Origin of the sequence: Enterococcus sp. DIV1726a, from assembly GCF_051710985.1 — a bacterium.
Classification (GTDB): domain Bacteria; phylum Bacillota; class Bacilli; order Lactobacillales; family Enterococcaceae; genus Enterococcus_B; species Enterococcus_B hirae.
Genome location: NZ_JBIOLS010000001.1, coordinates 2,080,142 through 2,137,812, shown reverse-complemented (window position 1 = coordinate 2,137,812; position 57,671 = coordinate 2,080,142). Strand labels below are relative to the sequence as shown.

Below are 57,671 nucleotides of genomic sequence, written 5' to 3'. Positions count from 1 at the left end.
CTAGCTGTTGGATCAGAGATTTATAGATGGGGCGTGTTAATTTTGTTTTATCAGGTCGCCAAGTGATCGGATAATCTTCATAAGAATTTATGGGCATTTTATTCACCTCTAAAATTGTATTCCATACAATTATACTATTGAATGTATATAATTCAATGATAATATATGGACGTGAGGGGGAGATTTTTATGAGAAAAATCGATTTTGAAGAAGCAGTATCACGATTAGATTTTCAAGAGGCAATTGAAGTAATGCGTCAGTGTTTTAGCGATTATGGCGAAGGAAAAATTAGTCAAAATACACGTATGGTAGAGATTTTGCCAGATGGTAAAAACAAAAATGTTTTTGCGATGATGCCTGCTTATCTTGGTAAAGATCGTTATTTTGGTGCAAAAATCATTACTGCATTTCCTGATAATCATTTACAAGGACTATCTTCACATTTGGGGGAAATTCTATTATTTGATTCTAAAAACGGTGTACCTGTAGCGCTAATCAACGCGAATGCAGTCACTTGGATTCGTACCGCTGCAGTTTCCGCTTTAGCCACTGATATATTGGCGAAAAAAGAAGCGGCATCATTAGCTTTAATCGGGGCTGGACAACAAGCAAGCTCGCATTTGAATGCGATCTGTGCTGTACGTTCAATCAATAAAGTATCTGTCTATGACTTGAGTAAAGAAAGAAGTCAACAATTTATTGAGGAAATGCAAACAGCATACCCGGAAATTGAATTTTCAAGTGGAGAAACACTCGCAGAAACAGTGGAACAAGCTGAGATCATTTGTACGCTAACACCTAGTAAAGAGGCGTTTTTGAAAAAAGAATGGCTTACTCCTGGTACGCATATCAATGCTATTGGTACGTTTACACCAGATAAACGTGAAATCACTAGTGAGTTGATGAAAAGCAGTGCCATCTATGTCGATGATTATGAAGCTGCAATGAAAGAAAGTGGGGATCTACTGATTCCGATTGCTGAAGGAGAATTATCAGAATCAGCGATCTCAGGCTCGTTAAGTGAATTGGTTTCAGGAGAAAGATTATTAAAAGACCAACAAGAAACAATCACGATTTTTGATGCCGTTGGCTTAGCGATTGAAGATCTATGTTGTGCAGAATATATTTATCAAAAAGTTAAGGAGTCTGAATAAAATGAAGTTAAGTTATTATGTTGTTGATGCATTCACACAAGAAGTGTTTAAAGGAAATCCAGCAGCAGTCTACGTTTTAGAGAAGTGGTTACCAGAAACGGTGATGCAAAAAATTGCTATAGAGAATAACTTATCTGAAACAGCATTTACTGTCAAAAAGGAGGAACACTATGAGTTACGTTGGTTTACTCCGGATCGTGAAATCGACTTATGTGGACATGCTACTTTAGCAACAGCGTTTGTTTTGTTCAATTATTATGGGGTAGAGGAAGAAATAATCAAATTTACTAGTCAAAGTGGCGAACTTCTTGTGACAAAACAACAAGAAACTTACTATATGGATTTTCCAAGTATCATGCCTAAAAAAGTAGCAATTTTACCTGAATACGAAAAAGCGATCGGTGCAAAAATCAAAGCTGCTTATTTAGCGCGAGATTTATTTTTTGAACTGACAGATGAAGAAACCGTAAAACAGTTGCAACCAAACTTTTCAGCTATTAAAAATTTTGATTTGGGCGTTGGCGTGATCGTGACCGCACGTGGTCAGAAGGAAGATTTTGTTTCTCGTACATTTTTCCCGAAATTAACGATCAATGAAGATCCCGTTTGCGGTTCTGCTCATGCCAATCTTATTCCTTATTGGGCAAATAAATTAAGTAAGAAAAAAATGATTGCCCATCAGCTTTCACCAAGAGGTGGATACCTTGATTGTGAGTTACGAGGGGAGCGGATCATGATTGGTGGAGAAGCAGTGCTATTCGCTCAAGGAGAAGCTTATATTCCAGAAAAATAAGCATCGCAAATGAAGCAGGAGTTCCCTCTGACAATCTACACCTTTTTCTTCCAGGGCGTTTTCCAGAGGATAGAAGTAAGCCTGTTTTTAGAGATACTAGAAGAGGCTGAGGCAGGTTTTGGCTTAGTCTCTTCTTTTCAACCATAATATTGAAGCTTTCCTAGAAACTCTCTCTATTATTTTACTACTACTTTACTGCTAGAGTTCAAACAGATTATTTGCCTGTATCATTTTTGAGAGGTACGATAATAATGCAAACGCTATCATAAAATTCATGGTTCTTAATTCGAGAGAAAGAAGGCTTTATTATGGAAAAAGTTTATCAAGCTGGTACACATGAAGGGATGATTGATTTCATCAATATGGAAGATCTGGAATTAGCAGCTACTCAAGTAATCCCTAGTGGTGGATATGGCTATATCAGTAGTGGTGCAGGGGATTTGTTTACTTATCGAGAAAATCAAAAGGCCTTTAATCATCAACTGGTTATCCCTCATGTTTTGAAAGATGTGGAATTACCTGATACAACGACCTATTTTTCTGATGAAACATTAGCCGCACCAATCATTATGGCACCAGTAGCAGCGCATGGATTAGCCCATGAACAAGCTGAAAAAGCTTCGGCTAAAGGAGTATCAGAATTTGGAACGATCTATACAGCTAGTTCTTACGCTTCTTGTACCTTGGAAGAAATTAGAGCAGCTGGTGGTCCTGAAGCTCCTCAATGGTTTCAGTTTTATATGAGTAAGGACGATGGGATCAACTTGGATATCTTGGAAATGGCAAAAAGAAACAGAGCAAAGGCGGTTGTTTTAACAGCTGATGCAACAGTTGGCGGAAATCGTGAAACAGATCGGCGAAATGGTTTTACTTTTCCGTTGCCTATGCCAATCGTTCAAGCTTACCAATCGGGAGTCGGTCAAACGATGGATGCAGTCTATAAATCGTCTAAACAAAAATTAAGTCCAAAAGATATCGAATTTATTACGACCCATTCAGAGTTGCCAGTTTATGTCAAAGGGGTACAATCAGAAGATGATGTGTATCGTTCTCTTGATGCTGGTGCACAAGGGATTTGGGTCTCCAATCATGGTGGTAGACAGTTAGATGGTGGTCCAGCTTCTTTTGATTCATTACGCTATGTAGCTGAAGCTGTGGATAAACGTGTACCGATCGTATTTGATAGCGGTGTTAGACGAGGGCAACATGTCTTTAAAGCGATTGCTTCAGGAGCTGATTTAGTTGCCATTGGTAGACCAGCCATTTATGGACTTTCTTTAGGTGGAAGTACAGGAATCAAACAAGTATTTGATTTTTTCAAAACAGAACTTGAAATGGTCATGCAATTAGCTGGAACTCAAACTGTTGAAGACATCAAAAACGCAAAATTGAGAGAAAATCGTTTCATGTGTTAAGACAAAAAATCGGTTTATCAATAGGGATTAAGTAGCAAAATAGCTTGAACAGATAGTGACTTTGGATAGCATTTTTGAATGATCGTGCTTATTTTAGGAAAGAATATTTCAACAAGATATTAACCAGTTTTATAGCGATAATCAAACGGTAAGGCAAACTTATTTAGCCTTACCGTTTTTTTGTGAGCAGATTATTCCTCTAAAAATTTATCAAGTGATAAACTTGTATTATTGTTTGATAAACTTTTAAAGGAGGAGTTAGATGTTTTTAGCATTAAATGAAATCATACATTCAAAATTACGCTATGCGTTGGTTGCTGGGGTGATGTTTTTAATTGCATATTTGGTCTTTTTTTTAACCGGTTTAGCGTATGGACTGGCACAAGATAACCGAACGGCTGTCGATAAGTGGGAGGCAGACTATATTGTACTGTCAAAAGATGCCAATACGAACCTAGGGATGTCAATGATCACGAAAAAGACAGCGCAAGAAGTAAAAGGGGATAAGGTGGCTTACTTAGCACAAACACCAGGGGTCGTAACCAGTAAAGACAACGATGAGGCAGGAAAAATCAATGTGAGTTTTTTTGGTATTGATCCAGATCAATTTATCATGCCTAATATTGTTGAAGGTAAGGCCTTTGTTGGGAACGATGAAGCAGTGGGTGATATTAGCTTAAAAGAAGAGTATGGTCTAGGAATTGGCGATACAGTTAAACTTTCTGGTAGTGACAAAACCTTTCGATTAACTGGATTTACCGAAAATGCGAAGTTCAATGTATCGCCAGTTTTATATACAACACTTGATGCTTACCAAGAAATTCGTTTTGAAAAAACAGATACAAGTGAGAATGCTCGAATCAACGCGGTGGTTGTTAGAGGACAGATAGATGATTTACCAAATGATCTTGAAAAAATCAGCATTTCTAAATTTATCAATGAATTACCTGGCTATAGTGCGCAAGTACTCACTTTTGGTTTTATGATCGGCTTTTTGATCGTGATTGCAGCGATTGTAATCGGAATTTTCATTTATGTGTTGACCATGCAAAAAATCAATATTTTTGGTGTTTTGAAGGCGCAAGGAATGACAGGAGGGTTTATCGCTCGCTCAGTAGTGGCCCAAACTTTCTTACTCTCATTCTTTGGGATCGGTCTTGGTTTGTTGGGAACAGTGGGGACCTCGTTCCTTTTACCAGATACCGTACCTTTTCAAAGTAATTGGTTATTTTTCGGAGTTATCAGTGTTTTGATGTTAGTGGTCGCCATTTTAGGTGCGCTGTTTTCGGTACGAGCAATTGTAAAAATCGATCCGTTGAAGGCAATTGGTTAGGAGATGAAAAAAATGAAAGCAATCGAATTTAAAGATGTCGAAAAGAATTTCAAAGATGGTGATCAAATCGTCCACGCACTGAAAAAAACCAATGTTAGTGTAGATAAAGGCGAATTTGTTGCGATCATCGGTCCTTCTGGTTCAGGAAAAAGTACTTTCTTGACCATTGCAGGTGGCTTACAAACGCCTAGTAAAGGGTCTGTTTTGATTAATGGGCAAGAATTTAGTGCTCAACCTGAGAATCAGCGGGTAAAATTACGTTTTAAGGAAATCGGATTTATTTTACAAGCGTCTAATTTGGTTCCATTTTTATCGGTCAAAAAGCAATTGATATTAGTGGATAAAGTCAAACATGAGAATCGTCAGAAAGAAGCGAATGAACTATTTGAACAGTTAGGTGTTGCCGAATTGGTCAACAAATATCCAGAAGAATTATCAGGAGGAGAACGGCAAAGAGTCGCCATTGCTAGAGCGCTTTACAACGATCCGTCCATTATTTTAGCAGATGAACCAACAGCCAGTTTAGATTCAGAAAAAGCAAGAGAAGTCGTAGATATTTTAGCGAAAGAATCGAAAGAAAAAAATAAAGCCATCATTATGGTCACCCATGATACACGCCTGATTGACAAATGTGATAAAGTGTTTATGATGGAAGACGGTGTTTTTCAAGAAAAAACAGAATAAGCATAAAAAGAAGGTGTGTATGTGGTTCATCGCTATAACAAAGACACGCAAAAAAAGATTTTACATGAAGCCAATCATTTGTTTATGTCAAAAGGCTATCTCGGCACGTCTACTCGTGAAATTGCTAAGAACGCCGGGATTACCCAACCCAATCTTTATCATTACTTTAGTGACAAAGAAAAACTTTACCAGGCAGTTCTGGAACAACATTTGAAAACAGTAGGGGACGATTTGAGGAAGATCGCCGCAACGGGTGCCGATGATTTTCAACAAACGTTGACTAAGATGGCTGAATATCTTATCGAAACCCATCTCATTGATTTGTTTATGATGCTGCATGATTTGAAGCTCAATCTTTCAGCTGAAACAAGAAATCATTTGTTTTGTTTATGGAAAAAGAATTATCGGGAACCTTTTGAAAAGATTTTTGCCAATCATCAACAACTATTACGAAAAAACGTCACACAGGAACTGGCAGCGAAACATTTTTTCCTTTTGCTAGCCCCTTATATTACTGAATCTGGTCATTCAGAGGAACAGCCTTTTGATGTGGCGACTTTGATCGATCTATACTTAAATGGGGTTATTGTTTAGCTTGAGACGAATAACGGTTGTGTAAGCTCCGTTCGATTGGATGGATCTGATGCTTTGGAGACACTATTTGTCTCCAAAACATCAGATCCATTTCAAAGAACGAACACTTGCACACCGTTTTTTTGTGTTGATGTTGCCGATGGGATTCATTCGTTAGTTGAAGCGGCTTTTCTATTAGGGGATTTCAATAAATTTTTTTTTTTGAAAAAAAAGGAACGTTTCTCCCTATTTTCCACTTTATACTTAAGCTCAATGAATAAACGAGAAGGGAAAGAGAAATGAAAAGAACTTTGTTCTATTTAGATAGGGATAGTTATGTTTGCTATTTATTAGAGAAAATCAAAGAGATAGATGAAAAACGAAGTATCGAACACCATTTATTAGTGGAAGGGGCAAATCGAAAGTCTATAGATACAGTCAGTCAAATCAAGAAGATGGATTTCTTACCAATATTTAAGGATAAAACCCAGCAAGAGATAGTTAACGAAGCCACTCAATACTGTCAATCGCTGCTAAATGTTTTTAATAGTGCGATAGGAAAAAAAGCTATTACAAATTATCTTGTGTTACATGACCTGAGTCCAGAATTGACTAAAGAAATTGTTGAAGGACTAGTTTTTAAGGGAACTGTGAACAAACATGGATTTTTTAAAAAGATAGAAAAGAAAAAACAATTACATAAAAAGTTCAATGAAACATTGATCAAATATGGCACAAATGAAGGGATAAAAGCAATTGAAAATCAACTCATTTTAAATGAACTTCCTCGATCTGAATACAACAAAATAAGTGCAACAATTGGAGAATTTTTGTTTCCTACATGGAAGAATTCCGGATATTCTAAACAAATTACTTTGACAGCCAAAAGATGTAATGCTTTTTTAGAGGATTTCGGTGAGATAGAAGGATTATTAGCTGTTCAAAATTATTTATTGTTGCAAAATACATCAGCAGACAGAGCGAAGGATATACTTAATGAAGTTCAATTACCCAAGACAATCAATCAAAAAGAGTATAAAAATCTTCTCGTTACAACGCTCTATTATAATAATATGGGGGCAACAGAAGTAGAAAATCGGCTAGTTCTACAAGGAGTAGATCGTAAATTTTTCAATCGGATAGGAGAAATTTTAAACATCAATTTATTGCCTTCCTTGAAAGATGAACCTTTATCAAAGGAGGAGAAAATAACTAAAGCAGTCAAATATTGCCAAAGTTTTTTAAATTACTGGTATCCAAACAAAGTAAATGGAGTTAAATCAGTCAATAATTACCTTATGTTAGAAGATTTCCCTCCTGCAATCAATATCGAAGTCATAGAGCGAATAAAAGATTCTATGAATGATGAGGATCGAAAAAATTTCCATTTTTGTTTAACTAGATATATAAAATATAGCCAATTTGTTCGAGAATTAGGATCAGAAATGGGCAGAAAAAAATTCGAGAATTATTTTATTTTAACTTATCCTAGTTTACAACAGCTTCATCAAATGAATGAATACATCGATCAATCAATATTCCCAATGATAGATATGACTAAAAGAGGGGCAATTAGCACATTAGTTGATCGGTGCAATTCTTTTTTAGAAGACTTAGGGCCAAAAAAAGGCTTTGTAGCGATTCAAAAATACTTATTGTTACAAAATACAGCGCCCAAGTATGTTGATAAAATTTTTAGAGATCTAAGGTTTCCTAAAACTATCAATAAATTTTATTTACAGAAACAATTCGAGGAAGTGTACAAGTGCCAATCGATGTTGATAGGATCTGAGGGAACTGTTGGAAAGAAAAAATGTGAGGAATATCTTGTTTTACGAGGAATGAATCGAACGCAGATCGATCAATTGAGTAAGATACTAAATGTCACCTTGCTTCCTTCTTTGAAGATGAAGTCGTCTCAAAAACTCATTGACGAAGTAGTCCAACGTTGTGAACATTTTGAGCCATTGGCAACACGGAATTATCTCGTGCTTCAAGAGCTGCCTCCAGATGTTCTTGAGGAAATTTTTACAAAAATCCCTTCAAAAGTAAATGTTGTTCTTGATAATAGTTATTTGACTATCAAAGAAGAAGTAAGACTTGTTAAGGAGTGCCAAGCATCTTTTAATAAATTAGGGCTCATTGAGTGGAAAAAATCAAGTGAAAATGCCCTTGCCTTAAGGGGAGCGAATCAAGAATTAGTCACGTTGATCAATAACCATGTAAATGAAGAGTTATTCCCCAAAGCTGGACGTTTATCTGGACAGTTGAATCGTTGTCAATCTTTTTTAAAGGATTTAGGTAATGGAAAAGGAATGAAGGCTATTGTTCATTTTCTATTATTTACAGAGAGACCACTAAAGGAAACACTCCATGTGATTGATGCGTTTGATTTTCCTTTGCCCGTTTCTTCAGATGCATTAAAGGTGAGCATCATTGAGAAGTATTGTGATCATATCGTACAAAAAAAGGATGATTGGCTCTGGCAAAGGAAAGAAATAGAAAATACATTGATTTCCATAGGTGCAAGTAGAAGAATCAGTAATCGATTAAGTGATCGTTATGAGATTCCATTATTTCCACCGATTTTTGATGGTAAACTCTCAGCAGATGAGATCAACAAAGGGAAAAGGGACATAAGGAAACGTTGTGATGAGTTAATCAAAGAGAACCGATCCAAGGGGGGACATATACATGCGCTGGTCAATTACTTTTTCTTACAAAAAATGCCAGTCAAAATTGCAAAAGAAACCATCAAAAAGCTAAAGTTAGAGACCATTACTAAAGACGAGGTAAAAAGAGTCGTGTTAGCTAATTATTATACTTATCTTGGAGAAAAAAAACCACTAGCTGAACATTTAAAATCGGCTAAACGATACTTACGTACATTAAATTGTTTTAGAGAGCAGGAATCGCAGATTAAATATGATCGTCAATTTCGTTGAAAAAGTTTTCAGTTAAATGTTAATGATGAAACGAAAAGAATCAGGAAGATCCAACTCTAAGAGGATACATTCAAAAATGAACAAATCATACATAAAAAGATTCGCAGCATTTTGTCCAATTTATTTTGGTGGAATGCTTTTTTTGTTCTTTTATAAATATAAAAATAAAAAATAAAAGTTATTTTAAATAAAGCAGTAAAAAAAGATGGAAAAGAGATAAGAGAATAGGGATATTTATTAGTTATTTTAGATAACTATAAATATATAAATGTTAATATGCAATACAAAAATATCAAATCATTTGATGCTTTGATAAGATAATGTTAACCTTGTTTTGTAAGGGTTATCATTTTTTGTTTTTTAGGAGGTTGGTTTATTAAAAATAACTGATTTATTTTATGGATAATAAGTTTTATTAGGGGAGTTCGTATAGGAAAAGAGGGGAAGGGTTAAAAATGAAAAAGTTTAAAAAAATTAGTTTGGCAGCAATGTTATTTTCTTCTGTTATTTCTCTGACAACGCCATTATTCAGCCACAAAGAACATGTGCATGCTGAAGAAGCACAGGAAATTACAAAAAAAGCGTCTTATCGTAATGTGATGTATTATGGTGATTGGTCGATTTGGGGAGGAGAACAAGAATTTTATCCTAAAGATATTGCCGCAGACCAATTGACGCATTTAAATTATGCCTTTTTAGATTTTGATAGTAATGGTGAGTTGAAATTTACAGATAAAGAAGCCGCTGTAGGTGTACCAGCAGGTGAAGCAGAAGTCGGATGGGGAAATGCTGCTTCTGGTTTGTTGAATGCGCTTCAAAATTTGCGTGGACAAAATAAAAACTTAAAAATTGGCGTGTCATTAGGTGGTTGGTCAAAATCGGGTGATTTTTCTGAAGTTGCAGCTAGTCCTGCGAAACGAAAAAAATTAGTGGAAAACATTACTAAATTCTTAAAATATACCAACATGGATTTCGTTGATATTGATTGGGAATATCCAGCAGATGTTCGTGAGCCTGATCGTGTCGACAACAAAAATGATGAAGGAACACCTAACGCAAAACCAGAGGATAAAGAAAATTATATTTTACTATTAAAAGATATTCGAGCGGCGATCGATAAACAAGGAGTGGAATTAGGTAAGACTTATGAACTTTCTGTAGCATTACCTGCGTCCCAAGGAATGTTGGACAAGGGAATTGACATCAAACAACTATTTGAAGTAGTTGACTTTGCGAATATGATGACTTATGACATGAATGGTGCTTGGAGTGCAACAAGTGGTCATCATACTGCACTTTATGGTAATCCTAACGACCCGAACTATGCAAATGGGTTGTCCGTTGATCAGACCGTTCGCTTTTTGAAAGAACATGGGGCTCCTTCAGAAAAAATCGTTATCGGCGCAGCTTTCTATACTCGTGGGTGGAATGAAGTAGCTAAAGGGACAGACCCAAATACTCCTGGATTATTCCAACCTGCTGAAAAAAGCAATAAAGATGCAGACCAAACGCCGACATATGGTGCGGACAATGAACATTCTCTGGCACTTGGGGATGGTGGCCGAGCAGGTGGAGTTTGGTCCTACCGAAACATTGATGAATTAAAAACTAAAATCCCGACTCTAAAAGAATATTGGGATGATACAGCCAAAGCACCATTTTTATACAGCGAAGTTTCAAAAGAGTTCTTTACCTATGACAATGTAAAATCAATTAATTACAAAACGCAATATGTGAAAGAGCATGAATTAGGTGGTGTAATCTCTTGGATGCAATCGCAAGATAAGCCAACAACGAGTACGAAAAGAGATGAACTGACCAAAGCAATCAAAAATGGGTTGTTTGGTACAGAAAAACTTCCAGAGCATAAAATTGTATCAAGTGATCTAAATGTCGAGGTAGGGATTTCTACTTATTCTGAAAATAGTTCAAAAGGGTATGAATTAGTCATCAAAAATAAAGAAACGCTAAATGAAAATTCGGACGTTTTATCAGCTATTGAATCTTCTCACAAGACAATTAAATTACCACGATACACTTTAGCGTTGAATTCAAATGAGATTCTTAGTAGTGGTGATTACAAAGCAGGCGAGGTTTCAACCTCAAATGGAACGGTGACGATCGATTTGAGTGGGGTTTATGAAGGAAAAGAGCTTAAACCAGGGGAGATATATACGTTTAGATTAAAATCAAATGCAACTGATGTATCCGTTGATCACATTGCTTCTATAAATCTAGCACAAAGAATTACAAAAGCCGGTATAGATATCTCGCAACAAACGATTTATGGAGAGGATTCAACTAATCCAACACCAACGCCAACACCAGATCCAGAAGATAAAGAATCACCATCTATTCCGACTGATCTGACAGCTTCAAATGTAACAGAGACAAGCGTGACGTTGAACTGGACCGCTTCGACGGATAATAAAGGAGTAGCAGGTTATTATGTTTATCGTGACGGACAACAAGTTGGTCAAACAGCTACTACCAATTATATTGACAAAAATTTAATTGCTGGGTCAACGTACACTTATACTGTAAAAGCGTTTGATCATTCTGGTAATGTTTCAGAACACAGTCAACCTTTGAGTGTAACAACACTAGATAGCACATCTTCATCAAAATATGAAGCATGGAGTGCTACAAATATTTACAAAGCTGGTGATAAGGTGTCTCATAAAGGGCAAAACTATCAAGCGAAATGGTGGACAAGCGGGGAAGAACCAGGTACTGAACAATGGGGACCTTGGGAGTTGATTGATTAAATTGCTGGTTATTAATGGGTAAAACATACTAAGTTTTAACGTTTGGGACTATTGGCTCCCATCGCAGTGGAAAAAAGTTCTATTCTACTGTGATGGGAGTTTTTATGCTATCTAAAAGATCAGGCTATGCTCTTAAGGGTAAACGAGTGGTAACGCCTGTTTTAAGAGGGATTTTATTCACTGCTTCAACACTTCATTCCTATAGAATGACTTCTGAAACAACATTTATTATCTTTAGAATAAAGCGTTAAAGGGATATCATAAACTCATTTTTTTTGCTTTTTCAGTATTCGCAAAATGTAATTTTGCATAATTTGCTAACAAATCAACGCCACCTTGTTCAATGATTTTTGCAGCTATTCGATCCGACTTTGTTCCAGCGCCAGAAGGTAACTCTAGACCGATCTCTGCTGATTCTTTAGCTAATTCTTCTAGAAAACTTGCTCGGCTGATGATCGATGCCGCAGCTACCGCTAAGTGGTATTGTTCTCCTTTGGTCACAAAATAGAGTTTTTCTTGCACTTGATTTTTTTCCAAACGGACATACTTTTTATAATTGCTTTCTGGTGTAAACTGATCGATCAAGATTGCCTCTGGTTTGACAGGAGCAATTTTTTTCAGCAGTAAATGGATCGCTTGATTATGCAAAGCAACTTTCATACGCACAGCATTGTATTTCGGTTGGATCTCGTTATATTTTTTAGGATCGAGTACTAAAAGTTGATAAGGGATCGTCTTCTTCAAGATACTAGCCAATTGAATGATTTGAGGATCTTTTAATTCTTTTGAATCACGAACGCCTAGTTTTTTTAGTTGTGTTAGTTGCTCCTTGGCCACGTAAGCAGCACAAACTGTCAATGGACCGAAGTAACTCCCATTTCCCACTTCATCACTTCCTAATACAGATAAAGATTCGATGTTCTTAGGCAAAGATGCAGCTGTTTTTCCAGCTTTGGGTTTTGCTGAAGCTGCCTTTCCCCATTGACTTGCTTCTTTTTCGGCATTTGCACCTTGGAACATGACTTTTCCTGAGGTGTATGCAGTGATGGTCGTGCCATTTTTTTTAGCAGCAAATACGGTATAAGGAATTTTTTTAGGTAAAAGATAAGAAAGATAAGCTTGTTTCATTTTTTCCATTTGGGCAGTCGTTACTTTGATGATAATATTACTCATTATGTACCTCCATTTTAGTTAAATTAATAAATTTAGATGCTTGTTAGATGAAAGATCCCTCAATAGTTCCTTGTCGTTCAGTTGGGGACGAGACATAGCATTTTTTCAAAGTTTATCATATAATGATAAGGTAAATATAAGAAAATTTGTGTACAACTGTTAAATCATTAATTTCATGGTACACTAGATAATAATTTTATCAATAGGGGGAAATGATTCGGATGGCGCACGAAAAAACACGCTATAAAGCAGTGATTGCCGACCAAACTTACACGATTATTGGACGTGAAACAAAGCACCATATGGATATCGTGACAAATTTGATCAATGAACAACTAAAAGAATTGAAGGATTTGTCTCCGCAAATCGATAATGAACAAGCAGCGATCTTAATGGCTGTCAATGCGCTCTCGGATCAATTGAAGAAGCAAGAAAGAAATCTCGAACTTGAAAAAGAAGTAGCAGATTTAAAGAAAAAAATGATCAAATTTGTGGAAATGGAAAATCGAATCAAAAGAATTGAAGCGATTGAAAACGAAGCACGAGAAGTGTTGAAAGAAAACGGACAAGCAGATCGAGAAATCAAGAATCATGTGGAAGCCCAACAAATTTTAAATGAAAAAAGAAAAGGTCAAATCAAACAAAAATCTTCAAATTGATGAAAGAGAAAGGAACAAGACATGTTAAGTCTTTTGATTTTATTTATCTTGCTGCTTGCATTTTTTTCAGGTGCGCGACGAGGATTCTCTATGCAGGTCGTTTATACGATCGGTTATATCTTGTCTTTTATGGCAGCACAGCACTTTTATAAGGATCTAGCAAGTCGTCTGGAATTATATATTCCTTATCCTGCGGTAACATCTAATTCCCAAATGGTCTTTTTTGATCAGACATTTTCTTTCAGATTAGATGAAGCTTTTTATGCAGGAGTCGCCTTTTTGCTGATTTTATTTATCGGAGGATTGCTTACTCGTTTTATCGGGATTTTTGTTCATAGCTTGACCTATATTCCGATCCTAAAACAAGTCGATTGGCTTGCGGGAGGCATCTTATCTTTAATCGTTGCCTATGTCACGATATTTTTGCTCTTGAGTTTATTGACTTTTGTGCCAGTAGATATCGTTCAAAAACAATTTAGTGGAAATAGTCTTGCCCGCTTTATCGTAGAGCAGACACCATTTCTAACCAATAAAATCCATGATTTATGGATAACGAATGTGATAAACTAATCAAAAATTTTTTGTAAAAGTGTAACAGTAAGTAGTGAAAGAAAAAAACGAAGTTGTGACAGGACAGCAAAGACCAATGAGTCAATGCGAAATGTGACAACTTCTTTTAGTGAAAGTTAGGGTGATAACGTGAATAATCGAATCCTAGAAACATTAGAATTTGAAAAAGTGAAACAGCTTGTTCGTCAGTTTGTGGTAACTGCGCAAGGAACAGAAGAACTCGCAAAGTTAGTGCCGATCAACCAACAAGAGAAATTAACAGATTGGTTAGCAGAAACAGAAGATGGCTTAAAAGTTCAAAGGTTACGTGGGGGAATCCCTATTCCTAAGTTAGAAAACATTCGACCTCATATGAAACGAATTGAGATCGGTGCTGATTTAAATGGACTCGAATTAGCGCAAGTTGCGCGTGTTTTATCGACTACAAGTGAATTAAAACGATTCTTTGCTGATTTAGCAGATAGCGAAATTGAATTTTTACGTCTTTATTTCTGGGCAGAACAATTGGTGACGATCCCCGAATTGAATCGACGTTTAAAAGAGTCGATCGATGAAGATGGGCGAGTAACAGATGATGCTTCCCCTGAATTAAAAATCATTCGTCAAAATATTCGTCGAAGTGAACAAACGGTAAGAGAACAACTAGATGGCATTGTTCGGGGGAAAAACGCCAAATACTTAAGTGATACGATCATTACCATGCGAAATGATCGCTATGTGATTCCTGTCAAGCAAGAATACCGGGGTGTCTTTGGTGGGGTAGTCCATGATCAAAGTGCTTCTGGGCAAACATTATTCGTTGAACCAAAACAGATCGTTGAATTAAATAATCGCTTGAGACAGTATCAAATTGCAGAGCGTAATGAGATCCAACGTATTTTAAGTGAACTTTCTGCTGAACTGGTTCCTCATCGACATGAAATCATTCATAACGCATACGTGATCGGTAAACTAGATTTGATGAACGCCAAAGCACGTTTTGGGAAAGAACTGAAAGCCATCGTTCCTGCAATCAGTGTAGAAAATCATGTCATTTTAAAACAAGCAAGACATCCGTTGATTGATCAAGAAAAAGTGGTGGCTAATGATATCAGTATTGGGAAAGAGTACCAAGCGATCGTGATTACTGGTCCAAATACTGGAGGAAAGACGATCACTTTAAAAACTTTAGGATTGTTACAATTGATGGGGCAATCGGGTTTACCGATCCCTGTAGATGAAGAAAGTCAAATCGGTATTTTTGAGGAAGTATTTGCTGACATTGGTGATGAACAATCCATCGAGCAAAGTCTCTCAACATTTTCTTCCCATATGACAAACACCGTTGATATCTTAGCACATGTGAATGAAAAAAGTTTAGTCTTGTTTGATGAATTAGGTGCAGGAACAGATCCCCAAGAAGGGGCAGCTTTAGCGATTGCTATTTTAGACGATCTTGGGAAAAAATCGGCTTATGTGATGGCTACGACGCACTACCCAGAACTAAAAGTTTATGGATACAATCGGGCGAATACAATCAATGCAAGTATGGAATTTGACGTTGATACACTTAGTCCAACGTATCGTCTGTTGATTGGTGTACCAGGGCGAAGTAACGCATTTGAAATCTCTAGCCGCTTAGGATTAGATCAATCAGTCATCAATGAAGCCAAACAATTAATGAATGACGAAAGCCAAGATTTAAATGAAATGATCGCTGATTTAGAAAATCGACGAAAAATGGCTGAAACGGAGTATTTAGAAATGCGCCACTACGTTGATGAAGCACAAGAGTTATATGAAAACTTAAAAGAGGCGTATCGCTATTTCTTTGAAGAACGAGAAAAAGAAATCGAAAAAGCCAAGAAAAAAGCCAATGAATTAGTTTCTGAAGCACAAGAAAATGCGGAAAAAATCATTGCAGATATTCGTAAAATGCAACAACAAGTAGGACAAGGAAATGTAAAAGAGCACCAATTGATTGATGCGAAAACCAAATTGGCAAACTTACATCAAGAAGAACAACTGAAAAAAAATAAAGTGTTGAAAAAAGCCAAAGAACAAAAAACATTGAAACCAGGCGACGAAGTTTTAGTGACAACTTATGGTCAAAGAGGAACCTTGTTACGTAAAAACGGGGAGCAATGGCAAGTGGAAATCGGGATTTTAAAAATGAATGTTTCTGAAAGTGAATTAACGCCCGTTGCACCACAAAAGGAACCAAAACAGCGGGTCATTCATGCTGTACGTTCTGAATCAGCTAGTCACGTGTCGAACCAACTAGATCTTCGTGGCAAACGCTATGAAGAAGCGTTGAGTGAGGTTGACCAATACCTTGATTCAGCGATCCTTGCTGGCTATCCCCAAGTAACGATCGTACATGGAAAAGGGACCGGAGCTTTGCGTCAAGGAATCACCGACTACTTGAAAAATCATCGAAGTGTCAAAAGTTTTGAATTTGCTACTGCTAACCAAGGCGGTAATGGGGCGACGATCGTTAAATTTAAATAAAACTTACTAAATGTAAGCAGAAGGCTCGTCTCGAATCAAGAAAGGTGCTATAATGACTCTAGACTAAAAAATGGAGGTCTTTGATATGTCACAAGTAGTTACAGATACGACATTTAACGAAGAAACAGATAAAGGCTTAGTATTAATCGACTTTTGGGCAACTTGGTGTGGACCTTGTCGCATGCAAGCACCAATTTTAGATCAGCTGTCAGAAGAATACGATGAAGATGAATTCCGAATCGTAAAAATGGATGTAGATGAAAACCCACAAACGCCTCAACAATTTGGGATTATGAGTATTCCAACATTATTGTTGAAAAAAGATGGGCAAGTCGTTGAAAAAGCGGTTGGTGTACATTCGAAAGAGCAATTACGTCAAATGATCGATCAATATTTATAAACATCTGGAATGTTACTGAGATATCAATCAATGGATTGATATCTCGGTTTTTTTGTCCTTAGCACAAATTTCAGTAAAACCTTTCTCTAGTTTATCTAAACCCTCAAACAATTCTAGGAAACAAATGAGCCGATTACGATTCTTTTTGACAGACATGTTATAATTAATTCAATGAAATTTGAAAGGAAGTATTTCATGAACGAACGTATCAAAAATAAATTAGCCTTACTTCCTGATCAACCTGGCTGCTACTTGATGAAAGATAAAAATGGCACCATCATCTATGTTGGGAAAGCAAAGATTCTCAAAAATAGAGTCCGTTCCTACTTTACAGGTAGTCATAATACCAAAACCGAACGATTAGTTAGTGAGATCGAAGACTTTGAATATATCGTTACAGAATCCAATATCGAAGCTTTACTTTTAGAAATCAATTTGATCAAGAAAAATGATCCTAAATACAATATCATGTTGAAAGATGATAAAACGTATCCTTTTTTGAAAATCACAAACGAAAAGTACCCACGCTTAGTCATTACACGTAAAGTGTTAAAAGACAAAGCAGTTTATTTTGGACCATATCCAGATGTTGGCGCAGCCAACGAGACCAAAAAAATCCTTGATCGGTTGTTTCCGTTACGCAAGTGTAAACCTAGCCAAACGAAAGAACCGTGTTTGTATTATCACTTAGGACAATGCCTTTGTCCTTATTATTTTGATGTTGATCCACAAGTTTACACGAAAATCGTTGATGAAGTTAAAAGCTTTTTAAATGGTGGCTATGAAAAAGTTGAATCAGAAATCCACAAAAAAATGGTCCAAGCTGCTGAAAAGATGGAATTTGAAAAAGCGGCAGAATACCGCGATCAGATACGAGCCATTGAAACGATTATGACTCGTCAAAAAATGACCAATACAGATCTGGTGGATCGAGATGTTTTTGGTTATGCCATTGACAAAGGCTGGATGTGTGTCCAAGTATTCTTTGTCAGACAGGGGAAATTGATTGAACGGGATGTTTCGATGTTTCCTTTTTATAATGAAGCAGAAGAGGATTTTCTGACTTATATCGGGCAGTTTTATCAAGAAAATGAACATTTTATTCCTAAAGAAGTCTTGATTCCTAACACGATCGATCAACCGAGTGTGGAGGCATTGTTGTCCACAAAAGTTTTACAACCCAAACGTGGTGAAAAGAAAAAATTAGTAGAACTTGCGAATAAAAATGCTACGGTTGCATTGAATGAACGATTTGATTTGATTGCTAGAAAGCAAGAACGAACGATTGGGGCAGTGGAACGTTTAGGGAATGCCATGAATATTCCTACACCTGTTCGGATTGAATCCTTCGATAATTCGAATATCATGGGAACCAATCCAGTAGCGGCAATGGTGGTATTCATCGATGGAAAGCCAGCAAAAAAAGAATACCGCAAATATAAAATCAAAACGGTCACAGGACCAGATGATTATGCTTCGATGCGAGAAGTGATCTATCGAAGATATTCTCGTGTCATTCGAGAAGGTCTCCCTTTGCCTGATTTGATTTTGATCGATGGTGGGAAAGGGCAAGTGGATGTCGCCAAAGATGTTTTAGAAAATCAACTTGGGATCGACATACCAGTGGCTGGTATGGCTAAAAATGATAAGCATAAAACGAATGAACTCCTTTTTGGAAATGAACTTTCGGTGGTTCCATTGGAAAGAAATTCGCCTGAGTTCTTTTTACTTCAACGGGTCCAAGATGAGGTCCATCGGTTTGCGATCACATTCCATAGACAACTACGAAGTAAAAATAGTTTTGCTTCTAAGCTGGATGAAATTGAAGGATTAGGACCGAAAAGAAAAAAATTACTTCTAAAAGAATTTAAATCGTTGAAAAATGTTACGGCAGCGACGATGGAAGAACTCCAACAAATTGGGCTACCAAAAAATGTTGCTCAAAATGTTTTTGATAAATTGCATGAGAACTAGCATAGGACACTTTACAAACCACGTAAAGTGTCCTATGATTTTTTGTATAACAAATGATGTAGAATTCGTTTTAGTTCGACGAGGCGGGAAGCGCTATGATGACTATTGGAAATGATTATAGCCAACCTAGACTGAATAAATGTCAAAATGGTCGTTGTTTCAATGAAAAAGTGGGAAAGAATGGTTTTCTTTTTAAACTATTCATTTTTCAATAGACTTTGGACCTTTAATTGATAAAGAATCTCTGGACTATTTCATTTTTTGCATTTGTATGCGATTTAAGTTGTCTGAACTATCTGAATATGGTAGAAGAAATGGAGACGAAGGAGTGATACGATGTTAGAAGTGAAAGATTTGGTTAAGACGTTTGGAGACTATACCGCTGTTGATCATGTGTCTTTTCAAATACCTGATGGAAAGATTATGGGGCTGATCGGACAAAACGGGGCAGGAAAAACCACAACTTTTCGATTGATCTTAGATTTTTTGACACAGGATCAAGGGGAAGTTTTATGGAATGGACAACCTTTGGGAGAAAAAGACTATGACATTATTGGCTATCTTCCTGAAGAACGTGGGTTGTATCCGAAAGTAACGATTCAAGAGCAATTGTTGTATTTTGCTGAATTGAGAGGCAAAAAAAGAAAAGAGATCGAACCAAAAATCGATTTTTGGATGGAAAAGTTCCAAGTAAAAGGAAAGAAAACCGATAAAGTAAAATCATTGTCTAAAGGAAATCAACAAAAAGTTCAATTGATTGCTACGTTGATCCATGAACCTAAATTGATCATATTGGATGAGCCGTTTAGTGGGCTTGACCCAGTCAATGCAGAATTGCTGAAAGACGGGATCATTGAGTTAAAAGAACATGGCTCATGTGTTATTTTCTCCAGTCACAATATGGATAATGTTGAAAAAATCTGTGATCATTTAATTATGTTACGTAATGGAAAAATGGTGTTAAGCGGGAAAGTCCATGAAATCAGAAATTCTTTTGGACGTACAAAGTTATTCTTAGAATCTGGCTTGTCCCAGCAGGAAGTTGCAATGATCGAAGGGGTCGAAAAAGTCGTCACTCATGAAGATCAAACGCTTGAAATCACTTTAAACGATCCTGATGTAGGAAAAGAAATCTTTACCCGAGCAACACAATTTGGCTATATTCCAATGTTCAATCAACAACCGCCTACCTTAGAAGAGATATTCAAAATGAAAGCAGGTGAGATTGATGCGTAAATTTTGGATCATTACAAAAGATGTCTATTTAAAAAATGTCAAATCCATCTCTTTCTTGATTATGATCTTAGTGCCATTCATTATGATAGGAATCGTTTATTTAGCAGGCAATTTTGCTCAGCAAAACAGTGAGATCAATAAAATTGGTGTATTGTCCGAAAATCAACAAGTAACGCAACAGCTTGAACAAGTAAAAACCGATGAGTTCAGCTTTCAAGCGGTTGATTCGCAAACACAAGCTCAAAAAGAATTAGCCGATGAAAAAATTGATGCCTATTTAGTCGTCACGGTCGAAAACGATCAGCTAAAAGGTCAACTTTACAGTGAAAATTCGTTAGGACAAAGTACACAATTGTTGATCCAACAGCAATTAACTGGGTTGCAATCACTATTGCGAGCTAGCCAACTGGGACTTTCTCCTGAAGAAGTAGCTAGTCTTAGTCAACCAGCAAGTTTGACTAGACAAAAAGTAAGTTTTGATAGTAATAACAAAATGAAAGTTGGAGAAGATAATTCTGGCGTACAATATGCGATTAGTTATGCAGCAACCATTATCTTATTTATCATTATCCTGACTTATTCACAAATCATCGCGCAAGAAATTGCTTCTGAAAAGGGAACTCGAATCATGGAAGTCATTTTATCAAGTACGACAGCTCAAAAACATTTTTATGGTAAATTGACTGGTGTCTTGTTAGTTGCTTTAACGCAGATGGCTCTATACGGTGTGATCTTGACTGTGGGATTCCAACAATTTAAACATATGGATTTTGTAAAAAGTATCATAGAGAATATTTCACTAGATAAGATCATCGGACCATTTTTATGGTACGCATTGTTGTTTATGTTCTTTGGTATCTTGATCTTCTCCGTTTTAGCGGCTTTATGTGGATCATTAGTCAACAAAGCAGAAGATACAGCAAAAGCGATTTTACCAGTTACTTATCTTTCTTTAGGTGGCTATATGCTTGGGTTGATCTTAGGCGCATCTGATCCAAACAATATCGTGATTCGGATCACGTCCTATATTCCGTTCCTTTCTTCTTATATTATGCCGATTCGATTGGCGAATGAGACAGTTGGAATGACTAGTGTATTGATTTCACTTGTAGTGTTAATCATTGTCACATTCCTGCTAATGTTCTTCTCAGCGAATATGTATAAATCAAATGTTCTTGTTTATAGTGAAGGTGGCTTATGGAGTTCATTGAAACAGTCACTTTCAATTATGAGAAATGAACGTAAGAAATCCTAACCGACTGACTATTAAAAGCAGTATCGGCACAACAAAATGGTAAATGAAAAACTAAATGCTGGCGTTATTTCGGTTGATCTACGAAATAACGCCAGCATTTTTTAGGATATTCTAAAGGAAAAAAATCGTTGCCCAATCACTTAAGGACTAAAATTCTTGAACAAAAAAATCAAATAATCCTTGGTCAGTGGGATTGCTTGAATGTGTCAGCTCTGGATGCCATTGTACACCAAACAATCGAACATCCTTATCGAGACTTTCAATCCCTTCCACTAGACCATCAGGTGAAAAGGCTGTGGCTTTTAATGAAGGTGCCAGCTCTTTCAACGCCTGATGATGATAAGAGTTTACCAAATAAGTATCAGGTAGTAGCTGATGTAATAGAGTGTCGGGTAAAATCTCTACTTCATGAGTAGCAAATTGTGGGGCGGTTGGATGCTGTTCATGTTTGACTGACCACTTAGGATAAGTGGTTAAATCTTGATACAAACTGCCCCCAAGCACGACATTTAAGAGTTGCATTCCACGACAAACAGCAAAAATTGGTTTGTTTTGTTTGAGTGCCTCGCTGATAAGTGCTGCTTCAAAGAGATCTCTTTGAAGGTTGGTTTCTAAAAGTTTTGGATGGGGAGGTTCATGATACAGTTGTGGGGAAATATCCTGTCCACCGGCTAAGATCAGTTTATCGATTTGGTCAATATAAGCAGAAGCAGTCTTAGGGGATGAGATCGGTAAAACGATCGGTAAACCATTCGCCTGCTGCACAGCATTGACAAAGCCTTGGGGAGTATAGGTTACTTGATTTCCTTGAAAAGTATCTGTCGCTCGGATCAACTGATTTCCAGCAATTCCAATAATGGGTAACATAAACATTCCTCCAAATCGTCTATTCGTTCTATTCTATCAAGAATAAAAAAAATTTAAAACTATTTGAAATAGATCTAGTTTGGGAATACATATGAAGAAAAAATTTTTTTCATGAGAATTTCTTATAAAAAAACAGAGTTACCGAGGAAAAATATGGTGTTCTTATTGAATTTTTTCGTCATTTTGGTACAATAGAATTAAATCACGAATAAAATGGTTGGGCATAATGCTTCAAGGATCGCGTTCTTCAAGGGGTGAGAAGAACATATTGAAGGGCTCAGCATCATTAGTCAACTAAAGGGCACATACTTTCAATGTAACGAGAGCATGTGTCCTTTTTTAATCGAAAGGGGGAAGTGATTGTGACAGAAATGGCACGAATTTTGACAAGAATCAAAGAAGCAGAAGAGAATAATCAGAAAAAAGAAGAGCAGGTCAAAGCTGAACTTGCTCAATATGAACAATTAAAAAATAACGAATTAATCGATTTGAATAAAGAATTCCAAGAACGATTAACCAAGCTAATGAAAGAAAAAAGAAAAAATGAAGAGGAAGTAACTGAAGACGAACAGCACAAACTGGAATTGATTTTAGAACAATTTCGTCAAAAAGTTCTTGAAATAGAAAAAACATATTTAGAAAAAGAAGAAGAGGAAATAGCGAAGAAAAAGAACTTAACGAATGAGATCATTGAAAGGATGAAACAAAAAAATGGCTGTCACTAAAATGGAAAAAGTGACTCTCATTTCAGATAAGAAAAATCGTGAAATCTTGTTGCAAGCAGTTCAAGGACTCCATGCAGTAGAAATCCGTGATCTGTTCCAAGAATCTGAAAACAATCAATGGGTAGAGACGTTTTTTCCTGAACCAGAGATGATCGATAAGGACAAGGAACTTGCGAAATTATCCTATAAATTAACGGATATTCGTACAGCTATCCAATTTATCGAACATCATGGCGAAAAAAGTCAGAAAAAACAACACTTAAAAAGGCGTGAACTTTCGTTAGACACCTTGGAAAAAAATTATTCAGAAGAAGCTTTTTCGAAAAAGCTGGAAGAAGTCTTACTTTTGAAAGAAGAATGGGAGCAACTGGTAGACGAACGCCAACAATTGGAAGACCAAGAGAATTGGTTGCTCAATTGGCAAAATCTGGATTTGGCGCCTAAAGCATTTGATAGTCAAATGACCAAGCTAGTCATTGGGACGGTCAATGCTAAAAATGCTGAATCTTTTAAAGCTGAAGTTGCTGAGATAAACGAAGCCTATTTAGAAGAAATCAACTCTTCACCAACAACGACTTACTTTGCCTACATTGTTTTACGAGCTGACGAGTCACGCATGGAAGAAATCGCCAGTCGTTATGGATTTGTTAAAGAAGACTATCTGTATGAGGGGACACCACAGCAACAGTTAGTTGCTGCAAAACAAAGTTTACAGGAAATCAAGGACCAACAAAAGAAACTCTCTTCAGCCATTGGAGCTTGTAGTGGGTATATCAAAGATTTCGAATGGACGGAAGAAATCTTCTTGGCTCGCTCTGAACGAGAAGCAATCAAGGACCGGATCATTCATACTCCTTATCTGATTCTGATTCAAGGCTGGGTGGATCATGAAGAAAAACAAGAATTGATCCACATGCTACAAAATGTCTTAGCAAGTGAAGAAGTCTATTTGACCTTTGACGAGCCAACGGACAATGAAATTGCTGAAGAAGTACCGACCAAACTAAAAAATCACCCGATCGTCGCTCCTTTTGAGATGTTAACGGAGATGTATAGTTTACCAAAGTATGAAGAAGTTGATCCAACGCCGTGGATGATGCCGTTTTACCTCGTCTTTTTTGGCATGATGGTGGCGGATATCGGGTATGGGTTACTGATGTTTTTAGGGGCATTTTTACTCCAAAAATTAGTGGTATTGCCACGGGGAATGCAACGTTTTGCAAAATTCTTTGAGATTCTAGCGATCCCTTCGATCATCTGGGGATTTATCTACAGCTCATTTTTTGGGGCGGCATTGCCTAAAGAAATTTTTGGTATTCATTTACCATTTCCGATTTTGTCTACTACAGATGATGTCAACACGATCTTGATTTTATCCGTAATTTTTGGGTTGATCCAAATATTAGTCGGACTATTTATTGCTGCTAAGGAACATATCAAACGAAAAGCATATGTCGATGCCGTGAATGATGGGTTTGCTTGGCAAGGGATCTTGCTTGGTATCATTCTGATTTTATTGGGAACGATGATCCTTAAAAACAACGCCTTTGTTTATTTAGGCGGTGCATTAGCTGTTCTTTCAGCCGTATGTATTTTGATCATTCCTGTTTTCCAATCTTCATCAAAAGCCAAGGGGATCGCCAAAGGTGCGTATAATTTATATGGTCTAACTGGCTATATCGGAGACTTAGTCAGCTATACACGACTAATGGCACTGGGAATCTCTGGAGGAAGTATTGCCGCAGCTTTCAACATGTTAGTTGCTTTTATGCCTCCAGCTGCTCGTTTTAGTGTCGGAATTTTATTGATCATTGTCCTACAGGCTTTGAATATGTTCTTAACACTTTTGAGTGCCTATGTACATGGCGCAAGATTACAATATGTAGAATTTTTTGGAAAGTTTTACACTGGAGGAGGGCGTTCCTTCAAACCACTAAAAACGGTGGAGAAATACGTCAACATCAATCATAAGAAAAAATAGAAATATTGGAGGAATTTGATACAATGATGGATTATTTGATTACTCAAAATGGTGGAATGGTATTTGCAGTATTAGCGATGGCAACAGCAACGATTTTTTCAGGAATCGGGTCTGCTAAAGGCGTTGGAATGACTGGGGAAGCGGCAGCAGCATTGACGACCAGTCAACCAGAAAAATTCGGACAAGCGTTAATTTTACAATTACTTCCAGGTACCCAAGGCTTATACGGTTTCGTTATCGCCTTCTTGATTTTTATCAACTTAGGCAGTGATATGTCTGTCGTTCAAGGATTGAACTTCTTAGGGGCTTCCTTACCGATTGCCTTTACTGGTTTATTCTCAGGGATCGCTCAAGGGAAGGTTGCAGCAGCTGGTATTCAAATTCTAGCGAAAAAACCTGAGCATGCAACGAAAGGGATCATTTTTGCTGCGATGGTTGAAACATATGCCATCTTAGGTTTCGTTATTTCTTTCTTACTGGTCTTAAATGCGTAATAGCCTAGCTTATAAGGAGGAATGACGGTGGATGCGATTGATAAAATCATCACTCAAATAAATGAAACAGCACAACTCGAACGTGCATCATTCGAAGAAATGAAGCGCAAAGAAATCGATCAAAAATTTGAAGTGAAAAAGTGGCAGATCGAAGCAGATTTTCAGAAAGAAAAAGCAAGTAAACTGGAAGAAATTGAACGAAGTTATCGCCAGTTGAGAAACAAGCAAAAAATGCAAGTGAAACAAGAAATCTTAAATGTGAAACAAGAAGTTTTACAGCGTTTATTCACGGAAGCAACGCTTCAGTTAGAAAATGAACCAAAAGAAGAACAACTTGCATTGATGAAGCAAATGATCCAAACATTACCGATCAATGGCACAGCTCGCTTGATCCCAGGAGAAAAATCAGCGGATATCTTAACACCTGCGGTCATCGCTGAATGGAATGAAGAACTTCCTTTTGAATTAATCCGGGAAGACTTTACTGAAAAAGCACAAGCAGGGTTGATCATTGATGATGCTGGTATCCAATATAACTTTTTGTTTAGTCACTTGATCAAGGAAATTCAAGAGACGATGAGTGCTGAAATTGCCAAAGAATTATTTGACTAAGGAGGGATTGTTAAATGGAGTATCATGAATTAAATCCCTTGATACGTGGTAGAGAATTAGAGTTGATTTCAAAAGACACGTTTGAGCAAATGATCCAAACCGATTCGATCGATTCACTTGGAGAAATCTTACAATCCACGATCTATCAGCCGTATATCTATGACGGCTTTGACAAGGATTTTGAAGCCAATCTCTCTCTGGAACGCAGCAAATTATTCCAGTGGTTGAAAGAATCTGCACCAGAACCGGAAATCGTTTGGATCTATACGATGCGTTACACTTTCCATAATTTGAAAGTATTGACAAAGGCTGAGATCACAGGGCAAAACCTTGATCACCTTTACATCCATGATGGATTTTATTCGCTGGAAGTGTTGAAAGATGCGATTCACACGCAAGTGTCGGTGGAATTGCCAGACAGTCTCATGGATTATATTCGAGAAGTTCATGAATACTGCGAAGAATCGACTATTTTACAAGGGATCGATGTGATTTATGACCGTTGTTTTCTAACCGAGCAACGTCGCTTAGGGGAACAGCTTGGTTACCCTGAACTATTAGAAGAGATCATTGCTTTTATCGATTTAACGAATATCACCACGACAGCAAGAGGGATCTTGCAGCATCGTTCTGCAGGTTTTATGACAACAGTTATTTCAAGTTCAGGAAGTATTCCGAAAGACACATTGCTTTCCTTTGTTCGTGGGGAAATGGCATCTTTTACTCAGTTTTTACTGACAACAGATTACAGTGAGCTATTAAAGCAAGTCATCCATGAAGAACAGATTGATTTAGTCAGTTTGGAACAATTGAAAGATGATTATTTAAGTTCTTTTTATCAAGTAGCACAGACACAAGCGTTTGGCCCGTTACCACTACTAGCTTTTTTGAACGCAAAAGAAGTCGAAAGTAAAAATCTGCGCCTTTTGATCATTGGCAAACGAAATTACTTTTCACTGGAACAACTAAAAGAAAGGATGAGACAGGTCTATGACTTATAAAATCGGAGTAGTAGGTGACAAGGATTCTGTCTCGCCTTTTCGATTATTTGGCTTTGATGTACAGCATGGTACGACAAAGACTGAAATAAGAGAAACAATCGATGAGATGGCTAAGAATGAATATGGTGTGATCTATATCACCGAACAATGTGCAAATCTGGTCCCTGAAACGATTGAGCGCTATAAAGGACAATTGACACCTGCGATCATTTTGATTCCTAGTCATCAAGGAACCCTTGGTATCGGTTTAGAAGAGATCCAAAATAGTGTGGAAAAAGCTGTTGGACAAAATATTTTATAATAGGAAAAGGAGATAGTCATTTGCAAATTGGAAAAATCATAAAAGTCTCCGGTCCTCTCGTTATGGCAGAAAATATGTCAGAAGCAAGTATTCAAGACATGTGTTTAGTGGGAGATTTAGGAGTCATCGGCGAAATCATTGAGATGCGTCAAGATGTGGCGTCTATTCAAGTATATGAAGAAACTTCAGGAATTGGTCCCGGAGAACCTGTTCGTTCAACTGGGGAAGCACTATCTGTTGAGCTAGGACCAGGAATCATTTCACAAATGTTTGACGGGATTCAAAGACCACTGGATACATTTATGGAAGTGACTCAAAGTAACTTCTTAGGACGTGGGGTCCAATTACCAGCTTTAGATCATGAGAAACAATGGTGGTTTGAAGCGACAATCGAAGAAGGAACAGAAGTAAGTGCTGGAGACATCATTGGGTACGTGGATGAAACGAAGATCATTCAGCACAAAATCATGGTCCCTAATGGTATCAAAGGAACTGTACAAAAAATTGAATCTGGATCATTTACGATCGATGATCCGATTTGTGTGATCGAAACGGAACAAGGCTTAAAAGAGCTGACGATGATGCAAAAATGGCCAGTACGTCGTGGTCGACCAATCAAACAAAAATTAAATCCAGATGTACCGATGATCACCGGTCAAAGGGTCATTGACACGTTTTTCCCAGTAACTAAAGGAGGAGCGGCAGCCGTTCCAGGTCCGTTTGGTGCAGGGAAGACAGTTGTGCAACACCAGATTGCTAAGTGGTCGGACGTAGATCTAGTGGTTTACGTTGGTTGTGGGGAACGAGGAAATGAAATGACGGATGTCGTCAATGAATTTCCTGAACTGATCGATCCAAATACGGGCGAGTCTTTGATGGAACGAACTGTGTTGATCGCTAATACATCGAACATGCCAGTAGCTGCTCGAGAAGCTTCTATTTATACGGGAATCACGATTGCCGAGTACTTCCGTGACATGGGGTATGATGTAGCAATCATGGCAGATTCCACTTCTCGTTGGGCAGAAGCACTGCGTGAAATGAGCGGACGTTTAGAAGAAATGCCTGGTGATGAAGGTTATCCCGCTTATCTGGGCTCTCGTCTAGCTGAATACTATGAACGTTCAGGACGTGTCATTGCTCTAGGCTCTGACCAACGTGAGGGCAGTATCACTGCCATCAGTGCGGTTTCTCCTTCTGGTGGAGATATCTCTGAACCAGTGACTCAAAATACCTTACGAGTGGTGAAGGTTTTCTGGGGATTAGATTCTAGTCTTGCTCAAAAAAGACATTTTCCATCGATTAACTGGATCCAAAGTTACTCATTATATTCAACAGAAGTTGGCAGATATATGGATCAAATCTTACAACAGGATTGGTCTGATATGGTAACTGAAGGCATGCGGATCTTGCAAGAAGAAGAACAATTAAATGAAATCGTGCGCTTGGTAGGGATCGATTCGCTTTCTGATAACGATCGCTTGACCCTTGAAGTAGCAAAATCGATTCGAGAAGACTATTTACAACAAAATGCTTTTGATGATGTAGATACGTTTACTTCAAGAGAAAAACAATTCAACATGTTGAAAGTTATTTTGACTTTTGGGAAAGAGGCACGAAAAGCCTTATCGCTGGGAGCGTACTTCAATGAAATCATGGAAGGTACGGTAGCGGTCAGAGAACGCATTAGTCGGAGCAAGTATATTCCAGAAGAAGAGTTAGCCAAAATTAGTAGTATAAATGAAGAAATCAAAGAAACGATCCAATTGATTGTTTCAGAAGGAGGGATGACCGATGATTAAAGAATATCGTACAATCAAAGAAGTGGTCGGCCCTTTGATGGCAGTCGAAAAAGTTTCGGGAGTCAAATATGAAGAATTGATTGAAGTTCGGATGCAAAACGGCGAGATTCGTCGTGGACAAGTACTAGAAGTCCAAGAAGACAAAGCGATGGTTCAGATCTTTGAAGGAACCAGTGGAATCAATCTAAAAAATTCTTCCGTACGTTTTTTAGGACACCCTTTACAATTAGGGGTATCAGAAGACATGATCGGTCGGGTTTTTGATGGTCTTGGTCGACCAAAAGACAATGGACCTGAAATCTTGCCAGAAAAATATTTAGATATCAATGGCGAAGTAATCAATCCAATTGCCAGAGATTATCCCGATGAATTTATCCAAACAGGGATTTCAGCAATCGATCATTTGAATACATTAGTCCGTGGGCAAAAATTGCCGGTTTTTTCTGGCTCAGGTTTACCACACAAAGAGTTGGCTGCCCAAATTGCTCGCCAAGCAACTGTTTTGGATTCTTCCGATGATTTTGCTGTGGTTTTTGCTGCTATCGGTATTACTTTTGAAGAAGCCGAGTTTTTTATGGAAGATTTTAGACAAACAGGTGCGATTGACCGCTCCGTTATGTTTATGAATTTAGCTAATGATCCAGCAATCGAACGAATCGCCACACCAAGAATGGCATTGACGGCCGCTGAATATTTAGCTTATGAAAAAGGCATGCACGTCTTAGTCATCATGACCGATATGACCAACTATGCAGAAGCGCTCAGAGAAATTTCGGCCGCACGTCGAGAAGTTCCTGGTCGTCGTGGTTATCCAGGCTATCTTTACACAAACTTAGCCACCTTATTTGAACGGGCTGGACGGATTAGAGGATTGAAAGGTTCTGTAACTCAAATTCCGATTTTGACGATGCCAGAAGATGATAAGACTCATCCGATTCCCGATTTGACGGGTTATATTACAGAAGGTCAGATCATTTTAACGAGAGAGCTTTATAAGAGTGGGATTCAACCACCGATCGATGTCTTGCCTTCTCTTTCACGGTTGAAGGACAAAGGAACAGGTGCCGGTAAAACGAGAGAAGACCACGCAGCAACGATGAACCAATTGTTTGCCGCCTATGCGCAAGGAAAACAAGCGAAGGAATTAGCTGTCGTTTTAGGTGAATCTGCCTTGTCAGATATTGATAAAATCTATGCAAAATTTGCGGAACGATTTGAAAACGAATATGTCAACCAAGGATTTTACACCAATCGGACGATCACAGAAACGCTTGACTTAGGTTGGGAACTGTTGGCGATGCTTCCAAGAACCGAGTTAAAACGAATCAAGGATGATTTACTGGATAAGTATTTGCCAGAAGGGAAGTGAGTTCCTTATGCGATTAAACGTCAATCCTACGAGAATGGAGCTAACTCGTTTAAAGAAACAATTAACGACAGCGACAAGGGGACACAAACTTTTAAAGGATAAACAAGATGAATTGATGCGTCAATTTATTTTACTGATCCGTAAAAATAATGAGTTACGCCAAGCAATAGAAAAAGAAACCCAAACAGCAATGAAAGATTTTGTCTTAGCAAAGTCAACAGTCGAAGAAGCCTTCATTGACGAACTTTTAGCATTACCAGCGGAAAACGTCTCACTTTCTGTAGTTGAGAAAAATATTATGAGTGTCAAAGTTCCCCTCATGAATTTTCAATACGATGAAACATTGAATGAGACACCATTAGAGTATGGCTATCTTCATTCTAATGCAGAGTTGGATCGTTCGATCGATGGTTTTACGCAGCTCTTACCAAAGCTTTTGAAGCTGGCAGAAGTTGAAAAAACATGTCAACTCATGGCTGAAGAGATCGAGAAAACCAGAAGAAGGGTCAATGCGTTGGAATATATGACGATTCCTCAATTGGAAGAAACGATTTATTATATTAAAATGAAGCTGGAAGAAAACGAACGAGCAGAAGTAACTCGCCTGATCAAAGTGAAAAATATGGGAACAGAAGAGTAAGGCTGATGCAATTCAGCATTCTAATGGCTTTTTTCATGATCAGAACAAATCGAATTTAGCGTAAGAAGAAAAAGTAGTAATTTATTTTTCTTCTTGCGCTCGTTTGCTTATAATGGAAAGAGGTCGTGAAAAGCATGGTCTGCTTCAAGAATTAAGAACTAAAAATTGAAAATAGCTTTTCATATTTTTGATTTTTTGAGCTTAATTCCGCAGAAGTAATGCTTTGAACACCGTGAGTAAGGTCGTGAAAACATCGGGAGCTCCGATGACAATAAGAAATAATTTTTTGAAACAGCTTCTCATGTTTTGAAAAATTCAGGCTTATTGCCGAGTAATTGCTTCACGCCAATGATTCATTTTGTACCTATTTATGATCGCAGAACAAAATGTCGTTCTGAGATCTTTGATAAAAATTAAGCATAAGGAATGACTATCATGAAAAAAAGAGTAAGAAAACGATTATCACCTGTCCAGCTAATTGCTGCTGGTTTTTTTATCTTGATCCTGTTTGGAGGTAGCTTACTGACGTTACCATTTTTTAGCCGCAGCGGAGAAAGCACCCATTTTATTGATGCCTTATTCACTGCAACCTCAGCTGTTTGTGTGACTGGTTTGACGACACTGAATACTGCGGAGCATTGGAATAGTGCAGGACAGTTTTTGATCATGACCTTGATTGAAATCGGTGGGTTAGGCTTTATGATGATCCCGATCCTCTTTTTTGCTATTGCGAAGAAAAAAATCAGTTTTAGTATGCGGATTGTGCTAAAGGAAGCCTTAAACCTTGAAGAGATGTCGGGTGTAATTAAGTTAATGATCTATATCTTAAAATTTGCGGTGGTGATCCAAGTAATCGGGGCGGTTGCTTTGAGTGTAGTTTTTATTCCTGAATTGGGTTGGGCTAAAGGAATCTGGTTTAGTATCTTTCATGCCGTTTCTAGTTTTTGTAATGCAGGATTTGATTTATTAGGAGACAGTTTACTCGCGGATCAAACAAATGTTTACCTGATCATGGTCGTTTCAGCGTTGATCATTGCAGGTGGATTAGGTTTTATTGTCTGGCGTGATATTCTAAGTTATCATCGGGTCAAAAAAATCACACTACATTCAAAAGTCGCCTTATCTGTAACTGCACTCTTATTAATTGGTGGATTTATTTTATTTCTCATCACTGAAAGAAATGGACTGACTTTAGTTAAAGGTACGTTTACAGAAAGATTAGCGAATACATTTTTTATGAGTGTGACACCAAGAACAGCAGGCTATTACTCTATTGATTATTTACAGATGAGTCATGCAGGATTGATTTTAACGATGTTTTTGATGTACATCGGAGGAACTTCTGGTTCGACAGCTGGAGGACTGAAAACTACGACATTAGGAATTTTATTGATCCAAATGCATGCTATGTTCAAAGGAAAGACACGAGCAGAAGCCTTCGGTCGAACCATTCGCCAAGCAGCCGTGCTACGTGCATTGACTCTTTTCTTTGTAACTCTCTCTTTATGTGTTGTTGCGATCATGGTCCTATCGGTGACGGAGACGATTCCTAAAACGTCAGGAATCGAATATATTGCGTTTGAAGTCTTTTCCGCTTTTGGGACAGTTGGATTGACGATGGGGTTGACCCCGGATTTGACATTGATCGGAAAACTAGTCATTATTTCTTTGATGTATATCGGTCGAGTAGGAATCATGACAGTCGTTTTTTCACTACTAGTAAAAGCGAACAGGGCAGAAGCCAATTACAAATACCCAGAAGAAAGCATCATGCTTGGGTAGTTGTGAAGGTATCGGGGAGTTCTGATGATAATAAAAAAGAAACGCTCAAAACAAGAGAAGCTGTTTTGAGCGTTTTTTTCACAACCTTATCCCCGAATAACTTCGATTTTATATCCGTCAGGGTCAACAACGAAATAATAAGAAGGAGCTGTTCCTGGAAGTCCTTTTAGGTCTGTCACATTGAATCCTTCTGCTTGGTGTTTTTCGTGAAGTGCTTCTAAATCATCCGCAGCAATAGCAATGTGTCCATAGCCATTCCCTAGATCATAGCCTTCATGATCATAGTTATAAGTTAATTCTAGTTCGTAGTCATCTCCTGGTAAAGTTAAATAAACAAGGGTGAATTTGTTTTCTGGAAAATCACGGCGACGACTTTCTTCAAAGCCAAACGCTTTTTGGTAAAATTCTAATGAAGCGTCAAGATCTTTCACTCGAACGCAAGTATGAGCCATTTTCATAAATAACTACTTCCTTTCCTTTTTTTTCATCATAACAAAAAAAGAAAGAGCAATAGAAGATTTGCGCTTGTTTATGAGAAAACTCTCATGTAAAATAAAAAGTAAATAAGCTTAAGGTGGACAAAATGATGGATAAACCAGTATTTGGTGAAAAAGAAGCAGGGGTCCAGTATTCCCCACGATATGCTGCCTATATCATCGTGGAAGAAAAGAACAAACTAGCTATGATTGAAGCTCCAAATGGTGCTTATTTTTTACCTGGTGGAGAGATCGAAGCGATGGAAACAAAAGAAGCAGCTCTTAAGAGAGAACTCCTTGAGGAAATGGGGATCGTCGCAGAAATTGCGACTTATCTAGGGGAAGCGGATGAGTATTTTTATTCCAATTACCGTCAGACCTATTACTATAACCCAGGCTACTTTTATGTGGCAAACGGCTGGCAACAAGTGGCAGAACCAACTGAAAAGACGAATACCATTTGGTGGGTCACACCACAAGAAGCCATTGAAAAATTAAAACGAGGTAGCCACAAGTGGGCGGTTGAAAAATGGTTATTGAACAATTAAAACAATTAAATCAAGAAAAATCCAAAACCAGCGTACAGTCAGTGACGAACTGGTTTTGGATTTTTATTTAGTAGCAAGTGTTATTTTTATTATGATAAAACATACGTTTTGATCGCTTCTGCCACGCCATGTTCTTCATTTGTTTTAGTGACCACGTTGGCAGCTTCTTTAACTAGCGGAACTGCATTTCCCATCGCAACGCCTAAGCCAGCATATTCAATCATCGATAAGTCATTTTCGTTGTCACCAATCGCCATGATCTCATCCTGATCGATTCCAAGATGTTGCGCTAAGTTCGCAACGGCTGCGCCTTTACTTGCTTCTTTGTTTAATACTTCAAAGTAATAAGGCGCACTTTTCACTGTCGTGTATTTTTCACGGAATGTTTGTGGTAAACGAGCAATCGCAGCATCTAAGATATCAGGTTCGTCGATCATCATCATTTTAACCAAATTGATATCTGGTGTCATTTCTTCAGGTGTGCGATATTTCAACGGCATATGAACTAAGCTGGCTTCATGGATCGTATACGCACTGATATCACGATTAGAGGTGTAAATCGCCTGATCATCAATGGAGTGTAGATGACTGCCAACTCGACGAGCCATCACTTCGATTTCTAAATAATCTTCATGTGTCAAACCATGACGTGCGATGATTTTTCCTGATTTTGTTTGTTGGACAAGTGCGCCATTGTAGGTGATCACGTAGTCATTTTCTTGGAATAAATCGAGTTCATTCAACTGTTCCTGGACACCAGGCAACGGTCTGCCGGTACACAAGACGATGGCTACTCCTTTAGCGACAGCCTGAGCAATCGCTTCTTTGACGTCTGCTGTAATTTCTCTTTTCTCATTTAATAAGGTTCCATCGATGTCGATGGCGACTAACTTGATAGACATAATTTCCTCCAGTGATCGTGTGTTTTAGTTTGTTTGGGTAATCAGTGAACCATTGCGGATATGGCTGGCAAATTCTTGATAGGTTTCGTCAAATAGATCATAGTGATTTCTTAAAGACGGATCAACCATTTCTTTTGGAAAGAAAAATCGTTCATCTCCTTGTTCTTGTCCAGCAAGAGCAGCCACAAGTTGGCTCACCTCTGATAATTCTACCAAAGTTCCATCATTTCGCAAGATTTCGATTTGTGTTCGATGGCGTCCTTCTTCGGGGCGATAAAAATCATAAGGCAAATCATAACTGGAATTGATGGCAGTATAGTAGACAGGATTGTAGCCAACTTTTTCCACAAGAGCAGTCATTTCCTTGATCAAGGAAGAAGAGCGATCCCCAGAAAAAGTCGCCGATTTTAACGGTTTACGGTATAAGAAACGTTTAGCTAAATCACTTAAGATTGGATCAGAAAATTCCGTCCATTGGGTAAAATAAGTTCCTAAAACGCCATCGTCTAATTTTAAATACTCATCCAGTGTAAAGTTTTCGTCAAGAAACGGTAAGAGTAGTTGAGAATGGGATTCAAACACATTGGGATCTTCTCGATACAACTCATGCGCCCGATGTAACAAGTGTTCTAAAATTACTTCCATGCCACGAGACACAGGGTGGAAATAAACTTGAACGTACATTTGATAGCGGCTCACAATATAATCTTCGACTGCGTGCATCCCATTCATCGAAAAGGCGATCCCGCCTTTATAGGGACGAATGACACGTAAAATTCGGGTTAAATCAAACGTACCGTATTCTGTCCCAGTGTAATAGGCATCTCGCAACAAGTAATCCATTCGATCAGCATCGATCTGACTCGAAATCATTTGGACGACTTGGGGATTAGGATATGTTTTTTGGATCACACTGGCGACTTTTTCTGGAAATCCTTCTTCCACACGATTCAAAATTTGATAAACTTCCGTTTCGGGAGAAGTAATGATCTCTACAGTGATCGCTTCATGATTCGTATGGAAAATATGCTCAAATGTATGGGAATAAGGACCATGACCAACATCGTGAAGCAATGCTGCGCACAACGTAACCAAACGTTCTCGATCATCCCAACCGTCAGCGCCAATTTTTTCTTGAGGGAAATTGCGGGAAAAGATATCACAGATCCGTCTTGAGATTTCATAGACCCCTAATGAATGAGTGAACCGACTATGTTCAGCGCCGTGAAAAGTAAAGGAAGAAGTGCCTAACTGTTTGATACGGCGCAATCGTTGGACTTCTTTTGAATTGATCAGGTCTAAAATGACTTGGTGTTGGACATGGATATAGTTATGGACCGGGTCACGAAAGACCTTTTCGATCGGTAATAATTGATATTTATAAGGAATAGTCATCAGCAAGCTCCTTTAATTTATTTCGTTCTTCCATTCGATTGATTTGATCCGTCCACTGTTCAGAAGTGACATGTGCCTCTTTCCAACATAGCGCATCAACGGAACGACTCTCTCCATAGAGTTGTGTGAGTGCCAATTGGAATTGTTGTTTTACATCCTCAATAGTTAAAGGCGTTTCAAGTAAATCAGCTAAGGTTGCCATACTTTCAGGAACGACCGCCGGGTAACCATTCGTGCCGAAATCCTCTTTCAGCGCTTCTTGATAGAATCGTTTCATCGCTTGACCTCTGGTTTGTTGTGCGCCATTGACACTAACATACATCATCACAGAAATCCCATTTTTTATGCGACGTTGGGCGATCCCCGCAAACTTTTTACCGTTGATACTCAGGTCATACGTACCAGGACAATAAGAATGGGTCACTTCAAAAGCTTCGATTGATACGGTTGGAAAAGCCAGACGAGTCAATGTGAGCATTTTTTCATAGGCAGCATCAATCGATATCTTCTCCTGTTCGTTTTGAGGGAAAATCAATGAGAGATTTAAAACCCCTTGATCAGAAATGATCCCTAATCCACCAGCGTTACGAACGATTGGCTGATAGCCTGCTTTTCTTAGCTCCTGAATGCCTTCATGGAAGTAGGACGTTCGAGTATCTTTCATTCCTAAGATCACCGTTTGTTCATATTGCCAAAAATGGAGAAAGTTTTGGTTGTTTTTTTTTGAATACTCGGTTAAGATATCCGTCAGAGCAAAAGGGGTAAAATCATTTTTTTGATAAATTTTTTGATCCAAAATAATTGTTGGATTCATTACATTCGCTCCTTTATATAATTAATCATCGATTGATATTCCAATGATTCACGTTTGTCATCGTTTCATGGGAGTTTCTCTCATTATTATACTATACTCTAACATACTCTAAAAAAAGAATTTATTGAGTCTGGGACAAAACTTGGCTCAGTCTCTTCTGGTAGCTCTAAAAACGAATAAACGGTGTTCAAGCATCAGCTCCTTGAAATAAGCCTGAATTTTTCAAAATATGAGAAGCTATTTTAAAAAATTCTTTCTTATTGTCATCGGAGCTCCCCGATGCTTTCACAACCTCTTCGATGACGAGTTGTTTGACAAATAGACGAAAACTAGGAACAATGTACCTATATGAAGTAAAGGAGAAGGTAAAATGGCACAATCGCAAGGAACACCCATTTCAATCAAATTACGGACGAAAGTCATGCAAAACGGGGAGCATCAAGACTTTTTCTTTGATCTGAAAGGTCAAATGGTCAAAATTGGGGATACGTTATACATACGATACCAGGAAATTCAGGAAAATACAGCAGAAGAAATCCCTGTAACGATCAAATTGATGCCCGATGGACAGGTTCAACTGATTCGTGCGGGAGAAACACGGATGCGACTAAAATTCGGGTATCGTGAACGTTTGGAAACAACGTATCGGACACCTTATGGCATGCTTCAAATTGAAACGTACACCAAAGAATTACATGTTAGTCTGAAAGACCGACCAACCGCTGGGAAAGTAATGATTGAATACGACTTGCTAATGGGACCAGAAAAATTAGGGGAATATTATTTAACTTTAGATTTTACTGCTTAAATCGCAAAGAAACGTTTGATTTTTTACGTATGATTTTGTATGATAAGGAGTAGACTGTGAAAGGACGTGTCCTGATTGGAAATTAGTGTATTTGAAGGTGCAAACAAAAACGAATTATCAATGATCGAAGTAGCACATGCGATCTTAGAACAACGTGGCGATGTGATGGATTTTTCTGATTTAGCCAACCAAATCCAAACCTATCTTGGAAAATCAGACAGTGAGATTCGTGATTCACTGGCACAATTTTATACTGACTTAAATATTGATGGTAGCTTTATTTCATTAGGTGACAATCGTTGGGGCTTACGTTCATGGTATGCGATCGATTCGATCGATGAAGAAGTAAACCATGGAATTGACGAAGAAGATGAAGATACACCTCGTCGACGCAAACGTAAAAAAGTCAATGCCTTTATCAACGATGATGAAGATGCGATCGATTATAATGATGATGACCCAGAAGATACTGACTTGTCTGACGAAGATGACGATGATCTTTTTGAAGATGATGATGACGATGATGAAGAAATCGCTGCTTATAACTCTGACTTGCAAGAAATCGGTGCAGACGACACAAGTGACGATGAAGAAGAATTACCAGGCAACATCGAAGAAGATCTAAGCATCATTGAAGATGACGATGAAGACGAAGACTACGAGGACGAAGAGTTTACCGAAGAATAGACTTTCGGCTTCATAGCTGCAGATCCCCCAATAAGGGATCTGCAGTTTTTTTGTATTGATTTTTTACATAAATTAAAAAATAATTGAAACTTTTTGGTTTGTTTGATCGTCATAGTAAGTGAGAGGGAAAGGAGATGGGTCCGATTTTTAATCGTTACAAGAAAAAGAAGCAAATCGAAAAATCAAAGAATTTATTAAGTGAATTGATCCAAGAGGAATATGAGAAAATGTTTCGGATCACAATGAATTATGTTCATAACAAAGAAGAAGCATTAGACGTGATGCAAGACAGTTTTCATAAAGCGTTAGCTGCTATTGAACAAGGGAAAGAGATTGAACGATTTTCAGCTTGGTTTTATCGTATTTTGATACGAACAGCTATCGATGCTTGGCGTAAGCAAAAACGAAATCAATCGGAAACATTGGAAGAAGAAACGATTCAACTCGCTCATACAATGGACGATTCATTGACTGATTTACATGGAATCATTGAAGGAATTGATAGCCCTGAAAAGGAAATTTTGATTTTACATTTTTTTGAAGGCTTTCGTTTAAAAGAAATTGCAGAGATTCTTGATTTGAATGAAAACACCGTCAAAACCAAAATGTATCGTACGTTAAATCAGCTAAGAAAAATCTTACAGTAAAAATCACAATAAAGGAGAGAAAGACGATGTATTCAGCTCAGAAAGAACTAGAACAACTGAAACAAGTCTATCAACAACAAGAAATCCCTCATGGTATCAAAAATGAGATGATCAAGCGCTACTCACTGGAAGAACAAAGGTTTAACCAGCGAGTGAAACGAAAAAAACAAGTGAAAGGACTTATTCTATCTTTTGCTATTATTGCGATGATGTTCAGCAGTGTTTTTTTTAACAATCAAATTCGTAGTTTTGCTGAAGATTTACCCTTGATTGGCCCAGTCGTGAAATTAATTTTAGGGAAAACACTGTCTGATGAAGCAATCGAGATCCGAGTGCCGCAAATCAGTACAAAAGATAAAGAAAATAGTCAGACGATTGCTGGACTGAACAAAAAGTACTTTCGTGAAGGACAAGAAAACTTTGAAAAAGCAAAAGTACAGTACCAAGACTTTAAAACAAATCATTTTCAAGTTACGGGAGATTATCAGAAACTGTTGGATGATCCGCGTTTTTTAGTGATTGAACGAAAGATGACACAAACTGCCGCAGACAGCTATACGGAAAAGCGTTATGATACGATTGATAAAAAAAGCGGAGTAGTCTTATCTTTACCACTTTTATTCAAAGATGATCAGTATCTTTCCGTTTTGACAAATGAAGTCAAAGAGCAAATGCAAAAAAATAGCAAAGAAAACCCTGATCAGTATTATTGGACAGATGATGATTTTAAAGATGGACTAATCAAAAAAACGCCATTAGTTACTAAAGATACCAAGTTTTATATTAATAGGAACCACGAATTAGTCTTAGTTTACGATCAATTTTCGATCGCACCTGGCTATATGGGCACACCAACCTTTGTGATACCTAAAGAAGTGACACGTTCACTTTTAGCTTCTCCAGATTACTTAAATGAGTAAGCTCAACCTAAAAAATAAATAACTGATCCTTTGCGCTATCATAAGAGTTGATTTGATTTTGGAAAAATACTTCAAATAGTTCAATTATACATGGTTATAATATATACAAAATGTCTAGGACAGCCATTGTTGGATAAATAGCTGTTTAAGAGAGATTGAGACAAAAGTATTTCGCATCAAGAAATAAGAAGGAATTTCCGAAAATTGACAAGAAACGCAAACACTGGTTTTTGCTGTTGATTGTTACCTACTTGGTGCTTCACAAATTTTTGGTCAATTTCGACAAATTTTTTGAAGATGCTACTTTTTTCTCACCGTGAACAAGAGGTCAGCTCTTTGAACATCATTTATTCGTTTTTAGAGATACTAGAAGAGACTGAAGCAAGTTTTGTTTCAGTCCCTTTTATTTTAGAGAACTATCCAAATTTCGTCCTAGAATTTTTTGTGCAAATATCGTAAATGATGTGAAAGTATATACTTTTTAGTATATACTTATTGTTGGATAAAAATATTTTCTCATTATTGTTGGTTCTGCTAATAAATAAAGCTAGCAGAAAGTTTGGAGAATATTTTAGGAGGAATCTCGTGAAAAAACAACCAAAATTTCAAGAAATTGCGAATGAGATTGAGAAGCGAATCATGGAAGGAATTTACGTTTCTAGTCAAAAATTACCTTCAGAATATGATTTAGCAGACGAGTTTCAATGTAGTCGTTTAACTGTTCGTAAAGCAATCGAATTATTGATCAGCCAAAATAAGTTGATCAAAGAAAAAAGTAAAGGCACGTATGTCATGAAACAACCTAAGATCCAAAGTGGCTCTGGAGGATTGCAAAGCTTTACCGAAACTGCTCGAATCCAAGGGAAAAAGACAAAAACGCAAGTCTTAGAATGCGAAGTTACTGAACAACTACCAACGAATGTTAAACAAGCTTTTGGTGAATCGATTTCTGAGCCAATCGTTCATTTGAGACGATTACGTTATTTTGATGACGAACCAATGACGGTTGAAAATCTTTATATTTTAAAACGTTATCTGGGAGAAGTCTCTCAAGAAGAATTAAGTGGGTCACTCTATCAAGTGATCGAAAAAAACGTGGAGATCGCTTATTCTCACCAAGAAATCGAAGCAGTGAAAGCGACGGCTGACGTGGCAAAACTCTTGCAAGTAGCTGTGGATGAACCGATGTTGTTTGTCCATTCAATGACATATTCGCCAGCAGCCAAACCAATCTTATATGACTGCTCGTATTATCGTGCAGATAAATATACATTTAAAAATACGTTGATTCGTCAAAAAAGGAGTGAATAAATTGAAAAAAAGCAAGTCGATGATTGATGATCATTGGGAAGAATTTCTTGAGTTTCTTCAAACAGTTATGAAAGTACCAAGTGTGAAAGGGGAGCCGGAAGATCATGCTCCGTTTGGGAAAGCACCTCGAGAAGTGTTGGACCTTGTACTCAAAAAAGGAAAAGAAGTAGGGTTTAAGACTAAAGTGATTGATGATGCGATCGGATACGTCCAATGGGGAGAAGATGATGAGGACTATATTGGGATCATTGGTCATTTAGATGTGGTTCCAGCAGGATCAGGATGGGATTTTCCACCCTTTGATTTAAGCGAAAAAGATGGACGCTTTTATGGACGAGGGATTTTAGATAATAAAGGGCCGATCATTAGTTGTTTTTATGCTCTGATCCTGTTGAAAAAAATGGGAGCGGTTCCTAAAAAAACGATCCGCATTATTTTTGGGACTGACGAAGAAAGTGGGATGTCTGATGTGGCTCATTATTTACAGGCTGAAGTTCCGCCATCATTTGGTTTTACGCCAGATTGTAAATATCCAGTTGTTTACGGAGAAAGAGGAGTAGTCAACCTAACGATTCATTTCCCATTAGTTAAAGAAGAAGTTATTCAAATCAGTGATTTTACAGGGGATCAATATCGAGATCATGTGCCAGACCAGCTGAGTGTTTCGATTAATGCGAAAAAATTTGATGTGGAAGGAAAACGTTCTCCAAGTAATGCCCCAGAATTAGGAGAGAATGCGATTACGCTGCTTGCCGAAAAAATCAAAGCAGATTCAGCTGTTCCAGAACAAATACGAGCTTATTTTGATTGGATCTGGCAAGCTTTCCACAATAAACATTATGGAGAAGGAATCGATCTTGCTTTGTCTGATGAAGATTCAGGCAGGTTGATTCTTACACCTGTGAATTTGCAAAAAAACACTAACGGGTTAGATTTAGAAGTTGCTTTTCGTTACCCTGTTTCAGTCACAGAAGAGGAAGTCGTGAGTGGGTTGGCTAAACAGTTGCCCGAGAAAGCGACTTTTACAATCAATCGCAGTATTCCAGGGATCTGTCAGAAAAAAGATTCGCCCGAAATCAAAAAACTATCTCAAATTTATGGCGAGATTACTGGGAACGACCCTACACCAGTGACGACAACGGGTGCTACTTATGCCAGAAAGATTCCTAATGTATTAGCGTTTGGTCCCTCTTTTCCAGGGCAAAAAGGGATTGCACATAACAAAAACGAGTATATGGAAGTAACAGATCTGCGCATGAATTTAGAGATATACCTACGAAGCATTCAAGCATTGATCGAATAAACAGTTATATATTTTTTAAAAAAAAGATTATCAGAGACTTCTCTTATAAATCAATTAGATTTTAAGAAAAGTCTCTTTTTAGTATAGACATAATAGTATATACTAAATAAAATAGATGTAAGCGCTATATATAGGAGGAGTAAACATGTGGGGAATTATCGCAACGTGGCGTATGGCACATGATGGTGTGTTAGCTGCCAAAGAATTATTAGAACAGGAAGGAACATGCGGAGATGCCGTGGAAACGTCAATCAAATGTGTAGAAGACTATCCATTTTACAAATCAGTTGGCTATGGTGGCTTGCCAAACGAACGAGGCATTGTAGAAATGGATGCGGCTTTTATGGATGGGGATACGTTCAAAATTGGGGCAGTGGCTGGGATCGTAGATATTGCGAATCCAATATCAGTTGCCAGAAAATTAAGTAATGAAAAATTCAATAGTTTTCGCGTAGGACAAGGAGCCACTGAATATGCAATGCTAGCAGGATTCGAACGGAAAAACATGCTAACGCCAAGAGCTAAAAAAATTTGGCAAAAACGAGTGGCAGAAGTGGCGAAAACGAATCTAAGTCCCTATGACGGACACGATACGGTGGGCGTGGTTTCTTTGGATCAACACACTGGCATGGCTGCAGGAACGTCTAGTTCTGGATTATTTATGAAAAAGCAAGGTCGTGTGGGAGATTCCCCTTTATCAGGTTCTGGTTTTTACGTCGACAGTCAAATCGGTGGTGCGACAGCAACTGGTCTAGGAGAAGATCTAATGAAAGGCTGTCTAGCTTATGAAATTGTTCGCTTGATGGGAGAAGGAGTCACTCCACAAAAAGCCTGTGATCAAGCTGTGTATTCTTTTACTGATTTATTAAAAGAACGGTATGGCAAAGCAGGTGCTTTTTCATTAGTTGCTATGAATAAAGCAGGTGAATGGGGAGTTGCGACCAATGTCGAATTTACGTTTACTGTTGCAACTGAAAAGGAGCAACCAGCTATCTACTTAGCTAATCCAGGAGTTGATCAGACAACGATCATTGAACCAATCACCAAAGAATGGCTGGATGCTTATGAAAAACGCATCAAAGCCCCAGTTTGATCCCAGTATCGAAGTCATTTAGCTGATAATCAGCATATGTATATATAAGGAGGAGAAAAAAATGGCAACAAAAAAAATCTATTTATTCTGTGAAGCAGGGATGTCAACGAGTATTATGGTCAATAAAATGATGGAAGTAGTCACAAAACATCAGATGCCACTAGAAATCCATGCGTTCCCAGCAATCCATGCAGAGGAAAAAGTTGAACAAGAGAAACCGGTAGCCATCTTATTAGGACCACAAGTTCGTCATTTAAGTGACAAAATGAAAAAAACGTTTGAGCCGTTAGGCATTCCTGTAGGCACAATTGCCACAGAAGCATATGGCATGATGGATGGCGAACGTGCGATGAAAGATGTCCTGAAAATGATCAAAGAAAGTAGAAAATGAGTTTTTGTAAACGGAAACAGTCGGAGTCAACAAAAAGATCGGGGGAAAAAAGATGCAAAAATTTTTGAATTGGTTAGAAAAAGTTTTGACACCAATGGCAAAAACGGTTGGAGAAAATAAATATTTGATTGCTATACGAGATGGCTTTTTACTTTCTACACCGTTATTGATCGTGGGGTCATTGTTTCTAGTATTGACCAACTTTCCAATACCAAATTGGAATGAATGGATGGCTGGATTTTTAGGGGAAAATTGGGCAGTCATGTTGAATAAGCCTGCTACCGCCAGTTTTGATATCATGACGATTTTAGCAGTTGGGGGCATCGGTTATAGTTTAGCAAAGCAATTTAAAGTGGATGCGATGCAAGCGGCAATTATTTCTTTAGTTTCATTCTTTATCGTAACGCCTTTTACCACATTATTTACGCCAGAAGGTTCGACTGAAGTATTTGAAGTCGGAAGTCTTCCTTTACGTTGGATGGGATCAAGTGGTTTATTTTTAGGGATGGTAGTTGCTTTAGTAGCGACTCGTATGTTCGTTGCTTTGATTCGCACAGGGTGGACAATCAAAATGCCAGATGGCGTGCCGCCTACTGTTGTTAAATCGTTTGAAGCGTTGATTCCAAGCTTCGTCATCTTAACGTTCTTTATGGTGGCGAATTGGGTAGCGAGTTTAACCACATATGGGAATTTACAAGAAATCCTGTTTAAATTCTTACAAACACCATTGTTAAGTTTAGGGAATACCTTAGGTGCTATGATCATTGCGTACTTATTTTTACATTTTTTCTGGTTTTTCGGAATCAACGGTTCAAGTGTCGTAGGTGCAGTCTTCAATCCAGTTCTTCGTGCTTTATCGATTGAAAATCTAAATGCGTTCAAAGACGGACATGAAATTCCTAATATCATTACAGGTCAATTTCAAGATATGTTTGCAACATTTGGTGGGGGCGGTTCTACCTTATCATTGATTTTGATTATGATTCTTGTATGTAAAAGTCAGCGAGTGAAAAAACTTTCACAATTATCGCTTGTACCAGGAATTTTCGGGATCAATGAACCGATCATCTTTGGTTTACCGATCGTATTAAATCCAATCATTTTGATCCCATTTGCTTTAGTACCGACAATCAATATCATTATTGCTTATTTTTGTATGGACCTAGGGCTAGTTGCTTACACCAATGGGATTCAACTTCCATGGACAACGCCACCGATCATTTCAGGCTTTTTAGTCAGTGGTTGGCAAGCTTCTGTCCTTCAGGGATTACTTATTTTATTAGGAATGGCAGTTTATTATCCATTCATCAAAGTGTTAGACAATCAATATCTGAAAGAAGAGCTTGAGGCAGAAGAATCAACAGCAGAAGAAATCAATTTTGATGACTTTGATTTTGATACCTTATAAAAAGGAGTAGGAGCATGAAAAAAATCATTTTGATCCTCAACCATGTGACCGCAGGTATGGGAAGTGACGAACAAGCACAATTGCCTCCAGGTGGAAAAAAAACAGCTCTAGGACCGGGAGAAACATTAGCGCCATTGTTTAAAGAAAAAAAGGCAGAGATTATTGCTACTTTATACTGCGGTGATCGTTATTATTCAAGTCATCCAGAAGAAGTCAAACAAAAATTTATCGGATTCGCCAAAAAGTTTGGAGCAGATGCGATATTATGTGGACCAGCTATGCATTATCCTAATTTTGGAGAGATGGCAGGCGGGTTAGTCGAAGCTTTTAACAAAGAAGGCATTCCTGCTGCCGCTGCAATGTCTGTTGAAAATCCTGCTGTAGCAAAATATCAGCAAGTGATCCCCATCGTTAAAATGCCAAAAAAAGGTGGGATCGGACTAAATCAATCCTATAAAAATATGGCAACAATCGTGACACAGTTAGCGAAAGGGGAAGAACGAACTTCCTCAGAACAAGAAATGATCTTTTGAATCAAAAGTGAATAAACGGAGCATAATGTCTTTTCTTAAGTTGAAAAGCTGTTTCGATAGATGACGGAAAAAAGCCAATCATTACGTATGTTTTGATTGGCTTTTTGTGTGAAGAAGCTTGCAAAGAATGGTTTGCCACAAGCTGGATCAAGGGAGATGAGGAACACGTAAGGCTTTGATCAATGTCAATGTTTGGGTAGAAAGATTCGATCAATTAGCTAACTGAATTTCATCGTTTGCCAACTTGCTCCTTCTCTTTATTGATTTATTCCTTCTCTTTATTAAAAAGTAGAGTGAAAAATAGACTTGAATCTCAATGGATCGTCCAATAAACTATTTATTGTAAGCGATTTATTCTTAATTGAAGAAAAGTGGTGATGTATGAACAAAGTAAAGATACTCATGACCTTGTTTGTTAGCTCTATACTCCTATTTTTGATTTCTCATCCCCAAGAAATAGCGGCAACTACAAGCAAGTCTAATGTAGAAACACATGCAACATTTTCCAAAGTAATGACTTATGATCAAATGATTGAGCAACTCACAAACGATCTTCAGCTTTCATCAACAAAAGCAAGGCAAAAACTCGAATCTTCGGACAAAATTGTTCACACAGTTACTCGAAATAGAGCAACCTTTCGAGTACTGTCGCATACTGTGACGGTGAATAAGACATACAAGCCAACGATGCGGTTTTATTGTGAAACGAGTGAAAGTGGTCATTTTAGAGCGATTAAACGAATAGTAGCAATAAATTTGGTTAGAGAAGACCAGGAAGTGGCAAAAGCCTTTTCCGGAACTGTCTATGTCAACTTAGAAGAAGCCAATCGTATCTATTATATCGTGAATGGTGACTTCTTTAATCAAGGTACGACTTCATGGCAAATCGGATCAACGAGTGGTGTAGACAGTGCGCTAGATCTAAGGTTTACTACAAAGGATGCCGGAAACCATTACCAATACAGTTATAGTGAACACCGAATCACTTTTTGATTTGCAAGCGGGGAAGGAAGTGGACAGCGATCGCTAACCATTGTTGAATAATAGTGAATGGTTAAAGAAAAGTGATGGGAGAGATATGGATGGCTCGTAAAACTTAGTTTACACAAAAAATAACGAAAAAAGCTGATCCATACATGCGGATCAGCTTTTTATCTTTTAAATTTAGAAAGCAAAACATTCCCAAATATGCTAAGATAGCAATAGACGCGTCCTGAGGGAATCGAACCCCCGTCTCAAGAACCGGAATCTTACGTGATATCCACTACACTAAGGACGCAAGTACAGACACAATTGTAACGAAACTAAAAAAAAATTACAAGGGGAATGGACAAAAAAATGAAATTTCAACAAAACTTTTCACAAAAACAACAGCAAACACAAAAATTAGCCATGACACAACATCTGCAACAGTCCATCCAGGTATTGCAATATAACAGTGAAGAGCTCTTGGCATTTGTTGAAAATCAAGCATTAGAAAATCCATTGATAGAAGTAGTGGAACCAGAATGGCAATCTGACTATCAGAAGATCAGATCAGCCAATGATAATGAAGAAACCAACTACTTAAATCAAATTCCCGATACCAGTGTTTCCTTATTTGAATCATTGATCGAACAGATCCATTTGAACTATCGGCAGACCTTCTTACGTCAGTTAGTTCTTTATTTAGTCGAGTACATTGATTTAAATGGATTTTTGACGATTGATTTAAAAGAGGCACAAGAACAAACAAATGCAACTTCGATTGAGATCCTTGATGCACTGACGCTGGTCCAACAACTTGAACCAGCAGGTGTGGGGGCACGAAGTTTACAAGAGTGTTTGATGTTACAAACGGAAAGAGATGACTTTGCACCAGAGTTAGCGTATATCGTTTTGGAAGAGTGTTTTGAGTTGCTGGTTGATCGCAAATGGAAAGAGATCGCTCAACGCTTTTCAATCGAACTTAGTGAAGTACAACGAATCTTTGATTACATCCAAACACTTAGCCCAAGCCCTGGACGGATTTTTGATCGAAGCAGTGAATTGTATATCATTCCTGATGTCAAAGTGATGGTTGATAAGGACCAAAAAGTGTCTGTCCTTTCTAGACGAGGAAATCAACCAGACGTTCGTTTCCAAGAACATTATTTTAATCAGATGCTTAAAAAAGCAGACAAAGAAACGCAAGCGTACTTGAAAGAACGGAAACAAGAATTTGACTGGTTGAAAAAAACGATTCTACAACGTGGGGATACGATTTTACGTGTGGCTCAAATCATTGTTTCCCATCAACAAGCCTTTTTCACAAATAAAGAACGACCAATTAAACCGCTGACATTAAAAGAAGTGGCAAAAGAGTTGGAAGTACATGAATCCACTGTCAGCCGTGCCGTCAATGGAAAATACCTGGAAACTGAATTTGGGGTTTTCGAGCTTAAGAAATTCTTTACAACTAGACTACAGCAAAGTGGGACAGATACTGAGACCGATCTCTCAGCTGATACTGCACAAAAGAAAATCCAAGAACTTGTAGAACAAGAAGACAAAATCAAACCACTTTCTGATCAAAAGATCGTAGAATTATTAAAAAAAGATGAAATATTGATTTCAAGAAGGACGGTTGCAAAATATCGTGACCTGCTGGGAATCCCAAGTTCATCGAAAAGAAAACGTTATGATAGATAATGTGAATCTCGACTAGAAAAAAATGAAAAGTTTTTTCTAGTCTTTTTTTATTGAAAAAAACGGGTAAAACTGTTAGACTTACATTCGTGAGGTTGAGATTTTCCTTTTAAATACTTAGTAGTAGGAAAGTCGCTTTTCTTTTTTTATCGTACATGGGTCGTTTTGAGTCTACATTGGACAAATATCGTCCAACTAAGGAGATCGCTATGCTTGATGAATTGAAAATGATTGAATCTGTTGCACCGGATATTATCGAGGTTTTACAGGAAAGATATAAAATTTTACGTAATATTTATTGGATGCAGCCAATAGGTCGTCGTAGTTTATCAGAGAGTATGGGCATCACAGAACGCGTATTACGAACAGAAACAGATCTACTAAAACAGTTAGATTTGATCAACACCTCTAAAAGCGGTATGACTTTGACCAAAAAAGGAGAAGAAGTTTATCAAAGCCTTGAGAACTTCATGGATCAACTTTTAGGAATGCATCAGACAGAAAAAAAACTGGCTGAGTATTTTGGGAATCAACGTTGTATCGTGGTATCAGGAAACAGTGAAGAACAGCCTAAAGTGGCGGATGCTTTTGGTGAAGCATTAAATGAAGCTTTAGATTTGTTACTACCGGAGGGCAATAATATCATTGCTGTAATGGGCGGAACAACGATGGCTGTAGTAGCTGAACAACTGACAAATTTGGAAAACAATCAGCGACATAATCTATTTGTGCCAGCTCGTGGTGGTATCGGAGAGGCTGTGACTGTACAAGCAAATTCCGTAAGTGCTAGAATGGCTACAAAAGCAAGTGGAAATCATCGTGCATTGTATGTTCCAGAACAATTAAGTTTAGCAACGTACAATTCCTTGCTCAATGAACCCTCTATTCAAGAAGTGTTAAACTTGATTAGTCAGGCAAATTGTGTTATTCATAGTATTGGACGCGCACTCCATATGGCAGCACGTCGAAAAATGACTGAAAAGGAATTAGTCATGCTGAAACAGGCGAATGCGGTGGCGGAATCTTTCGGCTATTTTTTCAATGAAAATGGCGAAGTCGTATATAAAGTTCCTCGCATCGGAATCGAATTGAAAGATTTGGCAAATGTACCCATCATTCTTGCGATTGCTGGGGGAAAGTCAAAAGCAAAAGCGATTCGCGCCTATATGAAAAATGCACCAAAACAAACGTGGCTCATCACTGATGAAGCTGCAGCAAAAGAGATTTTAAAAGGGGTATCCCTTTAAAATAAATATTTTTTTGATTTTCATAAGGAGGAAATCTTAAATGACAGTTAAAGTAGGTATTAATGGTTTTGGACGTATCGGACGTCTAGCATTCCGTCGTATCCAAGATGTAGATGGAATCGAAGTAGTAGCAATCAACGACTTAACAGATGCTAAAATGTTAGCACACTTGTTAAAATATGACACAACTCAAGGACGTTTCAACGGAACAGTTGAAGTTCACGAAGGTTCATTCAACGTTAACGGAAAAGAAGTTAAAGTTTTAGCTAACCGTAACCCTGAAGAATTACCTTGGGGCGAACTAGGTGTTGACATCGTTCTAGAATGTACTGGTTTCTTCACTTCAAAAGCAGCTGCTGAAAAACATTTAACAGCTGGTGCTAAACGTGTTGTTATCTCAGCTCCTGGTGGAAATGACGTTCCAACAATCGTTTATAACACAAACCACGAAACATTAACTGGTAAAGAAACAGTTATCTCAGGTGCTTCATGTACTACTAACTGTTTAGCTCCTATGGCTAAAACATTAAACGACAAATTTGGTGTTGTTGAAGGATTAATGACAACTATCCACGCTTACACAGGTGACCAAATGACTCTAGACGGACCTCATCCTAAAGGTGACTTCCGCCGTGCACGCGCTGCTGCTGCAAACATCGTTCCTAACTCAACAGGTGCTGCTAAAGCTATCGGTTTAGTAATCCCTGAATTGAACGGTAAATTAGACGGAGCTGCTCAACGTGTTCCTGTACCAACAGGTTCATTAACTGAATTAGTTACAGTTCTTGAAAAAGAAGTAACTGTTGACGAAATCAACGCAGCAATGAAAGAAGCTTCAAACGAATCTTACGGATACAACACAGACGAAATCGTTTCTTCTGATATCGTTGGTATGACTTTCGGTTCATTATTTGACGCTACACAAACTAAAGTAATGACTGTTGGCGACAAACAATTAGTTAAAACTGTTGCTTGGTATGACAACGAAATGTCTTACACTGCACAATTAGTACGTACTTTAGAATACTTCGCTAACTTATAAGATAGACCAAACGTACAAGTGTAATTTATAAGCATGTACACTTAAAAGCGGGGAAGCAATCGCGCTTCTTCCGCTTTTTTTGATAGTAAGTTTATTTAGGAGGAAATAAAATGGCTAAGAAAACAGTGAAAGATATTGATTTAAAAGATAAAAAAGTTCTTGTCCGTGTTGACTTTAATGTTCCTTTGAAAGATGGCGTGATCACAGATGACACACGTATCAAAGCAGCATTACCAACAATCAACTACGTATTAGAACAAGGCGGAAAAGCAATTCTTTTCTCTCACTTAGGACGTGTAAAAACGGAAGAAGATAAAGAAGGTAAATCTTTAGCTCCAGTTGCAAAACGTTTAGGCGAACTATTAGGAAAAGAAGTAACTTTCGTTCCTGAAACTCGTGGTGCAGAATTAGAAGCAGCAATCAATGGCATGAAAGATGGCGACGTGGTTGTTTTTGAAAACACTCGTTTTGAAGACATTGATGGCAAAAAAGAAAGCAAAAATGATGCAGACCTAGGTAAATACTGGGCTTCATTAGGTGATGTATTTGTCAATGATGCTTTCGGTACAGCTCACCGTGCGCATGCTTCAAACGTCGGAATTGCTTCAACTGGTATCCCAACAGTTGCTGGATTCTTGATGGAAAAAGAAATCAAATTTATCGGTGAAGCCGTTGAAGAACCAAAACGCCCTATGATCGCAATCTTAGGTGGCGCAAAAGTTTCTGATAAAATCGGTGTAATCGAAAACTTGATTCCTAAAGCAGACAAAATCTTGATCGGTGGCGGAATGACTTACACATTCTACGAAGCTAAAGGGATCAAAATCGGTAACTCTTTAGTAGAAGCTGATAAAGTTGAATTAGCAAAAGAATTGATCGAAAAAGCTGGCGACAAATTAGTCTTGCCAATCGATAACGTTTGTGCTCCAGAGTTCTCAAACGATGTTGAAACACAAGTAATCGAAGGCGATATCCCTGAAGGATTGATGGCTTTAGACATCGGCCCTGCATCAGTGAAATTATTTGCTGATACATTACAAGGTGCAAAAACAGTTGTTTGGAACGGACCAATGGGTGTGTTCGAAATGAGTAACTTTGCTAAAGGTACAATCGGTGTTTGTGAAGCAATCGCTAACCTTGAAGATGCAACAACAATCATCGGTGGTGGTGACTCAGCAGCTGCTGCAGAACAATTAGGTTTTGCTGACAAATTCACACATATCTCAACAGGTGGCGGCGCAAGCTTAGAATTACTAGAAGGTAAAGAACTACCTGGTTTAGCTGCAATCAACGATAAATAAGCATCGTTTGTTGTATCTGATTTAGATGAAGACAGCTGCTTTTTGCAACGGTGAATTGATTCAAACTCAAATAAACTTAACCAAAAAGCAGCTTTTTCTTTTTATACGTGGAGGAGAGTTCCACGACTCATAATTTTAAAGGAGTGCATACTGTCATGCGTAAACCAATTATCGCTGGTAACTGGAAAATGAACAAAACTGCATCTGAAGCAAAAGAATTTGCTGAAGCAGTAAAAAACAACATCCCTTCAAATGAAAAAGTTGATTCTGTTATCGGATCACCTGCTTTGTTCTTACAAGAACTAATGGCTTCAGCTGAAGGAACAGAATTAAAAATCTCAGCACAAAACTGCTACTGGGAAAACTCAGGTGCATTCACAGGTGAAACTTCACCAGCTGCTTTAGCAGACTTAGGTGTGGACTATGTGATCATCGGACATTCAGAACGTCGTGAATACTTCCATGAAACAGATGAAGACATCAACAAAAAAGCGAAAGCTATCTTTGCAAACGGCATGATCCCAATTCTTTGCTGTGGTGAATCTTTAGAAACTTACGAAGCTGGAAAAACAGCTGAATGGATCGAAGGACAAATCACTGCTGGTCTTGAAGGATTAACAGATGGCCAAGTAAGCAACATGGTTATTGCTTATGAACCAATCTGGGCAATCGGTACTGGTAAATCAGCTGATGCACAAATTGCTGACGAAATCTGTGGCGTTGTACGTCAAACAGTTGAAAAATTATACGGCAAAGAAGTATCTGATGCAGTACGTATCCAATACGGTGGTTCTGTAAAACCAGAAAACATTGCTGAATATATGGCGAAAGAAAATGTTGACGGAGCATTAGTTGGTGGCGCAAGCTTACAAGCTGATTCATTCTTAGCATTATTAGACGCTGTAAAATAATTAGTGAAAATTTGCGAAAAATGCAAGAAATGTTTGCACTAACGCCTAAAATTAACTAAAATCGTATATGAGGGAAATCCCTTAGGAAAAAACAAACTCAAAGGAGAGACAAAACATGTCAATTATTACTGATGTTTACGCTCGCGAGATCTTAGACTCACGCGGTAACCCAACAATCGAAGTAGAAGTATACACAGAAAGCGGAGCTTTTGGCCGTGGAATGGTTCCTTCAGGTGCTTCAACTGGTGAATACGAAGCCGTTGAATTACGTGATGGAGACAAAGCTCGTTATGGCGGTAAAGGTGTAACTAAAGCTGTTGACAACGTAAACAACATCATTGCTGAAGCAATCATTGGCTACGATGTACGTGACCAAATGGCAATCGATAAAGCTATGATCGCTTTAGACGGAACTCCTAACAAAGGTAAATTAGGTGCGAACGCAATTTTAGGTGTATCTATCGCTGTTGCTCGTGCAGCTGCTGACTACCTAGAAGTACCTTTATACCACTACCTAGGCGGATTCAATACAAAAGTTTTACCAACTCCAATGATGAACATCATCAACGGTGGATCACATGCGGATAACTCAATCGACTTCCAAGAATTCATGATCATGCCTGTTGGCGCTCCAACATTCAAAGAAGCTCTACGTATGGGTGCTGAAGTATTCCACGCATTAGCAGCAATCTTGAAATCTCGTGGATTAGCTACTTCTGTTGGTGACGAAGGTGGATTCGCTCCTAACCTTGGTTCAAACGAAGAAGGTTTTGAAGTAATCATCGAAGCAATCGAAAAAGCTGGCTATGTACCTGGTAAAGACGTTGTTCTTGCTATGGATGCTGCTTCTTCAGAATTCTACGACAAAGAAAAAGGTGTTTACGTATTAGCTGATTCAGGCGAAGGCGAAAAAACAACTGACGAAATGATCAAATTCTACGAAGAATTAGTTTCTAAATATCCAATCATCTCAATCGAAGACGGATTAGACGAAAACGACTGGGACGGATTCAAGAAATTAACTGACGTATTAGGCGACAAAGTTCAATTAGTTGGTGACGACTTGTTCGTAACAAACACTCAAAAATTATCTGAAGGTATTGAAAAAGGAATCGCTAACTCAATCCTAATCAAAGTTAACCAAATCGGTACTTTGACAGAAACTTTTGAAGCAATCGAAATGGCTAAAGAAGCTGGCTACACAGCAGTTGTTTCTCACCGTTCAGGTGAAACAGAAGATTCAACAATCTCTGATATTGCTGTTGCAACAAACGCTGGTCAAATCAAAACTGGTTCTCTATCACGTACTGACCGTATTGCTAAATACAACCAATTACTACGTATCGAAGACCAATTAGGCGAAGTTGCTGAATACAAAGGTTTGAAATCTTTCTACAACTTAAAAAACAAATAATTTTAGGACGATCAAATAAGTACGACGATAGCAGAGCGTCGATTATATAGCTGTGCTGGTCTACTTCATTCTAAAGTTATTAAAAAGTACCTTTCTCTTATCTTGAAGATAGGAGAAAGGTCTTTTTTTGCAGAAAAAATTTAGAGATTATCCTAACAAAAACTGAATTACATAATCGTTTTTTGTCACGTTTACAAACGATTTAATTATTGCTAAGATATTATGATAAAAGGAAAAAAAGAATAATGGGGAAAGTGTATGAAAGCAAAAATTTTAAAGGGGTTCAAATGGTTCGGTATTTTGCTTCTCAGTACCATTTTATTGGTCGTGATTGCTTTTCAAGTTTCACCGAGACCGGGTGCTTATGTGATCCGACATCTGTTTAGCGATGCTGTAACGATCACAGATAAAGAAACGTATGAACAAGCAAAAGATTCCACCAGTTCGCTCACTGATCGTTCTTATCAATCACAATTCAAAAAAAACAACTACGATATCTATTATCCTAAAGGCAGTGAGGGACCTTTACCCACGTTGATCTGGGCTCACGGTGGAGGCTATGTGAGCGGGGATAAAGCAGGTGTAAAAGAATTTGCAACAAGATTAGCTTCAGATACGCACATCGCAGTTGTTGCTATGAACTATGAACCGGCACCTAGCTCTCAGTATCCCAATCAAGTAGTCCAAGTCAATGAATTAGTCCAACAATTAAAAAAAGAGAACAATCAGAAGTTGGATCTTTCAAAGCTGATTTTTGGTGGCGATAGTGCAGGCGCTCAGATTGCCTTACAGTATGTCACTATCCAAACAAATCAACAGTATGCAAAAGAAATGAAGATGAAACAAATGATTGATCCAACAGCGATCAAAGGAGCCATTTCTTACTGTGGGCCAGTTGACTTGCAACAAACAGCAAAACAGCAATCGAGTGATCGATTGATGCATTTCTTCGTTAAAACGGTAGCTTGGTCTTTGATTGGAACGAAAGATTGGCAAACAGACGAACGCTTATATCAAGCTAGTTTAGTTGATCAAGTGTCAAAAGACTTTCCGCCTACGTACATCACAGATGGAAATGCGTACTCTTTCCAAGATCAAGGGATTGCTTTCGCAAATAAATTAAAAGAGTTAGAAGTCCCTGTAGACGAACTATTTTATAAAGACCAGAAAAAAGAAATCAGTCATGAATATCAATTTAATTATTCATTGCCAGAATCAAAAAAATGTTATGAGCAGACGGAGCGGTTCATTGAAAACTGTTTTCGATCTACAACAGCTCAATAACGAATTGCCGAAGCATCCCGAAATAGCTCCTTCTATTTTGGGGTGCTTCGATGTCTTTAGACATAGGAGTGTCAATGGCTGCTGCTAACTAATCGACTGAGAATGGATGAATGATTGAAAATGATACACTGTTTCAGTAAAATAGAAAGAAACAGCAGGAGTGTGGGACAGGATGGGAAATGAAGAAAAAATAGCTATTTTACAAGAACTGATCCGAATCAAGTCAGTGAATGGGAACGAAGGGGAAGTAGCCGCCTACTTAAATCAATTATTGAATAAACATGGGATCCAAGGAGAGATCGTTTCTCACACTGAGGGGCGTGATAACTTGGTGGCGACGTATCACAATGGTCAAGGAAGAGTATTAGGTTTGTCTGGTCACATGGATGTTGTGTCTGCAGGAGATGAATCGAATTGGACCTATCCGCCTTTTGCAGCAGAAATAAAAGGCAATCGTTTGTATGGTCGTGGTGCTACCGATATGAAAAGCGGGCTAGCCGCTATGGTGATTGCGATGATTGAATTGAAAGAGTCTGGGAAACCGTTTAATGGGACAATCAAATTATTAGCGACAGTAGGGGAAGAAGTAGGAGAATTAGGTAGTGAACAACTGACAAAAGCAGGTTATGTCGACGATTTAGACGGATTGATCATTGGTGAACCAACCAATTACAATTTGATGTATACTCACATGGGTTCAATAAACTACACCGTTGTTTCTCATGGTAAAGAAGCCCACAGCTCAATGCCTCAAGAAGGCTACAATGCGATCAACCATTTAAATGAATTTATTACGCGTGCAAATGAGCAAATGGATGCTTTAGCTCAAACCTTCCAAAATTCAGCATTAGGAAAAACGATTCATAACGTTACAGTGATCAACGGAGGAAATCAAGTCAACAGTATTCCAAGTCAGGCGCAATTACAAGGAAATATCCGCTCAATCCCTGAATTTCCAAACGATCAAATCATTGATTTATTACAAAAGATCGTGGATGAATTGAATGAAGGAACGAACTATCACTTAGAATTGACGATCGACTACAATAAGATTCCTGTGAAAGCAAATCCTGATTCTTCGTTGATCCACCATATTCAAAAACAGTTCAAGCAACCATTGCCCCTAGTAGGTGCAGCAGCAACGACAGATGCAGCTGAATTTACTAAATCCGCTCACTCCTTCGATTTTGTGGTATTCGGTCCCGGAGTCGTAAACTTGCCTCATCAAATAGACGAGTATGTAGAAATCGATAATTACTTGGATATGATTGACACATATCAAGCAATCATCTTGTCTTATTTAGCATAACAGCCTATTTTGGTTCAAAATACAAAAAAGTACAAAGTAGATCCTTCAATTAAATCAAAAAAACGCAAAACAAATTTTCATGTTTTGCGTTTTTTTTGATTTACTAATTGAAGTAACCGACTTCTATTCGCACGTGTATTTACTTCAGCTCATCACAACTACGCAGCTCAAATCGCTCTGTTCACAACCCTTTTCGGCAATGCCAAGACGACAAGGGTGACGACGACTACTGAGAGCAGGCGGTCGAGGTAATCGGTACCCGCT

General features: G+C 38.0%; 53 protein-coding genes, 1 tRNA gene and 1 other annotated feature (2 of these 55 running past the window's edge). Of the genes, 45 read left to right on the top strand and 9 right to left on the bottom strand.

Going from position 1 to position 57,671, the window contains the following annotated elements; translation table 11 throughout:
• A protein-coding gene (locus tag IGJ27_RS09685) for a PLP-dependent aminotransferase family protein (RefSeq protein WP_178305767.1) crosses the window boundary here: on the bottom strand, positions 1–97 show its beginning. Its footprint begins 1,298 nt before the window's first position; the window shows 97 of its 1,395 coding nt (coding positions 1–97); its start codon is at positions 95–97; its stop codon lies off the left edge, out of view.
• Between the two features lie 91 nt (positions 98–188).
• Here IGJ27_RS09685 and IGJ27_RS09680 point away from each other — a divergent pair, with 91 nt between their 5' ends.
• From IGJ27_RS09680 to IGJ27_RS09645, 8 genes are all read left to right on the top strand, one after another.
• Complete coding sequence (locus IGJ27_RS09680; protein ID WP_178305768.1) at positions 189–1,154, top strand: ornithine cyclodeaminase family protein; 966 nt, start codon at positions 189–191, stop codon at positions 1,152–1,154.
• Between the two features lies 1 nt (position 1,155).
• Positions 1,156–1,947: a PhzF family phenazine biosynthesis protein gene (locus IGJ27_RS09675; RefSeq protein ID WP_161651625.1), complete on the top strand. Its 792-nt coding sequence runs from the start codon at positions 1,156–1,158 to the stop codon at positions 1,945–1,947.
• A 308-nt stretch (positions 1,948–2,255) separates the two neighbouring features.
• Complete coding sequence (locus IGJ27_RS09670; protein WP_178305769.1) at positions 2,256–3,362, top strand: alpha-hydroxy-acid oxidizing protein; 1,107 nt, start codon at positions 2,256–2,258, stop codon at positions 3,360–3,362.
• A 262-nt stretch (positions 3,363–3,624) separates the two neighbouring features.
• Positions 3,625–4,695, top strand: coding sequence for an ABC transporter permease (locus tag IGJ27_RS09665; RefSeq protein ID WP_010738026.1), 1,071 nt, complete (start codon positions 3,625–3,627; stop codon positions 4,693–4,695).
• A 12-nt stretch (positions 4,696–4,707) separates the two neighbouring features.
• Positions 4,708–5,379 carry an ABC transporter ATP-binding protein gene (locus IGJ27_RS09660; RefSeq protein ID WP_010718656.1) on the top strand — a complete coding sequence of 224 codons (672 nt, stop codon included), beginning with the start codon at positions 4,708–4,710 and terminating at the stop codon, positions 5,377–5,379.
• A 21-nt stretch (positions 5,380–5,400) separates the two neighbouring features.
• A complete protein-coding gene (locus IGJ27_RS09655; protein WP_010738025.1) occupies positions 5,401–5,973 on the top strand; it encodes a TetR/AcrR family transcriptional regulator in 573 nt (190 codons plus the stop codon).
• A 278-nt stretch (positions 5,974–6,251) separates the two neighbouring features.
• Positions 6,252–8,897, top strand: coding sequence for a hypothetical protein (locus IGJ27_RS09650; RefSeq protein ID WP_178305770.1), 2,646 nt, complete (start codon positions 6,252–6,254; stop codon positions 8,895–8,897).
• A 455-nt stretch (positions 8,898–9,352) separates the two neighbouring features.
• Positions 9,353–11,665: a glycosyl hydrolase family 18 protein gene (locus tag IGJ27_RS09645; RefSeq protein WP_178305771.1), complete on the top strand. Its 2,313-nt coding sequence runs from the start codon at positions 9,353–9,355 to the stop codon at positions 11,663–11,665.
• 258 nt (positions 11,666–11,923) lie between these two features.
• Here the strand turns inward: IGJ27_RS09645 and rnhC are convergent, their stop codons facing one another.
• Positions 11,924–12,838, bottom strand: coding sequence for a ribonuclease HIII (gene rnhC / locus IGJ27_RS09640; protein ID WP_178305772.1), 915 nt, complete (start codon positions 12,836–12,838; stop codon positions 11,924–11,926).
• 221 nt (positions 12,839–13,059) lie between these two features.
• Here rnhC and zapA point away from each other — a divergent pair, with 221 nt between their 5' ends.
• The 7 genes from zapA to IGJ27_RS09605 all read left to right on the top strand — a co-directional run bounded on the left by zapA (position 13,060) and on the right by IGJ27_RS09605 (position 21,422).
• Positions 13,060–13,497, top strand: coding sequence for a cell division protein ZapA (gene zapA, locus IGJ27_RS09635; protein WP_010718651.1), 438 nt, complete (start codon positions 13,060–13,062; stop codon positions 13,495–13,497).
• Between the two features lie 21 nt (positions 13,498–13,518).
• Positions 13,519–14,067, top strand: a complete 549-nt coding sequence (locus IGJ27_RS09630) for a CvpA family protein (protein WP_010718650.1) — start codon at positions 13,519–13,521, stop codon at positions 14,065–14,067.
• 129 nt (positions 14,068–14,196) lie between these two features.
• Positions 14,197–16,557 (top strand): endonuclease MutS2, encoded by a 2,361-nt coding sequence (locus IGJ27_RS09625; RefSeq protein WP_178305773.1) that lies wholly within the window; start codon positions 14,197–14,199, stop codon positions 16,555–16,557.
• Positions 16,558–16,642: 85 nt separating this feature from the next.
• Positions 16,643–16,957 (top strand): thioredoxin, encoded by a 315-nt coding sequence (trxA, locus tag IGJ27_RS09620; RefSeq protein ID WP_010718648.1) that lies wholly within the window; start codon positions 16,643–16,645, stop codon positions 16,955–16,957.
• 195 nt (positions 16,958–17,152) lie between these two features.
• Positions 17,153–18,931 (top strand): excinuclease ABC subunit UvrC, encoded by a 1,779-nt coding sequence (uvrC, locus tag IGJ27_RS09615; protein WP_126343429.1) that lies wholly within the window; start codon positions 17,153–17,155, stop codon positions 18,929–18,931.
• A 336-nt stretch (positions 18,932–19,267) separates the two neighbouring features.
• On the top strand, positions 19,268–20,167 hold the full coding sequence (locus IGJ27_RS09610; protein ID WP_010718646.1) for an ABC transporter ATP-binding protein: 900 nt from the start codon (positions 19,268–19,270) through the stop codon (positions 20,165–20,167).
• Positions 20,160–21,422, top strand: coding sequence for an ABC transporter permease (locus IGJ27_RS09605; RefSeq protein WP_010738019.1), 1,263 nt, complete (start codon positions 20,160–20,162; stop codon positions 21,420–21,422). Before IGJ27_RS09610 ends, IGJ27_RS09605 begins: the two co-directional genes overlap by 8 nt.
• Before the next feature lie 147 nt (positions 21,423–21,569).
• On the opposite strand, the gene IGJ27_RS09600 is transcribed toward IGJ27_RS09605, so the two are convergent.
• A complete protein-coding gene (locus tag IGJ27_RS09600; protein WP_010718644.1) occupies positions 21,570–22,289 on the bottom strand; it encodes a gamma-glutamyl-gamma-aminobutyrate hydrolase family protein in 720 nt (239 codons plus the stop codon).
• 215 nt (positions 22,290–22,504) lie between these two features.
• Positions 22,505–22,553, top strand: a sequence feature (sodium ion sensor (DUF1646 type); this cis-regulatory element may regulate processes involved in with the transportation of sodium ions).
• 107 nt (positions 22,554–22,660) lie between these two features.
• Between IGJ27_RS09600 and IGJ27_RS09595 the strand changes: the two genes are divergently transcribed.
• From IGJ27_RS09595 to IGJ27_RS09550, 10 genes are all read left to right on the top strand, one after another.
• A complete protein-coding gene (locus IGJ27_RS09595) occupies positions 22,661–23,014 on the top strand; it encodes an ATPase V (RefSeq protein WP_192924300.1) in 354 nt (117 codons plus the stop codon).
• Positions 23,001–24,995 (top strand): V-type ATP synthase subunit I, encoded by a 1,995-nt coding sequence (locus tag IGJ27_RS09590; RefSeq protein ID WP_034699091.1) that lies wholly within the window; start codon positions 23,001–23,003, stop codon positions 24,993–24,995. The genes IGJ27_RS09595 and IGJ27_RS09590 overlap by 14 nt, the downstream gene beginning before the upstream one ends.
• A gap of 23 nt (positions 24,996–25,018) precedes the next feature.
• On the top strand, positions 25,019–25,489 hold the full coding sequence (locus IGJ27_RS09585; RefSeq protein WP_010738015.1) for a V-type ATP synthase subunit K: 471 nt from the start codon (positions 25,019–25,021) through the stop codon (positions 25,487–25,489).
• A gap of 27 nt (positions 25,490–25,516) precedes the next feature.
• The gene (ntpE, locus tag IGJ27_RS09580; protein WP_063627423.1) at positions 25,517–26,101 is read left to right on the top strand and encodes a V-type sodium ATPase subunit E; all 585 of its coding nucleotides are present in this window, start codon (positions 25,517–25,519) and stop codon (positions 26,099–26,101) included.
• A 14-nt stretch (positions 26,102–26,115) separates the two neighbouring features.
• A complete protein-coding gene (locus tag IGJ27_RS09575) occupies positions 26,116–27,102 on the top strand; it encodes a V-type ATPase subunit (protein WP_178305774.1) in 987 nt (328 codons plus the stop codon).
• Positions 27,092–27,403 (top strand): V-type ATP synthase subunit F, encoded by a 312-nt coding sequence (locus IGJ27_RS09570; protein WP_178305775.1) that lies wholly within the window; start codon positions 27,092–27,094, stop codon positions 27,401–27,403. Before IGJ27_RS09575 ends, IGJ27_RS09570 begins: the two co-directional genes overlap by 11 nt.
• Before the next feature lie 20 nt (positions 27,404–27,423).
• Complete coding sequence (locus IGJ27_RS09565; protein WP_010718637.1) at positions 27,424–29,205, top strand: V-type ATP synthase subunit A; 1,782 nt, start codon at positions 27,424–27,426, stop codon at positions 29,203–29,205.
• The gene (locus tag IGJ27_RS09560; protein ID WP_010718636.1) at positions 29,198–30,574 is read left to right on the top strand and encodes a V-type ATP synthase subunit B; all 1,377 of its coding nucleotides are present in this window, start codon (positions 29,198–29,200) and stop codon (positions 30,572–30,574) included. Before IGJ27_RS09565 ends, IGJ27_RS09560 begins: the two co-directional genes overlap by 8 nt.
• A 7-nt stretch (positions 30,575–30,581) precedes the next feature.
• The gene (locus IGJ27_RS09555; RefSeq protein ID WP_080292479.1) at positions 30,582–31,214 is read left to right on the top strand and encodes a V-type ATP synthase subunit D; all 633 of its coding nucleotides are present in this window, start codon (positions 30,582–30,584) and stop codon (positions 31,212–31,214) included.
• Between the two features lie 435 nt (positions 31,215–31,649).
• The gene (locus IGJ27_RS09550; protein WP_053765709.1) at positions 31,650–32,996 is read left to right on the top strand and encodes a TrkH family potassium uptake protein; all 1,347 of its coding nucleotides are present in this window, start codon (positions 31,650–31,652) and stop codon (positions 32,994–32,996) included.
• 86 nt (positions 32,997–33,082) lie between these two features.
• Here the strand turns inward: IGJ27_RS09550 and gloA are convergent, their stop codons facing one another.
• A complete protein-coding gene (gloA, locus tag IGJ27_RS09545; RefSeq protein ID WP_010718633.1) occupies positions 33,083–33,454 on the bottom strand; it encodes a lactoylglutathione lyase in 372 nt (123 codons plus the stop codon).
• 128 nt (positions 33,455–33,582) lie between these two features.
• On the opposite strand from gloA, the gene IGJ27_RS09540 reads away from it, so the two are divergent.
• Positions 33,583–34,020, top strand: a complete 438-nt coding sequence (locus tag IGJ27_RS09540) for an NUDIX hydrolase (protein ID WP_178305776.1) — start codon at positions 33,583–33,585, stop codon at positions 34,018–34,020.
• 89 nt (positions 34,021–34,109) lie between these two features.
• Here IGJ27_RS09540 and yidA read toward each other — a convergent pair whose 3' ends face one another.
• Genes yidA through IGJ27_RS09525 form a run of 3 tightly spaced genes read right to left on the bottom strand, consistent with a single transcriptional unit; the run spans position 34,110 to position 37,131 of the window.
• Positions 34,110–34,922: a sugar-phosphatase gene (gene yidA, locus IGJ27_RS09535; protein WP_010718630.1), complete on the bottom strand. Its 813-nt coding sequence runs from the start codon at positions 34,920–34,922 to the stop codon at positions 34,110–34,112.
• Positions 34,923–34,946: 24 nt separating this feature from the next.
• Complete coding sequence (locus IGJ27_RS09530) at positions 34,947–36,317, bottom strand: HD domain-containing protein (RefSeq protein ID WP_053765708.1); 1,371 nt, start codon at positions 36,315–36,317, stop codon at positions 34,947–34,949.
• The gene (locus IGJ27_RS09525; protein WP_178305777.1) at positions 36,301–37,131 is read right to left on the bottom strand and encodes a lipoate--protein ligase family protein; all 831 of its coding nucleotides are present in this window, start codon (positions 37,129–37,131) and stop codon (positions 36,301–36,303) included. The genes IGJ27_RS09530 and IGJ27_RS09525 overlap by 17 nt, the downstream gene beginning before the upstream one ends.
• A gap of 370 nt (positions 37,132–37,501) precedes the next feature.
• Here IGJ27_RS09525 and IGJ27_RS09520 point away from each other — a divergent pair, with 370 nt between their 5' ends.
• The 11 genes from IGJ27_RS09520 (at position 37,502) to IGJ27_RS09470 (ending at position 47,225) form a co-directional block, all read left to right on the top strand.
• Positions 37,502–37,939 carry a DUF1934 domain-containing protein gene (locus IGJ27_RS09520; RefSeq protein WP_010718627.1) on the top strand — a complete coding sequence of 146 codons (438 nt, stop codon included), beginning with the start codon at positions 37,502–37,504 and terminating at the stop codon, positions 37,937–37,939.
• 75 nt (positions 37,940–38,014) lie between these two features.
• Positions 38,015–38,626 (top strand): DNA-directed RNA polymerase subunit delta, encoded by a 612-nt coding sequence (gene rpoE, locus IGJ27_RS09515; RefSeq protein ID WP_010718626.1) that lies wholly within the window; start codon positions 38,015–38,017, stop codon positions 38,624–38,626.
• 134 nt (positions 38,627–38,760) lie between these two features.
• A complete protein-coding gene (locus tag IGJ27_RS09510; RefSeq protein WP_034699109.1) occupies positions 38,761–39,273 on the top strand; it encodes an RNA polymerase sigma factor in 513 nt (170 codons plus the stop codon).
• 26 nt (positions 39,274–39,299) lie between these two features.
• Positions 39,300–40,193 carry an RsiV family protein gene (locus tag IGJ27_RS09505; protein ID WP_178305778.1) on the top strand — a complete coding sequence of 298 codons (894 nt, stop codon included), beginning with the start codon at positions 39,300–39,302 and terminating at the stop codon, positions 40,191–40,193.
• Between the two features lie 585 nt (positions 40,194–40,778).
• Positions 40,779–41,504: a GntR family transcriptional regulator, LSA1692 subfamily gene (locus IGJ27_RS09500; protein ID WP_010738003.1), complete on the top strand. Its 726-nt coding sequence runs from the start codon at positions 40,779–40,781 to the stop codon at positions 41,502–41,504.
• A 19-nt stretch (positions 41,505–41,523) separates the two neighbouring features.
• A complete protein-coding gene (locus IGJ27_RS09495; protein WP_370566772.1) occupies positions 41,524–42,807 on the top strand; it encodes a Sapep family Mn(2+)-dependent dipeptidase in 1,284 nt (427 codons plus the stop codon).
• Between the two features lie 145 nt (positions 42,808–42,952).
• Positions 42,953–43,900, top strand: a complete 948-nt coding sequence (locus tag IGJ27_RS09490) for a N(4)-(beta-N-acetylglucosaminyl)-L-asparaginase (protein WP_034699124.1) — start codon at positions 42,953–42,955, stop codon at positions 43,898–43,900.
• A 61-nt stretch (positions 43,901–43,961) separates the two neighbouring features.
• Complete coding sequence (locus IGJ27_RS09485; protein WP_010718620.1) at positions 43,962–44,291, top strand: PTS sugar transporter subunit IIB; 330 nt, start codon at positions 43,962–43,964, stop codon at positions 44,289–44,291.
• A 52-nt stretch (positions 44,292–44,343) separates the two neighbouring features.
• Positions 44,344–45,699 carry a PTS cellobiose transporter subunit IIC gene (gene celB, locus IGJ27_RS09480; protein WP_010738000.1) on the top strand — a complete coding sequence of 452 codons (1,356 nt, stop codon included), beginning with the start codon at positions 44,344–44,346 and terminating at the stop codon, positions 45,697–45,699.
• Positions 45,700–45,713: 14 nt separating this feature from the next.
• A complete protein-coding gene (locus tag IGJ27_RS09475; protein WP_010718618.1) occupies positions 45,714–46,232 on the top strand; it encodes a GrdB-related putative oxidoreductase in 519 nt (172 codons plus the stop codon).
• Between the two features lie 381 nt (positions 46,233–46,613).
• The gene (locus tag IGJ27_RS09470) at positions 46,614–47,225 is read left to right on the top strand and encodes a hypothetical protein (RefSeq protein WP_178305780.1); all 612 of its coding nucleotides are present in this window, start codon (positions 46,614–46,616) and stop codon (positions 47,223–47,225) included.
• Between the two features lie 214 nt (positions 47,226–47,439).
• Here the strand turns inward: IGJ27_RS09470 and IGJ27_RS09465 are convergent.
• A tRNA-Arg gene (locus tag IGJ27_RS09465) sits at positions 47,440–47,511 on the bottom strand.
• A 59-nt stretch (positions 47,512–47,570) separates the two neighbouring features.
• Here IGJ27_RS09465 and rpoN point away from each other — a divergent pair.
• From rpoN to IGJ27_RS09425, 8 genes are all read left to right on the top strand, one after another.
• Positions 47,571–48,902 (top strand): RNA polymerase factor sigma-54, encoded by a 1,332-nt coding sequence (rpoN, locus tag IGJ27_RS09460; RefSeq protein ID WP_178305781.1) that lies wholly within the window; start codon positions 47,571–47,573, stop codon positions 48,900–48,902.
• A gap of 152 nt (positions 48,903–49,054) precedes the next feature.
• Positions 49,055–50,146, top strand: a complete 1,092-nt coding sequence (locus tag IGJ27_RS09455; RefSeq protein WP_172595671.1) for a sugar-binding transcriptional regulator — start codon at positions 49,055–49,057, stop codon at positions 50,144–50,146.
• Positions 50,147–50,186: 40 nt separating this feature from the next.
• Positions 50,187–51,188, top strand: coding sequence for a type I glyceraldehyde-3-phosphate dehydrogenase (gap, locus tag IGJ27_RS09450; RefSeq protein WP_010718614.1), 1,002 nt, complete (start codon positions 50,187–50,189; stop codon positions 51,186–51,188).
• A gap of 110 nt (positions 51,189–51,298) precedes the next feature.
• Positions 51,299–52,489 carry a phosphoglycerate kinase gene (locus tag IGJ27_RS09445; protein ID WP_010718613.1) on the top strand — a complete coding sequence of 397 codons (1,191 nt, stop codon included), beginning with the start codon at positions 51,299–51,301 and terminating at the stop codon, positions 52,487–52,489.
• Between the two features lie 155 nt (positions 52,490–52,644).
• Complete coding sequence (gene tpiA, locus IGJ27_RS09440; protein ID WP_010718612.1) at positions 52,645–53,400, top strand: triose-phosphate isomerase; 756 nt, start codon at positions 52,645–52,647, stop codon at positions 53,398–53,400.
• Between the two features lie 115 nt (positions 53,401–53,515).
• Positions 53,516–54,814 (top strand): phosphopyruvate hydratase, encoded by a 1,299-nt coding sequence (gene eno / locus IGJ27_RS09435; protein ID WP_010718611.1) that lies wholly within the window; start codon positions 53,516–53,518, stop codon positions 54,812–54,814.
• 258 nt (positions 54,815–55,072) lie between these two features.
• Positions 55,073–56,098 (top strand): alpha/beta hydrolase, encoded by a 1,026-nt coding sequence (locus IGJ27_RS09430; RefSeq protein WP_438791701.1) that lies wholly within the window; start codon positions 55,073–55,075, stop codon positions 56,096–56,098.
• A 172-nt stretch (positions 56,099–56,270) separates the two neighbouring features.
• Positions 56,271–57,407 (top strand): ArgE/DapE family deacylase, encoded by a 1,137-nt coding sequence (locus IGJ27_RS09425; RefSeq protein ID WP_178305783.1) that lies wholly within the window; start codon positions 56,271–56,273, stop codon positions 57,405–57,407.
• A gap of 167 nt (positions 57,408–57,574) precedes the next feature.
• On the opposite strand, the gene IGJ27_RS09420 is transcribed toward IGJ27_RS09425, so the two are convergent.
• A protein-coding gene (locus IGJ27_RS09420) for an ECF transporter S component (RefSeq protein ID WP_010737992.1) crosses the window boundary here: on the bottom strand, positions 57,575–57,671 show its final stretch. The gene runs 470 nt beyond the window's last position; only the last 97 of its 567 coding nucleotides appear in the window; the start codon falls outside the window, past its right edge — the gene reads right to left on this strand; it ends in the stop codon at positions 57,575–57,577.

Coding starts and splice junctions, on each gene's coding strand:
- IGJ27_RS09680 (WP_178305768.1), top strand. CDS start 189: ATGAGAAAAATCGATTTTGAAGAAGCAGTATCACGATTAGATTTTCAA.
- IGJ27_RS09675 (WP_161651625.1), top strand. CDS start 1,156: ATGAAGTTAAGTTATTATGTTGTTGATGCATTCACACAAGAAGTGTTT.
- IGJ27_RS09670 (WP_178305769.1), top strand. CDS start 2,256: ATGGAAAAAGTTTATCAAGCTGGTACACATGAAGGGATGATTGATTTC.
- IGJ27_RS09665 (WP_010738026.1), top strand. CDS start 3,625: ATGTTTTTAGCATTAAATGAAATCATACATTCAAAATTACGCTATGCG.
- IGJ27_RS09660 (WP_010718656.1), top strand. CDS start 4,708: ATGAAAGCAATCGAATTTAAAGATGTCGAAAAGAATTTCAAAGATGGT.
- IGJ27_RS09650 (WP_178305770.1), top strand. CDS start 6,252: ATGAAAAGAACTTTGTTCTATTTAGATAGGGATAGTTATGTTTGCTAT.
- IGJ27_RS09645 (WP_178305771.1), top strand. CDS start 9,353: ATGAAAAAGTTTAAAAAAATTAGTTTGGCAGCAATGTTATTTTCTTCT.
- rnhC (WP_178305772.1), bottom strand. CDS start 12,838: ATGAGTAATATTATCATCAAAGTAACGACTGCCCAAATGGAAAAAATG.
- zapA (WP_010718651.1), top strand. CDS start 13,060: ATGGCGCACGAAAAAACACGCTATAAAGCAGTGATTGCCGACCAAACT.
- IGJ27_RS09630 (WP_010718650.1), top strand. CDS start 13,519: ATGTTAAGTCTTTTGATTTTATTTATCTTGCTGCTTGCATTTTTTTCA.
- trxA (WP_010718648.1), top strand. CDS start 16,643: ATGTCACAAGTAGTTACAGATACGACATTTAACGAAGAAACAGATAAA.
- uvrC (WP_126343429.1), top strand. CDS start 17,153: ATGAACGAACGTATCAAAAATAAATTAGCCTTACTTCCTGATCAACCT.
- IGJ27_RS09610 (WP_010718646.1), top strand. CDS start 19,268: ATGTTAGAAGTGAAAGATTTGGTTAAGACGTTTGGAGACTATACCGCT.
- IGJ27_RS09605 (WP_010738019.1), top strand. CDS start 20,160: ATGCGTAAATTTTGGATCATTACAAAAGATGTCTATTTAAAAAATGTC.
- IGJ27_RS09600 (WP_010718644.1), bottom strand. CDS start 22,289: ATGTTACCCATTATTGGAATTGCTGGAAATCAGTTGATCCGAGCGACA.
- IGJ27_RS09595 (WP_192924300.1), top strand. CDS start 22,661: ATGGCACGAATTTTGACAAGAATCAAAGAAGCAGAAGAGAATAATCAG.
- IGJ27_RS09590 (WP_034699091.1), top strand. CDS start 23,001: ATGGCTGTCACTAAAATGGAAAAAGTGACTCTCATTTCAGATAAGAAA.
- IGJ27_RS09585 (WP_010738015.1), top strand. CDS start 25,019: ATGATGGATTATTTGATTACTCAAAATGGTGGAATGGTATTTGCAGTA.
- IGJ27_RS09575 (WP_178305774.1), top strand. CDS start 26,116: ATGGAGTATCATGAATTAAATCCCTTGATACGTGGTAGAGAATTAGAG.
- IGJ27_RS09570 (WP_178305775.1), top strand. CDS start 27,092: ATGACTTATAAAATCGGAGTAGTAGGTGACAAGGATTCTGTCTCGCCT.
- IGJ27_RS09560 (WP_010718636.1), top strand. CDS start 29,198: ATGATTAAAGAATATCGTACAATCAAAGAAGTGGTCGGCCCTTTGATG.
- IGJ27_RS09555 (WP_080292479.1), top strand. CDS start 30,582: ATGCGATTAAACGTCAATCCTACGAGAATGGAGCTAACTCGTTTAAAG.
- IGJ27_RS09550 (WP_053765709.1), top strand. CDS start 31,650: ATGAAAAAAAGAGTAAGAAAACGATTATCACCTGTCCAGCTAATTGCT.
- gloA (WP_010718633.1), bottom strand. CDS start 33,454: ATGAAAATGGCTCATACTTGCGTTCGAGTGAAAGATCTTGACGCTTCA.
- IGJ27_RS09540 (WP_178305776.1), top strand. CDS start 33,583: ATGGATAAACCAGTATTTGGTGAAAAAGAAGCAGGGGTCCAGTATTCC.
- yidA (WP_010718630.1), bottom strand. CDS start 34,922: ATGTCTATCAAGTTAGTCGCCATCGACATCGATGGAACCTTATTAAAT.
- IGJ27_RS09530 (WP_053765708.1), bottom strand. CDS start 36,317: ATGACTATTCCTTATAAATATCAATTATTACCGATCGAAAAGGTCTTT.
- IGJ27_RS09525 (WP_178305777.1), bottom strand. CDS start 37,131: ATGAATCCAACAATTATTTTGGATCAAAAAATTTATCAAAAAAATGAT.
- IGJ27_RS09520 (WP_010718627.1), top strand. CDS start 37,502: ATGGCACAATCGCAAGGAACACCCATTTCAATCAAATTACGGACGAAA.
- IGJ27_RS09510 (WP_034699109.1), top strand. CDS start 38,761: ATGGGTCCGATTTTTAATCGTTACAAGAAAAAGAAGCAAATCGAAAAA.
- IGJ27_RS09505 (WP_178305778.1), top strand. CDS start 39,300: ATGTATTCAGCTCAGAAAGAACTAGAACAACTGAAACAAGTCTATCAA.
- IGJ27_RS09495 (WP_370566772.1), top strand. CDS start 41,524: ATGATTGATGATCATTGGGAAGAATTTCTTGAGTTTCTTCAAACAGTT.
- IGJ27_RS09490 (WP_034699124.1), top strand. CDS start 42,953: ATGTGGGGAATTATCGCAACGTGGCGTATGGCACATGATGGTGTGTTA.
- IGJ27_RS09485 (WP_010718620.1), top strand. CDS start 43,962: ATGGCAACAAAAAAAATCTATTTATTCTGTGAAGCAGGGATGTCAACG.
- celB (WP_010738000.1), top strand. CDS start 44,344: ATGCAAAAATTTTTGAATTGGTTAGAAAAAGTTTTGACACCAATGGCA.
- IGJ27_RS09475 (WP_010718618.1), top strand. CDS start 45,714: ATGAAAAAAATCATTTTGATCCTCAACCATGTGACCGCAGGTATGGGA.
- IGJ27_RS09470 (WP_178305780.1), top strand. CDS start 46,614: ATGAACAAAGTAAAGATACTCATGACCTTGTTTGTTAGCTCTATACTC.
- rpoN (WP_178305781.1), top strand. CDS start 47,571: ATGAAATTTCAACAAAACTTTTCACAAAAACAACAGCAAACACAAAAA.
- IGJ27_RS09455 (WP_172595671.1), top strand. CDS start 49,055: ATGGGTCGTTTTGAGTCTACATTGGACAAATATCGTCCAACTAAGGAG.
- gap (WP_010718614.1), top strand. CDS start 50,187: ATGACAGTTAAAGTAGGTATTAATGGTTTTGGACGTATCGGACGTCTA.
- IGJ27_RS09445 (WP_010718613.1), top strand. CDS start 51,299: ATGGCTAAGAAAACAGTGAAAGATATTGATTTAAAAGATAAAAAAGTT.
- tpiA (WP_010718612.1), top strand. CDS start 52,645: ATGCGTAAACCAATTATCGCTGGTAACTGGAAAATGAACAAAACTGCA.
- eno (WP_010718611.1), top strand. CDS start 53,516: ATGTCAATTATTACTGATGTTTACGCTCGCGAGATCTTAGACTCACGC.
- IGJ27_RS09430 (WP_438791701.1), top strand. CDS start 55,073: ATGAAAGCAAAAATTTTAAAGGGGTTCAAATGGTTCGGTATTTTGCTT.
- IGJ27_RS09425 (WP_178305783.1), top strand. CDS start 56,271: ATGGGAAATGAAGAAAAAATAGCTATTTTACAAGAACTGATCCGAATC.